The organism is Candidimonas sp. SYP-B2681, assembly GCF_003971065.1.
Lineage (GTDB): Bacteria > Pseudomonadota > Gammaproteobacteria > Burkholderiales > Burkholderiaceae_B > Pollutimonas.
On record NZ_RYDV01000001.1, the window covers coordinates 684,104 to 741,462 of the forward strand.

The following is a 57,359-nucleotide window of genomic DNA, read 5'->3' on the forward strand; positions in this document are numbered from 1 at the left end:
TCAGGCCAGTGTCTTCGGGCAGCATCTTGGCCATCCAGGCGCGTGAGCTTTCGGCAATTACCGCGTCGAGCCGGTTCGACACGGTTTCGTCCGGCCCCACTAACCTGAAGTTCTGCTCGGACGCATTGGCCCGCACCACACCGGCAAGGTAGTTTCCCATGATCCGCGTCGATTCGGCTGTAGCTTCGCCAGGTGACGACACCTTCAAGGCATAGTCTTCCAGTTCCGGCAGTACTAACGGTTTATGCAGCAGGCCTCCGTTGGCGTGCGGATTAGCGCTCATGCGCCGGATTCCTTTGGGCGCCAATTCGCGCAGTTCAGGCCGCAGACATCCGGAGTGGTCGAAAAGCTCCTCGGGTCGATAGCTTCGGAGCCATTGCTCCAATTGCCGCAAGTGACCGTCGCCCTTGGCGAAATTTGCTAAGGGTACCTGGTGAGATCGCCAGAAATCTTCAGTTTTAAGTCCGTCCACGCATTTCGGCCCCGTCCAGCCCTTGGGGCTGCGCAATATGATCATGGGCCATGCGGGTAGGGCGCTCGCGCCACCATGGCGCGCATCCCGTTGTATGCTACGGATACGTGCCAGACATTGATCCAGAGCGGCCACCATGTCTCGATGCATGGCATGCGGGTCGCTGCCTTCTACGAAGATCGGATCGTAGCCATAGCCCCTGAATAGGTCGCACAACTCGTCATGGGATATGCGGGCCAGTATGGTGGGGTTGGCAATCTTGTAGCCATTCAGGTGAAGAATGGGAAGCACCGCCCCATCATTGCGGGGGCTCAGGAACTTGTTCGAATGCCACGAGGCAGACAATGGCCCGGTTTCCGCCTCTCCATCACCTACGACGCAGGCAACGATGAGATCAGGATTGTCAAAGGCCGCACCGTAGGCGTGGCTCAGTGAATATCCCAGCTCCCCGCCTTCGTTGATCGAGCCGGGAACGTTGGGGGCGACATGGCTGGGAATTCCGCCTGGAAACGAGAACTGACGAAAAAGGGTCTTCATCCCAGCCTCGTTCTGCGGCACATCGGGATAGATCTCGCTGTAAGTTTGTTCCAGCCAGGTGTTAGCAACGATGGCGGGCCCGCCATGGCCTGGACCGCAGACATAGATCATGTCGACGTCATACTTCCTAATCACCCGATTCAGGTGAGCGTAGATGAAACTGAGTCCGGGCGACGTTCCCCAGTGGCCAAGCAAGCGGGGCTTAACATGCTCGAGAGTAAGCGGTTGCTTGAGCAGTGGATTGTCCAGAAGATAAATCTGTCCGACAGACAGGTAGTTCGCCGCCCGCCAGTAGGCGTCCAGCAGTTGCAGATCGTCGAAATCAATCTGTACGTCCGCGCTCTCGTTGAGATTGGCTGGTAGCGTCATGTCGATCCCCTCTATTTCACTGAGTGAGTGGGCCGGGCCATGGTGACCGGCTCGACTGCAGCGATGTCCACAGGCATGCGACCAGGGCAAACATGTCGCTGCGTGTCAGCGTACCGGTCCTGTCGGAGCAGGTTCCAGCAACGAACCGGTTTGTCCTATCTCGGGTCGGACACCTGTCGCCATCACCATGCCGGTCGCTTGCCTCGCCGCAACTAATGTGCCCGCTCTCCTGCCTCGGCAGGACAATGTCTTCTTGGAACGAAGTCCTGTACTACCACGTCACGGCGCTGGCCGTCGCGAAAAACGAGGGCGTTGGATTTGAGCACTGCGTGATAACGTGTGTTGCACTCCACACTTTTCATTGACTCGCGCCCGACGATTGATATCGACCGTTCTTCTTAGCCGGTGTCGACAGATACCTAGCGAAAATACAAAACGTTCGCAAAAACAAGCAACGCCCAAAAAAGTTCCAAGCCATACTTTGATGTCGCTAAATATCGCTTGGCAGTGGCGTGCCCACTACCGGACTCAGACCAAGTTGATATCTTGGTTCGAGCCGTCATTGCCAGGGTCGCCAGTACCCCTCATTACTTCAGGCCCATCGTCATCGCGAGCGCCCTATGCTGAAAGCACTAAACAGCCTCATTGCGCAGGACAAGATGAAACTGGTTTTCGAACATCTCCGAAACTTGTTGATGTGTACGGTATTGCTGGCGGCCGGTAGCTATCAATTGGAAAGGCCGGTGGGAATGCTCGTGGGCTCCAGCTTACAAAGCTCGCTCGGTTATGGAGTTGTTGGCATTGCTTTAATACTGATCGTTTTTAGCCTTCTGGATGGCATATATCGATTAGGCAAAACGCGGTATTCGACAATTCTTAAACTGGGTCTAATTATCATTTACATCGTTATTGCCGTACGCATCGTGGTGGTGACTGCGACATTCAGGGTCTATTAACCCGCCAGTTCGCTCTGGACAATGCATGCATCGATATCGATAGAAGCGCTCGCCTTCTGCACCGGTCGAACCGCAGTACTTACGCCTTTTGTTGCACATAGTGTCACAAATTAACCGGCCGCTTGGTAGTTATTTAGTTAGCATAGCATCACTATCTTCTAAAGATTTACGCTTAAAAATAGTCCGAGATGGGCTGATCGCTTTGGCCATTTTGGTTGACAATTAATAAGCTTAAGCTTTACCTGCATATAGTGCTGCGACTTAACTGATTCGATACTATATAGAGGCAAGCAGATGAAGTTATCAACTATTTCAGCGGTCTTGTTTGGGATAACGCTTCTTCCCAGCGCTTACGCTCAGCAGTTTGTCTATCCAGCGAAGGGGCAGTCTGCGCAGCAGCAGAAAACCGACGAGTCGGAATGCCACACTTGGGCAGTCAATCAAACAGGTTCCGATCCATCCCAAACATCTTCACAACCCCCTCCGCAATCGCCCCAAACCGCAACAGGGGTTAGTCGCGGCGCTGGCGTTCGTGGGGCAGCCAGAGGGGCGGTCGTTGGCGAGGTGGTTGGTGACGAGGCCGGCGCGGGTGCGGCGGCAGGCGCTGTTGCCGCACGTGGGCAAAGTCGACGCAGCAACGCTGCACAGGGTAATCAAAACTCTGCGACCACACAAAACGATCAAAGTGCCTTCGCCAAGGCCTGGAGCGCGTGTCTTGAGGGGCGTGGCTACAGCGTCAAATAGTGATTTGATACAGGCCGTCTTCATGCGCGACATATGAGCCGTCAAGCATCGAACAACGACCTCTTAAAGGACATCGCCGGGATTGAGGCCGATATCGTGCAGTTGTCCTATCGCCACATTTGGTTTAGCTATAGGTAAATCTTCTGGCGCAGGTAAGCGCTCATTGTTTTATCCACTCTTTGAGTCAAGGATCATCAAATGACTAAGAACCGTTTTTCCGTCGTCCTTTGCGCGGGCGTATTGGCCACATCGTTCAGCGTTTTTGCGCAAAATACCCCCCAACGAACTACTACCGATGTCGCTAAGCCAGGCGAGGCCAAACTCGGTGATTCAGTTCAATTACAAGGTAAAGTAAAGTCAATAGACACGAAAAAACGCATCGTCACGGTCGTGGGACCGCGGGGCTATGAAGTTGTTTTTAACCTGGGTGAAGATGTAAGAAACATTGAACAGCTTAAGGTCGGAGATGTAGTGACACTAAACTATTCGCAAGCTGTTGCAGTAAAATTGCGTAAGGTCCCGAGTACTGGCATCCGAGAGCGTGACGAATCCATGAGCACCGTTCGTTCCGAACCTGGCCAGAAGCCTGGCGGGTCCATCGAAAAAACGGTTCGTATGATAGCGGACGTGGTCGCGATCAATCCTCGGGCACAAACTGTTACTTTGCGGGGAGCCCAACACACGGTCGACTTAGTCGTGAGAGATCCCGCACAATTAAAAGAAATGAAGGTGGGCAATCAGGTCGAAGCCGTGTACGTTGAAGCGGTCGCCATACAAGTAACTCCTGCCAAGAAGTAGTTTTGTCGAACGAGCTTGCCTTGGTATAGGGCACTCACTGGCTATCAGACGCGTTGGCGAATAGTGCCAATTCGCCAACGCTGGTGCATTCTCTTGCGTTAAAGCGATGGTCTGCACTGTGGAAATGTTTTTCATTGCCTCACGGTAAGCCACTTTTTAGGGCTCGCATCAAAGCCACGGATTAGCGCCTCGAAATCTTTAGACTCCCTTAGGATCTCGCCAGCGACATTGCGCAACCTATCAATCTCTTCCGAAGACAGCACGAAACTAGTCGGCAGCTCCATATAATAGGTGCGCTCTTCGGGATCACGGATCTCGTCGAAACTTACGGCGATTACCTCGAGAGCGAGTGTCGGCACACTTGCTTCGGCTTTCGATTCACTTAAGCCTGCGAGCCGGGCGTGCGCTACTTTCAGTTGGCGCTTCCATAACATGACCTCAGCCATATCTTTCATGATCTCGACCGTTTCGAAGGAATATTTTTCGATCGGCACATTCGTGGACTGCAACATCTGGGTAATAAACCCAGGCGGCGTTTCCTTTTTATCCCAATTAGAAGCTGGCGCCGAGTGAGAGTCCACGACCATCAAAACGATGCGTCGAATATCGCCAAAGCCGACTTGCTCTGCGTAAGCTGAACTTGCTTCCAACTCTTCGAGAAACTCCAGCGCAGCGCGCACTCCGATATTGTCGGCAACGCCGCCATCAACCAAATGGATATAGGGACGCTCTTTACTGTTCTGAAAGTTTTGCATTTCACGATACCGTTGGTATGCTCGGCCAGAAGGACGCGCCCGGGTTTCGGGATTCGCAACATCCTTTACCCATAAGGGATACTGGAAATTGCAGGTTCCGCCATAGTTATTGAACGTCACCGGAGACAGCACGACAGGGACTGCCGACGAGGTTGCCGCGGCACGCGACAGGCGCACTTTGTTCAGATCGGAGCAGAGCAAATCAAAGTCATTTTGAAAGAAGATCAGGCGTGATCCGGTCGACAGATCGGTTCCTGTTGCCAGGGCAACCGGCCCTTGCTTATCGAGTAAGTCGGCAAATGTCGCGCCTTCAAACAGGATTTCATCATAGTATTCGGCAGCAAGCTCCGAGCGCCCGGCGCTGCTTCCTATAAACCTCCACCAATTAAGCGGGTTGATAAGGCGGCCAATAAGCGCACCCTCCACATCCCGCTTGAGGAAACGTGATTCGTACTCTGAAAACAATCGCTCGCCGTACAAGGCGTAGGCTAGGGCAGTGAAGCTTCCCCCCGATACACCGGTAACAATATCGACTTCATCTAACAAGCGGCGGCGCATACCTTGGACAACGACCTCGGTTCGCCGCAATTCTTCCAGGATGCCGTAAGAGAAGGCGGCGGCTCGGGTTCCGCCACCCGAGAATGACAGTATCATCAGCGTAGATTGGTCGTTATTCTGTCGCTTTGGTATTAGAAGATAGGGACGGTAGCCGCTTTGTGGATCGACCTGCGTAATAGGCACGTTAATCGGCCTACTTGCGCAAGCCGCCAGTGCCAACGCGAGCGCAACCAAGAACATCAAGCGTGCAATTCCCATGATCATTTCCTGACAAACATTACGGTTTGATATCCGGCTGCAAAACCACCCTAACCGCTTATGGCGTGTACCAAATAGGGGAGGGTCGGTCGTTTCCTTCAATGTCGTGGTAGTAGCGGGCAATAGCTTGGTGCCGAATCGTTTGGCGCCGTATGCGGTCCAGCGTGGGGTGATCATCTCAATTACACGGCCGCAGTAAGCGACCGGGCGCTCGCGTCGGCGCCTATCGGGTTCCCTACATCGGCCGCGCTGATGCTGGGTTGAGAGTCAAGCATTGGGCCTGATGCAAAGATATACGACGGTATTATTGCGCTACAACGTTGTTTATACCGTCGCGTTTTAGTATGGAAATATTTCACAGCTGCATCCAATTCACCTGGCACTTGTTGGACGCAGGTCCACTGGTTGGGGAACAGCCCCTTTGCCCCCACTGCACCATGTCCTCGCTGATAATAAGCAGGGGCCGACTCAGTATGCTCAGGATCGTAATAATGGCTTTACACACCATTTTTTGACCCCACATACTTTTACCCTGAATATGTTGAACTAAAAGCCTACTGCCATGGTCAACTTATTCTAATAAAACGGTTTACCTTCCGCCGTGAGCCGTGTCATTTGGACAAGCTGTTGCAGCCTCGACGTATACGCCATAGGCCCAAGGTGTAAAAGGCATAACCGCCGATATGCCGAAGAAGGGGTCGCTACTTCGAGTTAAATTTTCCGGGAGAGTGCACATGAAATGGTTACCCATGATGATAGTTTCTCTGGCTGCCGCTTCCTCGCCGGCTTACGGGCAAGCCGACCTTCGTTTTCTGGAGGACTTGCCCATTAGCCACTTTAAACAGGCCGATATGGATCTGCTGACTAAGGCCTTGAATCAGGCGCTCGATAATGGCATAGACGGCGTGCCTGTGACATGGGAGAACCCCAGTGCAGGCAACAGCGGCAGCATTACGCCGACAAAAGACCCGCAAGTTCGAAGCGGCTGCCGCAAAGCGCGCGTTGAAAGCCGCCATCAAAAATCGTTCAACACCACCGAGGGCATTTTCTGCAAGAGTGACGGTAAATGGAAGGTCCTCAGCAAGTGAACGTTCTTCATCAGAAAGCCCAGCTTATTGCCTATCCAAAGGGTGCCATTCGGATTGCGGTATGGTGCCGCTCTGTGCGCCCGCCCGCGTAATGCTTTGCCGTATGACAGCATTCTCGCCCAACATATAGGTGTGTACCCCCGTTTCCCCGTGAACGGCCGGCCACGCAATAATCGAGAAACCTGAAGAGCCTGACATAGGTATTATCTTGAATCGATAGCCGAAATAAGAGGCGTCGACCGGCGTACCTGGGGTCATGACGAGGGCATCCGAATTCAAGGGGCTGGCAAATTCGCCGTCGCTCGTCGGCCAATAAAGTCCATCTTTAGCACCGGGACGGCTGACTATCCTCTGGGCGTACTGTCCCTGGCTTTGTGCATAGGTTTTTTGAGCACGCTCCAGCATACGTAAGGTCTCGATCGCACCCAGTTCGTTGCGTCCTATTCGACGCTGGCGTATTTCCGCGCCGCCGGCAATGGTATCAAAACGCCAGGAATTGCCGGACTGAACGACGGGTATTGGCAAGCGCCAGTGGGTGGCCCCCACTTCAAGCCATGCACGTCCCGCGTCGTCGGTAATGACTTGGCGTTGTTGGGACCAAGCTCCCAAAAAGGCGCGAATATCGTCCTGATCACCTTGTTGAGGGATATATGTACGGTAGTTTTTACCTAAAACGCGTGCCAGTGCGTCGTCATCACTCGTCGCGATAGCATCGACGAGCGCTTCTGTGGCCTCCTTAGCTGTGGAGAAACGCGCCTGCGCTGCGGCAGGCAGGCTACACGACAATAGAGCGCCTATAACCAGCAGACGAGTAAATAGCTTCACCAAAGGCATGACAGGCTCCGGATGAGTAAAAACGGTTGTTACCTCCTACTACCACCCCGGCCGCCGCCGGAAGCCCTGCCGCCGCCACCGGAGGGCCGGCTGGCGCTGGAGGAGCGGCTGGCGCTGGAAGGTCCGCTGGCGCGAGTCTGAGCCGTATGGCCTTGACGACTTTGTTGGCGTGCTTGTTCGCCGTTACCCGCGTCGCGGACGGCGGAGCTTCGATTCATGTCGCGCGAGCGGTCCTGCGCTGCCACCCTGTCTGCATTTTGACGATCGGCAGCGCTACGGTTATTGCTGGTACCCGTATTCGATCTGGCGTCGCTTCGACCGCCGGGACTCCCACCAGCATCTTGCCGTTGCCTTGTTGTCCCGGTTCCTCGGGTAGATTGGCCTGTCTGCCGCTCAACACTCTGCGCGGCGCGATCGCGCGCAACGTCGCGTGACTGCACGCTCGGAGAGCGGTTGTTCAACCCGGCCTGGCGTTGCGTCTCGTTTCTAGTGCGAACAGCGGGATCGCGATAAGGCGTGCTCCCGCGGTTGGCCGCGTTATGTTCCCATTTAGCTCTTGCGTTGTTGCTGTTAATACGGTTGTTGGCGTTGATATTGTTATAACGATTAACATTGATGTCCACATCGTTGCTTCCCCAGTTAAACCCTCCCCAAAGGGAATTTACAGCCCCCACCGCCAGACCGAAGCCGACACCGGCGACCAGTGAAGTAGCGAATACCGATCCCGGCGGAGCAGGGTAGTAGTAGGGAGGATACGCCTGGTAAGGCCAAGCTCCATATACGGTAGTGGAATCATATACGGGGACATACACGGTCTGTGGATCGGTGGGCTCAATTTTCACAATAGTAGAACTGCCGCTCGTATCGGTCACCACTTTCTGTTGCTTGCCAGATTCCAGATTGCCTGCTTTTTTTGCTTGGGCTCGCAACCGTTGTACCGAACTCATTACATCCTCGGGCTGCGCCAAAAAAGTATCGCCCAGTGATTGGGTCCATTTAGGTTGCCGCCCAAGCAAGTCGATTACCGATGGAAAGGCGGTTAGAGACTTTACGCTGGGATCCCACGATTCGCCCTCCACGGCCTTGGCGGCTGCATCGCCTGACAGCGATGTGTGGCTAGCCGACCATGCCGCCGCTGCGGCGATGTCATCGGGATAGGTGGCAGCCATAAGGACCTGGGACAGCAAGGCATCGGGGTATAAGGCAATCGGCGCCAGCAATTGATCAAGCTGGGCATTATCTAGTTTGGTCTGCGCATAAGCCGGTTGCAATGCAAGCAGTAAGAAGCAAGTCCAAACAGCGCTAAACATCAATCGCAGTACCCGTTTCATAGACGTCTCCTGCAAGGAAAGCCAATCGGTACCCATACTGATCTGTAAAAGAATACTCGCTTGACGAGAAGTGTCAAGAAGTGGTGTCACGCGGTTAGTTATTCCCGAGCGCATATTTTAGAAACTCACGGCCAAGCCTACCGAAAAGCCCGATATATTATTTCCAAATACATAGCGCCCTACAAGGCGGGTACGCGTGATGATCATGTTATAGGCACTGGAATCGAGCTCCAGGCCGATCCCGATCGAGGTCAAGCGATCAAAACCCAAAATGCCGCGTTGATCGCCCAAGAATTCGGAATGGGTCAGCTCCAACACATAGCGTAGCGGCCGCTGCAGCAGCACTATCCCTGTTGGCGCCCGGTAGCGCGCCCAAAGATTGGCGGACTGCGCCGTGGCCCGACCGCGCACGGCGGCAGAACTGTTGAAACTCTTTAGCCGGATGTCGGAATAGCGCAGCTCTACATCAACTTCGTAGCCCGGCCGGGAGAGCTCATAATCCAGCATCACCGATCCACCAAGGCCATAAGCGTTGAGCGAGCCTCGGTCCAGAAACTCGAAGTCCTTGCCAGTCTGGCGCCCCGCATACCTACTGGCCACGCCCAGGTCGCTCACGACTTTGCCGAGCGAGAAATTGAAGATCGGTCGCAGTTTCAGCTCATCGGTCAGCTTGAAGTCCCATCCAATACCACCAGTGGCGGAGATGCTGTTCCATTTGGTCGGAATGCGGCGCACTTCTGCGCCTTCGGTAGCAACAAAAGTCGGATCGTAGCGGCTGGCAGCCAGCACGCCTTCCAGATAAACGGGGAAGGAATCGGAAAACGTATCGCCACCACCAAGCTGAGTCATGAAGAACTCGTTCGACCCCGAGGTCGACTCACCGCCACTGTTGATGCTTAAAGAACTAGTCGTGATGTCCGGGACGATGGAAAACGACATCAGCGCCAGTACGCCGTTGGCGCGCTTCTGCAAATCATCGCGGTTCAGGCGTAAGCCCTGCTGGCTCCACGCGGAGACCGGCAGGCCACAAGCAGCCATCGCCAGAAGCCAGATTCCAAGGCGCATGGCCGTGCTCATTGCCGCCGTCATGCGTTCCCCCATTTTTCACTATGGACTCCAATCGCTCTTACTTGATCGCGCCAAGTAGGTCGACCCAATATTTCTATATTGCTATAACAACGCCGTCACAAGCTTGATAAGAGTGCTGCGAAGAGGCCATTGAGTTGCCACTACGATCAACATGGGAACAGCTGTAGGTACCGCTACCATTAAGAACGCAGTCCTGCCAAAGACGATCGGACGCATCGCTTTAGCCGCTTGATATAGCGTCTGTATATCGGCTGAAGGGCCGAGTTCAGGCGCATCAAGTACAGGGGCATTTTCTATTTTCTTTCCTTGTATCCATCGCCCATACACCATGCGGCCGTGTTCCGTAAGTAATGCGCCATAATCAAGAAATGCACGTTTTTTTGTTTCTAGCAGCAGGGGAGAGAAGAAAAGCAACGGAATCAAAATTAAAACAACCAATATAACGACGAGCATCCCCATTTGAATATAGAGCGATGGGACCTGTAACCCGTGATGAATCACACGATGCGCCCAGGATGCAGCAAGTACAGCAGAAACAGCGAATGCAAAAGGGCTAAACACGATAGCTAACCGTTCGATAAAGCCCAACCCCCCAACTCCATCAGGGTGAGCTGGCACTAGTCTTAACGGCAACCTTGCAATGCGAAAGAACACAATACTTGCGAGGACCAATCTCCACAACCATGCGAATAAAAGAATGGCAAACATAGGCCTAACCACTAGCAGGAACCACCAGGCTCCGAAACCGCGCCGATCAACCTCCATGCCAGCCCACGAGACTTCATCAGGATTAGGCGACATAGATATAGCAACCGTCCAAGCAACGACTAGTCCGAAAATAACAATCCACGGATAGACTCGATCGCGTAGGCGCATCGAATCAGCGATAATATTTCGGAACTTTGGTTCTAATTTTTCATCAATTAAACCTGTGCGCAAGAACTGGGCAAGGCAGCTTGGGATAATAGTGTGTGCGCTTGCTTCTGCCATGACCAATAATGGAATGGCTATCAAGCATCTGACATGGACTCCATAGTGCCCAGCCAAGGCTTCGGGGTCGTCGTCAGACATCATGCGTCCTGTTAACAATGCCCAGATAACAATAGGTATCCAGCAGAATAGACTGTAAATTATTGCGCGCTGCAAAATGCCACTTCCGCTAGCGGGGATCAGGCCGATGGTTCGCTGAAGACGAAACAGCGCGTCATCGCGTACTAATGAGAAGGATTCCAGATCCGATTGACAGTGGCTCATAGGTATCTTCCTAAATTGCACAGCCTAGTTACAGGTTGTACCTGCACCATACATGGGAGTGATGGCTGGTTCGAACCGGACGCTCAGAATCGAAATGTCGCACTCAGCGTCGGACCGCTGAAACTGAATTTCTGCATTAGCTTGTTACTGCCCTGGTCATAGTAAAGATGGCGATAAGACAATTCCACATCGCCCCAGCCCATTGTGTAACCCAGTCCAACCAACGCCTGCCAGGTCAGCGACGAAGAACCAGCGCCAACGTCTAGGTAGTAAGGAATAAACCAATTACCCTCCCCAAGACGATATCGGCCTTTAACACCAACGATGCCATCGATAAGATCTTCCTTCTGTGTACGACTTCCCGAGCGCGAAAGTTGACCGCTCGGCCCGCTGAACTGCCAATCAAGTGACGCTTTGACCTTGAAGTACCGGAACCCGCCCAGAACATCCATGGACGCATTTGGCGTATTGATCACATTGTAAAAGCCACCGAGCTGCCAGATCACCCCACTCAACTCTGTTTTAGTTCCCGTATCGATCGGTACTGACCGTCCCTGAGGACCGTTGATTGACTTCACCTTGCTATCACCTGCCGAAATATCAAGATAAACGATATCCGTCAACACCCCCCATCTGCTCTTACGGGCCTCAGCGCTGAACATCATGGCAAAGTCGAGGGATGACAGATAGTCGCTGGGGCGGCTCTTGACTTCGACGCGGTTACCCGAACCTCGTGGAACTTGAAACCTGGAGTCACCACTCACCGTCGCCCCCCAAAGATAGGGCGTAACCGAAAACTGCCAGGCGTCTAATTCTGTCTCGGAGGCACACGCGTGCGTTAGGGGCGCCAGCAATGCACAGGTCGAAGCAATGATTTGAATTCGAGTTAATCCACCCATATGGACCCCTTTTTTCAAGATGACTCGTCGAGTATCGCCAAAGCTGAGGTGCTTCGAGTTGGCTAAACTTGCTTCCAACTGCGCAAGAAGCTTCAGCGTAGCGCGCACTCCAATATTGTCGGAAATGCCCCCATCGACCAATTGAATATAGGGGTGCTCTTTACTGTTCTGAAAGTTTTGCATTTCACGATACCGTTGGTAGACTCGGTCAGAAGAACGCGCCTATTTGGCTGCATTGTCAGCTTATGGTGTATACCAAATAGGTGAGGTGTAAGCGCGCTCCTGCAAAGTCATGGTCGTACCAGGCAACGGCTTGGTGCCGAATCGTTTGGCGTCGTACGCGGTCCATCGGGGGGTAGGAATCTCAAGCACACGGCCGTAGTAAAAGGCGGGGTCGCTAGCGCTGAAATCCGGATCCTTCCAAACCGCAATAAGCTCGGATACTCCAATCGTATTGGTCCATGTGGCATTCTCGACGTCTACAGTCGTACCGACATCGGGCAACTTACCTGTTTTCGGGTCTGGGCTTCTATCGCCCGACCAGGCGATGTCGTAGACCTTCTCGTGCAGTTCACCGGCCTTATCTAGCCAGCCCTTAACAATCTGGTAGCGGTCGAGATTGGCGCCTATCGGGTCCTTGAGCGCTGCCACCAGGAAGGTCGGTGCCTTGCCTTCCGGAGCGGCATGCAAATCGCCGCCCATTGGTACACCCTTGGTGTAGCCAACCTGCGCTGGCAGACGACTGTTGGCGTCTTGCTCCTCGAAATCGAAACCACCGAATAAACGAACTGCCATTCGTGGGCCGGTAGTAGCAAAGGTCTCGCGCCGTTCCATGGCGTCGAAGATCGCTTCGCGCGTGTTCTCGGTCGCCCAGACAGCGGCGTACCCCGAGGCTGACACTTCCCAATCCATGATGGTCACGCCGGTCTTCGGGTGGTGGAAAAAGGTTTTGATCATGCGCTCCGGGCTGGGCTCCTGCGGCGTAGTCTTGCCAAAGAAATTTTCTTCCTCCATCGCAGCGAGACCATTATGCGCATCGCTGCTACCAATCAAGCCAAATTTATATGGGTTAGTACCCAACTCTTTTTCGAGCAGCAGACCGCTCTTCAAGCCCGCGCGAGCGTACTCGTACTGAAGCATATCGGTCGTCTTGACCTCACTGCCATCAAGGTTGCCTTTATCCCAGCGTTCGAAATTGGCGAACTCATCGTTGGGTGAGAGAAACGGATGCGCTTCGCCGTCACCTTTGGTTTGTGTGACTTCATAGAGCCGTTCCCACTTGGCGCGTGTCTGAGCATACGCGTTGTCAAATTTCTTACCGAAGGCCTCGACGGTCGGGAACATGCGACCATTGGAGAGGTTGCCATTGTGCGCGATGGCCAGCACGTTACCGCCTGTCTTTTCTTCGTATGCCGCCATCCACTTCCATAAATCCACGGGGTTGTCGCTGCCCAGCGGCTTCATAGTGGTATACGGCTCGACCAGGCTAGCCTTTTCGGCGCTGTCGCGAAAGATGACATTTCGGTGCAGGTTGTTGCCGCCGGTATTCGAGGTCCATTCATAGCCAATAAAGGCAGTGAAGCGGCCGGGATCATTTGCTTCTTCCGCCGCCTTGATGGTTTCCTGCCATGCGCCCTGGTAGGCCGGTGTACCCGGAACTGGCAAGATAGCCTTGGAAATAGTGCCCTTGCCAAAATTCTGAATAATGTCGATAGCGGCATCGGCACCTTTTCCCGAACGGATCATTTCATTCCATTTTCTTCCTTGCGGGTCTGCAAGCATCGGGGGGGCACCAGCCAGAATTTGCGGGAAGAAGCCCATTCCATCGGAATGGTCAGCCACGACAAGAAAGTCGAGCGGACGCGAAAGCTTGGCCTCTTGGCCGTTCGAGGCTGTGACCTGATTGCCCTTAGCAAAGTGATAGGCATCACGTGGCCCAAGCCGCGCGCCAAAGGCTCCGGCATCCATCGAAAATGACGTATGCAGATGCGTATCGCCGAAAAAAGGGCGCGTGGGGTAGTTCCGACCTACATAAGGTGAGTAGATGACCTGGGAGGAGTGCCCCCGCTGTGCAGCCTCCTTGTCGGGTGCGGGAAGTCCGCTTGAACTTTCCTCAGCGGCCAATACTGGCATAGTGAACCCACTGGTAACGAAGATAGCGGCAACGGCCGGTTGTAGCAATCGGATTTTCATGTCGACCCCCTAAGGGTTAAGTCCTAACATGGTTAGAAGGCAGCGATGCGTTGGAAAACCCAAAACATTGCCACGCCGCCGATGGCGTAGGGCGGGATAAGTCCAGACCAGCGGGGAAAACGAAACCGCACGCGTCGGATCAGCCAAATCACGCCCAGAACAACAGCAATAAACAGCAGCTGACCGACTTCCACGCCTATATTGAAGAACAGCAGCGCCATCGGGATGTTCCCCGTCGGCAAGCCGACCTGGCTCAGGGCACCAGCGAAGCCGAATCCATGCAGCAGACCAAAGATAAACGCGACGATCCATGGAGCGCGGGCGTAAAGTCCCTCACGTCCATTTCGACCACGAATAATTTCCGCAGCGACAAACACGATAGAAAGGGCGATCACTGCCTCGACGGGCGGCACCGGAACGCGCACCCAGCCCAGCGTCGCGGCGGCCAAGGTGCAGCTGTGGGACAAGGTGAACGCGGTAATCGTGCCCAGCAACCGCTTCCAGTCGATAGCGATAAGCACTAGAGCTAGGACGAACAGCAGATGGTCTACGCCCAATAAGATATGTTCGACACCGAGCTTCAGGTACTCCGTGGCGACAGACCATTGCGACTGCCGAGCAGGAATCGTCGCGGCTGGTTCTTGCGGCGTTAGCCGACGCAGCCAGTCTGTGCCATCGGTGAACTCAATGCGGACGAGTGTATCTGTCATCGTTGCATCAAGCCCCTGGATGCGTAGCGCCTGACCCCGCAAGGTCTGCTTGGTGCTAATCCGCCAAGTCTGTATTGCTGCACCCCCTCTGGTGCGCGTCGCGACGGGCGTGACATTCTCGACGCTCGCAGAGAACACTGGCGAAAGTGCTAGGCGCATCTCGCCACGCATGGGTGTCTTCCAAAGCACAGCAAACTCGCCGGACGGGAGTTCACGCAACTCTAGATAAGCTGGTCGCACTTCATGCGTGTAGGAGGGGAGTGGGGCGAATAGCACCACCAATAACACGAGTACGCGCCAGTAAATAGTCATCTGCCTGGACCCGTATGGACCACCAGAGGATCAATCAGCGTCTCGACACTTTCGTCTACTTCTACATTGTATTTTTTGCGCAGGTCGGCAAAGTAGAGTTCGAGACCTTCCTGACTCCGTTGCTGCTGCCACAAACTGGTCAATTCCTTCTTTACTGCGGAATATTCCTTCGGACGCGCCGCCTGCTTATCCGTCACGTGAACTAGATGCAGCCCTTGTCCCGATTTAATTGGCCCTTGCCAGGTGCCGGTCTCGAATGTGAATACCTGGCGTGCGAACTCCGGCCCCAAGATGCTCGCCACCGTCTGCTCGTCGACAGCGTCAAAGTCATACTGCCCGAGAAACCGGTCGCCAAAATCAGACAGGTTGATCGCAGTCTCAGACTGTGACAACTGAGACAAGACCGTGCGAGCGTCAGCCTGCGCGCGCTCACCGCGACGGTCAAGGTTGAAATAAACGTGGCTGAACGAGATTCGCGCCGGTATCTGGAATCGTTCGAGCTTTGTGGCGTAGAGGCTGTGCAGTTCTTCGTCACTCGGCTCACTTTGCTGCAACGTATCCCGAACCAAAAACTCCATCTTCTGTGCAAGGCGCCTTCGAACAATGGAGTCGTTCTCGTCCAATCCCAAGTCCAATGCCTCACGTGCCAACAACGACTCCTTAAGGTAGTCGGTTATAAGGCCGCGCAGTTCCAAGGGGGTAGGGGGATGTAGCCATTGCCGCGTCCACGTTTCCTTGAGCCAGTTCACATCAGCCGCGCTGACACGAACAATCTGCTTCTCATCGCTGGCTTCTGGATTCATCCAAGAGTACACAGCAAACAGCAGCGCCCCTATAACCAGAAAATGCACAAAAGGTTCTAGTAAGAGGTGCTTTATGGCGCGGAATGCATCGTGGTATTTATTCATTCATCCGGCCCAACACAAACTGTCCGTGGAAGTCGTGCGCTGACTTGCGTCGCAAATGGGCTTAGAGCCAAGCATTCGCCTAATGCAAGATATGCGAAGTTATTATTGCGCTTGAAGGTGGTTTCTACTAGCCCAGTTTTGGTATGTAAATATTTCCAACTGAAGCCGATGAATTTCTATCCGTTCAACGAGATTGAAACGATTTCGCGGCCTCCGCTCCTGTTCATTACCGGCGAGTGAGCGCGTGCTATAGTTTTGGCAACTCCCGCCTTTTTTCGACTCCGCAAACCCATGCGTGTTCTGATCATAGAGGATGACCCGAGGACTGCCGATTACGTGCGTAAAGGGCTGCACGAGGCCGGGCATACGGTCGATCACGCAGCGCAAGTAGTAGAGGGCGAATTTCTCGCCACGAGTGAATCGTTTGACGTAATCGTGGTGGACCGTATGCTCGGTGCTGCGGACGGGCTCGAGCTCTTGGACCGCCTGCGTGCCCGGGGCGTTGTGACGCCCGTACTCATTCTCAGTGCGCTGGGGAAGGTTGATGATCGCATCATTGGATTGCAGCGCGGTGCTGACGACTATCTGGCCAAGCCGTTCGTCTTCGCCGAACTCAATGCGCGCGTCGAAGCACTTGGTCGTCGCAGTGCGACACCGGTCTGGGCCAAGGTGCTGCGGGTCGACGACCTCGAGTTAGATCTATCCCGGCGACGCGTGACCCGCGCTGGCCGTCCGCTCGAAATTCAACCCCGAGAATTTCGTTTGCTCGAGTATCTGATGCGCCACTGCGATCAGGTGGTCACTCGCACGATGCTCCTGGAGAACGTTTGGGACTATCATTTCGACCCCCAGACCAACGTGATTGATGTACACGTGAGTCGCTTGCGTCAAAAGATAGACCATAGCTTCGCTCGACCGCTCATCCATACGGTGCGTGGCGCGGGATACATGCTAAGTGCGCATCCCTAGGCTGCTTCGGACCTCTATCGTCCGCTTCGCGGCGTCTTACACGATCGTCTTCTGCATCTCGGCCGCGCTACTGCTGGGATTTATCTATAACGCGACAGTGCGTGCCATCGACGCGGAAATTGATACTGCGCTCGAAACGGAAATGGCGATCCTCATCGAAGTGAGCTCGCGGTCGGGCTTGGAGGCGCTGATTGACCTCGTCCGCGAACGTAGCGCCGATCCGACCAGGGCTGACAACGCCTATTTGCTTGTCGATGCGGCGCTTCAACCTGTCGCCGGCAATCTGGCCCAGTGGCCCGTTTCGGGCACGCGCCGTTCTGGCCCCTTGTATTTTGAGGTTCAGCGGCAGGAAGAGGGCGTGCTCTTTTCACGTCTCTATCGCGCCCTCACGGTCACACTGCCCGGCTCCGGTCAGCTGCTCGTCGCCCACGACGTACATCGCCGCGTGGGCATTCAGCAGCTCATTTCAAAAGCCTTGGCCTGGGGACTGGCCGCAACCTTAGCGTTGGGCGTGGTGGGCGGCATGTTAAGCGGCCGCGCTTTGTTGCGGCGTCTGGGGACGATCGCCGACACGTCGGCGCGGATCATGGACGGGAATCTCGCCGACCGCATCCCCGTAAGCGGGCAAAGTGATGAGCTGGATCGTTTGGCGGTCCAGCTAAACCGCATGCTCGAGCGCATAGAGCACTTGGTCGAAGGAATGCGTAGCGTCAGCGACAACGTTGCCCATGACCTGCGAGCCCCGCTTACCCGCCTGTATGGCGGGATAGAGACTGCTCTGTTGGGACAGCCTGAGTTGTCGAGCTACCGTAGCGCGCTCGAGCAGGCCCTTTTCGAGACGGATCGTGTGCTGCGTGCGTTCAATGCGGTGATGAGTGTCGCCCAGGCCCGCTCCGGGGTACTGCGCAGTCAAATGCGGCCACTAGACCTGATCGAAGTGGTGGCGGATGCCGTCGATCTCTACGAGCCATCGATAGAAGAACGGGGCCTCGTCCTAGATTTGGCATTTCCGCCCGGCCCGGCGCCGATCCTGGGCCATCGTCAGCTGCTTGCTCAGGCCGTTGTAAACCTGTTGGACAATGCAGTCAAGTTTACTCCGAGCGGCGGCGTATTGCGGGTGAGTGTGACCCGGAGCGATAGCGAGGCCGGGGTCTGCGTCGCTGACACGGGGCCCGGCATCCCCCGCGAGTTGCGCCAGCGGGTGCTTGCACCCTTTGTCCGAGGCAATGACTGCGACGGGGTGCCCGGCAGCGGCCTGGGACTGAGCCTGGTCGCTGCGGTCGCACAGTTGCACCAAGCAAGCCTTGTCCTCGAAGACAATGCCCCGGGATTGCGGGTGACGCTATCCATGCGGCTGGCCTCAGGCCCGCCCCGCGGCTTTCCTACGCGCCGCGGGAGCGTCGGCGATTCCCGAGGATTCACGGCTCAGTGAGCCTTGTTCATAGCTTTCACTCCCAAGTCATTAAGGGCAGTGTGCAGCTTTGCTGTACCCTCGGCGAATTTTCCCTCGGCGCAAAGCATTTTCCCTTCGGAGTAAGCGGTTTGGGACTCCTTAAACTTCTCCGCCTTGGCGTGCGTCTTGGCGGCATTCTGGTACTGGGTTTCAAGCGATTGACAAGTTGAGGCGGTAGGCATACTGGTTTTGGCCGTCTTATCGGCGGCGAATGCCGAGTGGGCCGCGAGCATCGTCAGCGCGGTGGCAATAGCGGTAAGCGTCTTGGTCATGGCAGATTTCCTTTGACTTTCGTGATTAGATGCCTCGGATCTTCGACCCCTCGCATCTACCTACCACTCTAGAGCGTGCCCAATGTACAGAAGGTTTCCGATTCATTACGGATTTTTAATGTCACGCTTTGTGGGCGGGCTAAAGTGTCTACCGGCGCCTTGGATCTAGCTGATTTTATAGCTATCACGTCGTCTTTCGTCCGATATAAGGGCTAATTGATAGCCGCCGGCCACTCACGTTCAACAGCATTGAACTTTGATCTTGAAATGATGCATTAAGCAAGTTCTCTGCGTATGATATTGTCTTATTGATCAAAGATCGAACACTCACATGTCCCAATCGTCAAAGGACAGCCTAAGATCTCTTACGCTTGCGGCCATTGGCATCGTATACGGGGATATCGGCACAAGCCCCCTATACACCATGAAAGAAGTGTTCTCAACAGCGCACTCGAATCGCGTTGAGCTAAACGAAGCAAATTTGTTGGGTGTGGTCTCCTTGATTGTCTGGGGCCTGGCGATAATTGTCTCGCTAAAGTATGTGACGCTGATTCTTCGCGCCAACAATCAAGGTGAAGGCGGGGTCATGGCGCTCATGGCTCTGGCGTTGTCGTCAGTTACCGAAAAATCGCGCTGGCACTATCCCTTAATGCTAGTAGGCTTGATCGGTGCCGCGCTGTTTTATGGTGATGGCGTCATCACACCCGCCATTTCCGTCCTTTCGGCAATAGAGGGGCTCGAAGTGGCGACTCCAGCGCTCAAGCCCTACGTTGTCCCGCTGACCGTAGCGATACTGATAGCCCTCTATGCAGTACAACATAAAGGAACGGCTAGCATCGGTAAATGGTTTGGTCCGATTGTGCTGGTCTGGTTTCTTGTGCTGGCGGGAATGGGCTTGGTTAATATCGTCCAGAACCCCGCCATTCTTGCCGCGCTTAATCCGCTTTATGCTTTGTACTTTTTGATCCACAACAGTTGGGTCGCCTTCTTCGCGCTGGGCGCCATCGTGTTGGCATTCACCGGCGCAGAAGCGCTGTATGCGGATATGGGACATTTTGGTAAAAGCCCCATACGTTTAGCGTGGTTTAGCGCCGTGCTTCCCGCGCTCGCTCTTAATTATCTAGGTCAAGGAGCGCTGCTCTTGTCCCATCCTGAGGCGGTGTCGAATCCCTTTTATCAGCAACTGGGGCCTTGGAGTGTTTATCCCTTGGTCATCATGGCGACCATGGCCACCGTGATTGCATCCCAGGCGACCATTTCTGGGACGTTTTCCATGACGCGCCAAGCTATTTCGCTAGGCCTTTTACCGCGCATGCAGGTACTGCACACTTCGGAACGCGAAAAAGGTCAAATCTACATACCATTTGTTAATTGGCTGCAACTGACTGTTGTCGTGCTGGCGGTGGTGGGCTTCGGATCGTCATCGAAGCTCGCCTCAGCTTACGGCATAGCGGTGACTGCAACGATGCTCATGACCACCATCATGACTTTCTTTGTGATCCGTTATGGCTGGCGGTACAACCTAATGCTCAGCTTGGCTGCCACGGGCTTCTTTTTTTCGATAGATATTGCGTTATTCTCGGCCAATATTAGCAAGATAGCTCATGGCGGTTGGTTTCCGATTTTGCTCGGCGTGATAATGGTTACCATCTTTTTAACCTGGAGAACGGGACGTGCTTTGGTATACGCCAACATACAGAAGCATCTTGTTCCACTCGACGGATTTTTACGGTCGCTGTTTATCAGCCCCCCCACTCGCGTGCCGGGAACCGCCGTTTTTTTCCGTCCGAAAGGCGACGGCGTGCCGCATGCAATGCTGCACAACCTGTTGCATAACAACGTACTTCACGAGCGCACCATTTTTCTGACGGTTCTAGATGAAGATATTCCTTTTGTGCCGGTCGCGAGCAGAATCGGGGTGGAGCCGCTGGGGAACGAATGCTATCAAGTAAATGTGAATTACGGCTTTAAGGACGAGCGCAACCTCCCAGCCGCGCTGGCTTTATGCAAGGATCAGGGGTTAGCGTTTGACATGATGCGCACGTCATTTTTCATCTCGCGCCAGAATGTGATTCCAACCACTGGAGGAGGTATGGCGGACTGGCGGGAGGCATTCTTCGCCCTGATGTCGCGAAATGCTCGGGATGCTGCGGATTATTATCAAATCCCGAGCAATCGCGTCATTGAGTTAGGCACACAAGTTGAGATTTAGACCCTGACTGCTATATAAACATACTGCTCAGGTCTAAACGGAAATAGCGCTCCTCCTTCCTCCGATTACCTGTACAGCAAAAGCATCAAGGGTTGAACAATGAACTTGTATTTGATTTTTGTGTGTTTGTCCTTGGAACTCTAGCCGGCACGATCGTCTTTTTCGCGGTCAGGCAGGGCGAAAGGGAACGCGAAGAAGCGGTGCGGCCGACAAACCGAAGACCGTCCCGGCCTGCACCTGTACCCGCACCATGCCGGGCCACACCACACGCCCACAATCCGCTACCGGTACGACGCGTTCGGTACGCAGCTTGCCCTGGGCATCGACGCTATGCGCCTGGATTCTGTTGTATTGTTGTTTCCGCGAAGATTGTTTGGGCAAGGTGAAAGGCGGAATTCGCCGCTGGCACACCGCAGTAAATGGCGGTCTGCAGCAGCACTTCTTTCACTTCCTCTTCAGACACCCCGCAGTTTTTAGCCGCGTGCAAATGCAGCGCAAGCTCTTCATTCCGATTCAGCGCAACCATCATGGCAATCGTAATCTGGCTGCGAGTCTTGCGCGGCAGGCCGGGGCGGGTCCAGATTTCTCCCCAAGCATAACGGGTGATCAGTTCCTGGAAGTCTGTGGTCAGCGACGTACGGTTGGTCAGCGACTTGTCGACGTGTTTTGTGCCCAATACTTCGCGCCTGACGGACAAGCCTTGTTCGTAACGATCTTTTTCATTCATATTGGTTCTCCGATTCGACGCCCATCAAAGCGGCGAGCGTATTTATATTTATTAAGTTATTGAATCGATGTCCACCTGGCCAGCACGGCATCGACGTAGGGCCCGGATTGTCCGAGGTAGTTCTGGGGTTCGAGCAGCGCTGCAAGCCTGTCTACGGGCAGATGATCCGTGACGCGCTGATCAGAAGAAAGCACCTGGCGCAGCGTGCGCCCGGTTTTGACGGCGTCGCGAGACGCCTCTTCTACGAGACTGTGTGCCTCGAGCCGTCCGATCTTGTCACCCAGGGCCAGCATGATGGCCTCGCCAAGAATGAGGCCGTGCGTCTTGTCCAAGCTGCCCCGCAGGTGCTGTTCATTCACCTCGATGCCCGAAATGATGTCGGCCATGTTGCTGAGGGCGCCGCCAGCGAGCCGGGCCAGCTCCGGTAAGGCGTCCCATTCGCTTTGCCACCCCCCCAAGGCCCGCTCGTGTTCTTGCACCATGCCGCTCAGGATGGTAGAGACAAGGTGGGGCGCACGCAGGGACGCTGTCAGTATTGCAGCGCACTTCACCGGATTTCGCTTATGGGGCATGGTCGAAGAGCCTCCCTGGCCGGGCGCCAATGGCTCTGTTAGTTCTCCGACTTCCGTTTGCATTTGCAGGGAGATGTCGCGCGCTACTTTTCCGAGCGATCCGATCAGAATGCCGAACCAGGCGGCTATTTCCGCGACCCGATCGCGTTGGGTATGCCAAGGTATGTCCGGCAGGTTGAGTCCCAGCGTGTTGGCGAGTGTTGCCGCTACAGCGGGCGCTTTGTCGCCCAAGCTCGCCAGCGTACCGGCCGCGCCGCCGAACTGAAGCACTTCAACCCGCGGTCGCAGCGCTTCCAGGCGTAGGGTATGCCGCATGAGTGTATCCAGACACTGAGCGAATTTTAGGCCTTGTGTAATTGGCAGGGCCTGCTGTAGCCAGGTTCGGCCAGCCATTGGTGTGTCGCGATAACGCCGCGCTTGTTCAGCGAGCGCCCTGCAAAGCCGTTTTAAATCGGGCTGCAGCAAGTTCAGCGCAGACCGCAACTGAAGCACGGTTCCGGTGTCAATGACGTCCTGGCTGGTTGCGCCCCAATGCACATATTTGGCCGCGTCCGGGTTCAAGGTCTTTACGATCGCGGTCAGTTGCTTGACTAATGGAATAGCAATATTGCCCCCCAGCGCTGCGCCGGCCCGTATGGTGTGCGCATCGAAGCGTTCCGCCCGGCAGGCGGCCTCGATGGGCTGCACAGCTTCTTGCGGAATTACACCATGGGTCGCACAGCTTCGGGCGAGGGCGGCCTCTACATCAAGTATCGCCTGCAGCGTGGCCTGAACCGACCACACACCGTTCATGCTTTCGGTGCTCTGGATCAGATCTGTCAGGCGATGTAATTCCCCCGGCGTGTTAGCCATGTCGTTTTCCGGTGTTGTAGCGTGTTGCGTTTTGCTGCACGTCAAAGGTCGAAGAATACGGTTTCTGCGGAACCCTGCAGATGGATGTCGAAACGATAGGTCGGCTTCGAGATGCCATCGATGCGAGATGCGATTAGGGTCTGACGCCGCGTGACGGGTACCGCTGCCAAAACAGGGTCAGTAGTATTCAGCGCCTGCTCATCGTCGAAATACAATCGGGTGTAAGCGTGTAGAAGCATGCCCCGCATCATTACGATGACGTCGATATGGGGCGCTGATACCGCATCGATGCAGCCCGGCTTTATCGTGTCGATAATAAATCTGAGTTCGGGATCCGTGCCGGTGCCCGAGCGTGCAAAACCGGTAAAGCCTGCTGTCTGCGCCTCTTGTACCGACTGAACGTAGCGGCCCTCTGCATTCGCCTGCAGCGTTTCGATCAACGCGTCACCAACCGCCTGTCCGTTCCCATCGTACACATTGCCGACAATCGTGATGTGCTCGCCTATTGCGTCGAAGGCGGCTGCCGCCGGTGTGAACAGGCTGGTCAGTTCATAGTCGTACTGCTGCGGACATAGTCCGTAGGCGAAAAAGGGGCCTACAGTTTGAGAAGGTGTCTGTCTTAGTTGGCGCATGTTTCATTCCGTTGGCGTTTGCTTGGGGCCACGCAGCACGATGTCGAATTCGTAGCCCAGCGCGAAGCCTTCTTCGGTCGCATCGAGCGCGAAGCGTGAAACCAGTAGTTCGCGGGTATGGGCAGGCGTACCCTGGTAAATAGGATCGTAGGAAAGTAAAGGATCGCCAGGGAAGTACATCTGGGTAACGAGCCGCGATCCGAAATACTCGCCAAATAATGAAAAGTGGATATGGTTCGGCCGCCACGCGTTGGCGTGGTTTCCCCAAGGATAAGCGCCAGGCTTGATGGTCAGAAAACGATAACGTCCTTCATTGTCAGTGAGGCAGCGGCCTGCACCGAGAAAATTGGGATCCAGCGGGGCGTCGTGCTGGTCGACTTTATGAACATAACGCCCAGCAGCATTGGCCTGCCATATCTCCACCAGCGTATTGCGCAAGGGCCTGCCGTTTTCGTCCATTACGCGTCCGGTGACAATGATGCGTTCGCCTATCGGGCTGCCATTCTTGGCCGCATTGCGGGTCAAATCGTAGTCCAGCGCACCCAGTGCTTCGGCGCCATACACGGGAACGTGGCGGTTCTTCAGTGACTCCTTCAGTGGAATCAGAGGGAGATTCGGGCTTCGCGAGACGGAGGACCGGTAGTCCGGATACTTATAAGGAGGATGTGCGTCCCAGTCGCGAGGACTTAGAATTATGTCGCTTTCTTGACTCATTTTGCGTCCCCTAAACCAGATATCAGACGTAGAACTATATAGAAGCATAATAGTTATGGAAAATGATGTTTTATGCTTGGTTCCATAACTAAATATTATGCAATATATATTCGCCGCCGGTCGCCTCAAGTTACGGCATCTACAGTGCTTTCTGGCGGTATCGCAAACTAAGAGCGTCCAGCGCGCAGCAGATTCGCTGTCAATCACTCAACCAGCGGTGTCGAAAACACTCAGCGAACTTGAATCCATTCTCGGATTTCGACTGTTCGAGCGAGGGCGACATGGCGCAGCGCTCACCGAAGAAGGCCTTGCCTTTGCGCCTTATGCACAAACCTGTCTGGTGACGCTCAGAGAAGGAATCACCATGCTACGAGAGCGTGGCATGGCCATCCCGGCGAAAGTAGCCATAGGCATATTGCCTACGGTCGCAGCGGTACTGCTGCCTGTAGCAATCAAGACGTTTCGCGAAACGTCATCCACGACATCCGTGCGAATACTCACGGGTGCGAACAGAGAACTTTTGGAGCTGCTCAAATCAGGGGAGGCGGATTTCATCGTGGGCAGACTTGCCGAGCCGGAAGCGATGATGGGCTTGAGTTTCGAGCACTTGTACCGCGAACCTCTGGCCGTAGTTGTACGCGCTGACCATCCGCTTACCCGGGAGGAACGGTTGAGCCCGGCCGCGCTATCTGCGTATCCCCTGGTCGTTCCTCCGCTCGGGACCCTTATCCGACAATCCGCCGAAAGTGTCATCACGGCGTTCGGCTTGAAACCGGAAATCGTACGGTTCGAGACAGTCTCAGTGTCCATGGGCAGGGCGCTTGCGCTGCAAAACGAAGCCGTGTGGTTTGTGCCGTCTAGCGCTGTGGAGGAAGATGTAGCCCGGGGCGTCCTCGAATCGCTGCAGATGCCCTTTGCGGGCACGGATGAACCCATTGGCCTTATCCGCCGTAACGACGTTGGCCTCAATCCAGTGACCGCCAAATTAATAGACTGTGTACGTAATACTGGATTGGAGAGGGAACGGCTGCGGACGCAATGAATTCCGGCATGGCTACCCCACCAACATAGTGTGAAGAGGGGAGAGCTTCACATGTCGGTTTTTACTGCGAGCCGCGGCTTCCATAATTGCCAACATGGCGACAACCATGTTTACCGCAAGGTGCCTAAGCTTAGGCGATGCCGCCGACCCGCCCAGGAATAAAAAGCGGAATAGACAATGCTGTCCAGCCAGACATAAACTTGCCCCTCCTTTTCAGCTTTCGACTTCCCGGGCCAACGCTACGACCCCGCGCAAAGCCAGCAGATAAGAATGGGGCCCCAACCCTTGCACCGTACCTTTGACGGCAGGAGAGATAATGGAATGGCTGCGCCATGGCTCACGGGCTGCAATGTTTGACATATGTACCTCAAGGGTTGGAAATGGCATGGCCTTGATCGCGTCGTGCAATGGCACGCCATGCTGCGTCAGTCCCGCCGGGTTGACCAAAGCGCCACTGGCGTCATCAATATGCTTATGCAGAAAGTCGATAAGCTCGCCCTCGTGATTGGACTGAATCATGTCCAGTTCAACATCAAGCTGCGCCGCCAGCTCCGTCAGCTGTTGGTTGATTTGCGCGAGCGTGGTCGTGCCATAGATATGAGGTTCTCGACGCCCGAACAAATTCAGGTTCGGACCGTGCAAAACAAGAATTTTCATGAGATATTGCGCCGTTTTTCGATTACGTTTTATTTTCGGATTCGAGCAAGCTCGTCGTTGTATAGTTTTACAGTGGTTGGGTCATACCCAGCGGCGAACTTGTCCATGACAGGTTGCGCAATTTTCCGCATACGCGCTTGTTCTGCGGCTGATACATCGTTGTACTGCATGCCGTTGGTCTTGAGCTGCTCGACCGCCTTTAACGCCGCCGCGCGGCTTTGCTTGCGCTGATCGCCTTTGGCTTCTTCGGCGGCCTCATGCATCCATTTTTGTTCGATTGGCGTCAACTTGTCCCAAAAACGTTTGCTGACTAAGACGATGTTGGCGGCATAAACGTGATTGGTTGCGCTAACGTACTTTTGTACTTCGTAGAATTTATTCGACAAGATGACAGAAAAAGGGTTTTCTTGACCATCGACGGCCTTTGCTTCCAACGCTCCATAAAGCTCGGCGAAAGGCATAGTACGGGGTTGGCCTTAAATGCCTGAAAGGTCTCCAGAAACACGGGATTGGGGATGACACGTATCTTCAAGCCGGCAAAGTCTTCCGGCTTGTTGATGGCGTGCTTGCTATTCGTCACATTCCGAAAACCAAGATCCCAGTATCCCAGGGCCACCAAACCTTTTTCGGGCAATTTGGCGATCAGGGCCTGTCCCAGGGGGCCGTCCAGTAGAGCATCCGCTTGCTCGAAGCTACTGACTGAAAAAGGAAAATCAATCAGGCCAAATTCCTTAACAATGCCTGCCAGCGATGTGGTGGCAGGTGCGGTCATTTCCTGGACCCCGCCTTGCAATGCTGACTGCTGCTGCATCTCGTTGCCTAATTGGGACGCGGGGTATTCATTTACTTTAAGCTTGCCACCACTTTTTTCGCGGAGCAGTTCGCTAAAGCGCTTGACACCAAAACTGACGGGGTGGTCTGTATTGTTCAAGTGGCCGAATTTGATGGTGCGCTGCGGAGTTTCTTGCGCCCATGCGCCCGAAGCCGATATATACATGATGGCAAACGCAAAGGTACTGCATAAGACTTTTTTCATGGTTGTCTCCGGAGAATAATCACCATCATCAAATAGGGCCGTTTCCTTATCTGCAATGGTTTGGTTTTAGTTATAGCTAATGGTTCGCGCAGAATAGCACAAAAATGGAATTGGATTCCAATTTGGAACATCATTCCATATCGTATAATCGCCTGGATTAACTGGAGGTAACGCGTGGCGGGAATACTGGAACGATCATTAGGCATCTTGGAACATTTGGCAGGCCGCCCTAAGGGGCTGCAATTGGTGACTCTCTCTCAAGAATTGGACATACCGCGCAGTGCCTGTCATCGCCTGTTGGCCGAGCTGACACGCTGTGGATATGTCCGCCAATTGCGGGAGCATGGCGACTATGTCTTGACGACCAAGCTTGCCGCTGTCGGCCTAAGCTTCCTCGGTGCATCGGGTATTGTCGATATCGCGCAGCCCACGATCGATCGCGTGGCAGCTCTTTCAGGAGAACTCGTCCGCCTGGCCATCGTTGACGAGGATAGGCTTACATTTGTGGCTAAGGCTCAAGGTGCAAAATACGGACTCAAGTATGACCCTGACATGGGCATTGACGTGTGCTTGTCATGCAGTTCGGCCGGCCATTCCTGGATGATGACCTTGACTGACGAACGGGCAATCGAGCTAGTAACCCGACAAGGCTTCGGGTTGCCGGAACGCTATGGCCCCAACGCGCCCACCAGCTTCGATGCATTACTAAAAATTGTGCACGAAGACCGCAAGCGCGGCTTCAGCATGATTAATGAAATGTACGCGCCAGGGATGACAGCCATGGCTGCACCAATTCAACGAAAAGGCGAAGAGGCCATCGGCGTCATAACCATCGCAGGTCCACTGGTAAGGTTGACAGAAGAGCGCATGCTAAGTCTGGGTCCTGATTTAGTCGAGGCTGCCAAGGAGCTCGCTTTGGCAAGCTCGGCCTCACCCATCTTTCGCCCCCGCTAGATTGGGTCATCCAGCGGCGGAAGTTTGATTCAGTGTTCACCTAGGGGCAGGTGAGTGGCAGCCGCCCGGAAGCGGCGCCTTCTACCCACGTTATTGGGCGGTGCGTCCTAAGTCGTTTGCCGTCAGCGCATAAGCAAGCTGATACGTATCGGAAAGCGCACCAGGATGAAAACCTCGCTGTTCCATCATTGGTGCACTGAATGCCTCGTGCTGCAGGGTTTGGAGAGTTTCAAGGTCATACCCGATCGCGATGACGATCCAGTCGGCTACCGTGTCTTTGCCGCCGCGGATCTGCTGCTCCTTGGTCGCCGAAACTTGCGGTGTTTCAGTGCGAAGCACATGGAATGCGCCGCCGCCCGGAGACTTGGCGAACGACTCAGCGACTTCGGCCAGATAAACCGACACCTCGGCTTCTCGACCATGCGCAGGAGAGAACCGTAAGGTCAGCGCATATTGGCCTATGCCGCCCCCACTGCTGTGAACACGTATGCACTGGCTGCGCACCATGTCACGGTGCTGCGGCATCATCTTAGTCGACCATGGCGTCGGATTGTTTAGGCGCTGTACATAGCCTTCCGAGGTCAATGTCTCGTAGCAGTCGAGCTCGTACATGACGAAAAATCCCTCGCCCCCGTCAACGCTTGCCCATCTGGAACCCCGAAGAAATCCCGGGATTCCCATACGCTCCGGAAAGTGCTCATGAGAGTGCCAATCCTCGAATTCTGCACGTTGTGATGGTGCTATATTCCACCACATAGCAACGGCCGCTTTCCCTAGCATTGGCATAGACTTATTTTCCTCCACGCATGCGCGACAACTCGGAATTGACCTGCTGAATGGTCTGGTCGCCAACTTCACGGGAAAACTTTTCCACCACAGGCGCAACTTTCTGACGTAGCCGATCGCGTTCGGTAGCGGTCACATCATTGACCTGCATCAACGCGCGCAGTTTGTCGATAGACTCGAGCTCTCTCGCCTGGGACAGTTTTCTTTCTTCGACTTTCGCTTCATCGGCGGAATCAGCGATGATTTTCCGCTCAGTCTCGGACATTGCATCCCAGGTCTTTTTGCTCATCAAGAAAGGCATCCCGGTATAGACGTGGCGCGTGAGTGACATGAATTTCTGTACCTCGGCGAACTTGGCCGATTCGATGACGCCGACAGGATTGTCCTGCCCGTCAATCGCCTTTGACTCAAGTGCTCCGTAAACCTCGCCGAAGGTCATCGGGACGGGATTGGCGCCCAGTGTGTTGAACATGTCTATATAGATTGGCGATGCAATCACACGCACCTTCAGGCCCTGAAGGTCTTCCACCTTGGCGATGGGTCGCTTACTGTTAGTCATGTTACGAAAACCCAGGTCCCAGATGCCCAAGCCAACCACTCCGTGCGCTGCGAGCCCGCTCAGCAATCGTTGACCGACGGGGCCGTCGGAAAGTGCATAGGCCTCCTGAGCATTGTTGAAAAGAAAAGGGAAATCGAACACCATGAACTGCTTATCCAAGCCAGAAAGCAGACCGGTAGCCATTGACGTGAAGTCCAGTGTCCCGCCCCTGACTGCTGATAGATTCTGGGGATCGCCTCCAAGCACGGCGCTCGGGTATATGGAGACCTTCATTTTTCCGCTGCTTTTTTGGGCAACAAGCTCGGCGAACTTTTGTGCCCCAAGTCCAAGCGGATGGTCTTTGGCCAGGCTAAACGCAAATTTCAGATTGCGCTCCTTAATATCTTGAGCCATTGCCGTAGCGGATGCGAAAAGCATGGCCGCGCAACCGATCAATGCAAGTGCGCTTCTACGGGTGTTCATTTTTTTCATGTCTCTACCTTTTTAGTTATTTCGGTGATTTATGGGAACTGTTTGACTCGACTAGCCGTGAAACCATTTGGCGGGACCAGTGACCAGCCATGGAAAAATGACCATCAGGAACATAATTAAGAATTCGGCAATCATGAAGGGGACCACGCCGCGCGTCACCTTATCCATGCTGATTCGTCCAACACCTGCTACCACGTTGAGCACGGTTCCAACGGGCGGCGTGACAAGCCCAATGGAGTTGTTGATGATGAACATCACGCCGAAATAAACCGGGTCGATGCCGGCGGCCTTGACGACGGGCATCAAGACCGGCGTGAGGATCAGGATCGTGGGCGTCATATCCATGGCCGTCCCGACGATCATCACCAGAACCATGATGGCGACCATCAGCAAAATAGGGCTGTCCATAAACGGCTCTAGCATGTCGACAACTTTCGACGGCAAGTCGGCGACGGTGATCAACCAGGCGCTGACCATGGCCGCCGCGATCAGGAACATTACGATCGCACTGGTCTTCGCAGCGTCCACTAAAACGCGATAGATTTGCGAAAGCTTGAGTTCGCGGTAAACAAAGATCGAGATGGCCAGGGCGTACACCGCTGCGACCACAGCGGCTTCGGTCGGTGTGAATACGCCCATGCGAAGTCCCACCAGGATGATGATGGGAAGCATGAGGGCCCAGGTCGCCTCGCGGAATGCAATGCCGATTTCTCGAAGTGACTTTCGGGGTGGCGGGACAATATCCTCCCGGCGGACGAGCCATGCCCAGGTCAACCACAGTGCACCGCCAATGAGCATGCCGGGAACGATCGCGGCGAGGAAGAGTTTGGAGATCGATACGTTCGCGGCCACCCCAAAAATCACTAGGCCGATGCTGGGCGGAATAACTGGGCCGATGACTCCAACGGAGGCGATCAGTCCAGCGGACCTCGCTTTTTCGTGGCCGGCTTTCACCATCATGGGCAAGAGCAGGGCGGTCAGCGCTGCGGCATCGGCGACAGCCGAACCGGACAAGGCCGACAAGAGGCAGCCAGCCATGATGGTCACATAGCCTAGTCCTCCCTTGACGTGTCCCACGAGGGCAAGCGCGAGATTGACGATGCGCTTGGAAAGCCCGCCAACGTTCATCAGCTCTCCGGCGAGCATGAAGAAGGGCACGGCAAGCAGTGGGAAGCTGTCCGCACCGGCGATCAGGTTCTGCTCGAGAATTTGCGGATCGAACAGATCGAGCTGCCACATCAGACCGACGCCGCTGGCCAACAACGAGAACGCTATCGGCATGCCAATCGCCATTGCAAGCAGCAGACCGCCCAGGAAAATGGCAATCGTCACGAGGCGCTCCTTGTAGGGTGATGAGCGTCGGCAAGCACTTGCTTAAGTTGCAAAGCCTCTTCCGATTCGTGGACCATCACGAGTTCGTCGTCGGACAACTGGCCGGTGCAGATTTTCCATAGGTCAAAAAGAAGAATGATCGCCGCCAGCACGGAAAAAACGATGGCCGGAATGTGGATGACCGCCATTGACATTCCGCTGGTGGGCGCTGTGACGTTCCAGTTCAGGCGGGTCTGGTCGAGGCCTCCCTTGAACAATAGGCCCACGATGAACAACATCAAGAAGTGGCTGGCGACCAGGCAAATCTTCTTGCCCGCCGGCGGCAACTTTGAAACGACCATGTCCACGCCCAGGTGCCCATGTTCGCGCAGCGCTACCACTGCGCCAAGAAAAGTGCCCCAAATAAACAACCATCGCGAAACCTCTTCGGTGAGCGTGATTCCGGAGTTGAAACCGTAGCGGAGCACCACGTTTCCGAACACCAGCAGCACCATCATGCCTAAGCCAAAGGCCATCAATGCCTCGATTCCGGTACATAGCTTGTCAAGCATGCGCTCGACGCGGGCGGCATGTCTCATCCTGTCTCCTTTCTTCTAATCACCGGATGGCCGGGTTATATGGTTCGCATTATATCGATTTTCTTGAACGGCATTCCAATTTTTTATGGTATTCAAATTTTGAACGGTTATAATCGGCCGTTAACGGAGAATTTATATGAGCGGCGCCCTTGAGAAATCTTTATCCATCATTGAGTACCTCACCGCGCACCCTGACGGCGTTGCGCTGGCCACCATCGCGAAAAGCCTTAATCAACAGCGCAGCGGCTGCCACTGGACCTTACAGGAACTGGTTCGCCATGGCTACGTCCGTCAGATGCCGCAACGGGGCGATTATGCTCTGACGACGAAAATGGCTTCCATGGGGTTGAGCTTCTTGGCCAAGTCTGGCGTGGTGGACATCGCCCAGCCGGTGATCGACCGGTTAGCAAAAGTTACTGAAGAACTTGTCCGGCTGGCGATCGTAGATGGCGAACGCCTCACGCTGGTCGCTAAAGCGCAGGGCGCAAAGTCAGGCCTGCTTTACGACCCAGACATGGGTATCGACCTGCGCCTGTCCTGCAGCGCGGCTGGCCATGCCTGGCTGATGACTCTCGATGAAGATCAGGCCATTGAGCGCGTCATCAAACAAGGCATGGGCGATCCTAAGCAGTATGGGCGGAACGCCCCAACCTCAATCAAGGCGCTTATGAAGATGCTTGCGGAATCCCGCAAGCGCGGTTTCAGTGTGATCCAGGACGTTTATGCCAACGGCATGAGCGCGATGGCCGCACCTGTTCGCAAACGAGGGGAGCAGACCACAGGGGTCATCGTTATTGCCGGCCCGTCGCTGCGACTGACGATGGAAAGTATGCTGGGCTTTGGTCCGGCGCTGGTCGAGGCCACCGGTGAACTGGCCATGACCGGCAGTGCTTCACCATTGCTGAAATCGGCCAACGTAGGGACTTGGGGAAATGTGGCCACCTGAAGCATTCAATGAATCTAGGTATTGCCTTATCCCCCGCCACGTATTGTTTATAAGATCGTGCAGTCGTTCGTTTAATCTCGCGCAGAGGTCATCACATCGCGTCCGCATTGTCGATGCCGTGCAGGGGCGAACGACGCATGAAGTCCGCAAGTGAGCGTTGCAGCCGGGTAGGGGCGTTGGTCCCGCCTTATCTTCCTAATCGCCTTTCCCTACGTCCTGTGTAGCAGCTTCCTGACTGAAAATCTCCTGTGCCATCGCAAAAGCAGAGTTGGCTGCTGGAACACCACAGTAAATGGCCGTTTGAAGCAGCACTTCTTTGACTTCGTCTATGCTCAGGCCGCAGTTTTTTGCCGCCCGAAGGTGCAGGGCCAGTTCTTCATTGCGGTTCAGCGCCACCATCATGGCAATGGTAATGGCGCTACGCATATTGCGCGGAATACCCGGTCGGGTCCATATTTCGCCCCAGGCATAGCGGGTAATCAAATCCTGAAAATCTTCGGTCACTTCGGTGCGTTTGGCAATGGATCTATCTACATGCGCATCACCCAGCACCTGTCGGCGAACCTGCATGCCTTGCTCGTGTCGTTCCTTGTCGTTCATGTCAAACCTTATATTGTCTTAGCAGTAATGGATATTGGTGAACGGGTATGCCCGAAAAACTAGGCATACCCGTTCCCAGATAAGCGGCCGATCAATGCCGCTTGCAGTTAATCCACGGAAATTTTATTCGCCTGAGCCACTTCGCTCCAACGATTCTGCTCGGCTTCCAAGAAGCGAGCGAACTCCTCAGGGGTGCTGCCAACGGCAGTCAGACCCAAGTTTTTCAACTTCGCTTGAAGTTCCGGGTTTTTCAGCGTTGTGGCAAGGATCTGATGGAGTTTGTTGACGACATCGGGAGGTGTGCCTTTCGGTACGAACAACGCATTCCATTCGTAGACACTGAAGTCCTTGATGCCCGATTCTGCGACCGTAGGTACATCCTTCAGCTCATCCATGCGTTGATTCGAGGTCACGGCAAGCGCACGCAACTCGCCGGAGCGCACGTAGTTCAGGCTGGACGCGGCATTGGCAAAGTAAGAGTCTACGTGACCTCCGAGAACGTCAACCATGGCCGGCGCGCCGCCTTTATACGGGACATGTACCATATCCAACTTTGCTTCTTTTTGCAGCAACTCACCTGCCATTTGTGCCAGGCTGCCCGGGCCATAGGAGGCATAAGTGATCATGCCGGGTTTCGCTTTGGCGGCATCGATAAAATCGGCAAGGGTTTTGTAAGGTGATTTGGCCGACACAACCAGAATATTGGGTACGACGACGGCCTGCGACACGGGGATGAAATCCTTCTTCGCATCGTAGGGAAGCTTGCGCAATGCCGAGTTGATCGCAAAGGACGACGCATCGTACAGAACGGTGTAGCCGTCTGGCGCAGAACGGGCCACCAGACCGGCACCAATGGTGCCGCTGGCGCCGCTTTTGTTTTCGATCACAATCGGTTGGCCGGCAACTTCTTGCATCGTGCGAGCTATGAGGCGGGCGGCATTGTCGGCACCCCCGCCAGCCGAAAACGGCACGACGAGAGTAATGGGTTTTGTCGGGTAGTCAGTTGCCTGAGCCACTGCTGCGGTAAAGGCGAGTGCTGTTGCAGCGAGCCCGATTAGCGTTGGTTTTTTGAAGGCCATGCCTATCTCCTGGGGTTAGTGAAAAGGTTAAACGAGGGCGTTGGGGGGATAGAGTGTAGCTAAGAAAGCTGCACTCTGTTATCGACTGGAAAATTGGTAGAGCTCGGCAGGATTGTCCACCAGGATTCGCGTGCGCAAGCTTTCCATATTGCCGCACCATCTTGTTAATAAGTCGAACAGTTCTGATTCGTCCGGCTTTTCTGCAGGCTCGGTAACGTGTGGCCAATCACTGCCCCACACCAGGCGCTCAGGTGCGGCGGCGATCCAGCGTTGGGCCAGCGAGTCCGTGTCGTCATAGCCCCCATTCACGCCTTGCAGCGTATTAAGGTAGGCACCACTTAACTTCATCCAACCCCTTCCGTCGCCCAGCATTTTTTCGACCAGATAGTGTGCCGGATGCGTGGGCTCGTTAATCGGCATGCGTCCCAAATGGTCAAAGACAATGGGTACTGGCGATTGCTCAAGGATGTTCCGGTGTGCGACCATCTGGTCTGCCGTCCAGTGGACCTGTATGTGCCACCCGAGGGCGGCAATTTTCCGCGCCAAGGGCAATACATCATCAAAGTCGCCGGCATAGCCGTTGCTCGTATGAAAACTAAAGCGTATTCCGCGAATACCCCCTTCGTGCAGCTGTTCCAAGAGGCTTTCGCTGATGTCGGCAGAGACGACGGCTATGCCGCGTGTAGAATCTTCGCCAAGCGCTTGAATGGCGGCCAGCGTGACCGTGTTATCCGTGCCGTAGACGCGCGGCTGCACCACCACCGCACGGGAGGTTCCCAGTAATTGCTGAATCCTTTTATAGTCGGCAACGTCGCCGCATTCGACTTTCGCCCCTTGCTGCGTATAGTGAGGGTCGTAAATATGCAGGTGCGAATCACACGCCAAGGCAGGCGCATTTGAGCTCGGCGACATCTGAGGGGTAACGCTGCGAAAATTCGGTAGTGGAGGTGGTTTGTCAGTCATCTGTTGCGCTCTTATATGGTCTGCGACGGTTCTTGCCAAGTTGCCATGATCGTCAATGTCCGGTGCGGCAGAGGGCTATGGTCCCGGTGTGCGACCGAACGTCATGGCGCGGTTAAAGCCTCGATACGAACCAACGGTCGTATGGGCATAGGTGGCAATCATATCTTCTTGCAGTACCTGCGGGAAATCGATCATCGATGCCACCAAAGCCAGCAGACGCCCCTTATACTCGAATGCCGCTAAAGGGCCCATTGAGACCCGAACGTTCGGACAAGGGGTGACAAGCGGCGGGGTGGGGCACAGAGACAGAACTGGTCACCTATATGGGATTCGGTGTCGTCCGTGAAGTTGACAAGCTCTCGGGGCTCGTCAGGGTGTCCTTTTCTTTTGCGGCCGTTGCGAGAGATCGCCTTAGCGCGCTGGACGAAGGGTTTGTCAATCATTTGTCCTAGCACCATACACGCGCCTTGTCCGCGCGCTTTGGCCAGCTGGCATCAGTAAACTCCCGATTGCAAAAATCAATCTCGACCCAATGCCGCAAATTCGCCAAAGCTAGGGCTCACTTGGTGACCAGTCAAATGCCGATTCGGACCGAGTCGCCGATTGGAGCCCCAGCGCATATTTGACTGAAGTCTACGGACCCAGCTATGCCAGGTGCGCGGCTACGTCTGGATAGCGCGTGCATAAGCTGTTGGATAACGCTTGGGTCTGAATGTGCACGCACCTGGAGCTGCCGGCAGTCTGGTGAAATGCTTGCTAGCTTCCTGTCGCTAAAGCGGGGCGGCGTTATGGGGATGCATAGTTTTACTTTAACGAACGGTTCACGTTTGCGACACCTTAGACTTATATAAACGACTTTACATAATACACATTATGCGTACTTAAATACGATGCAAGGGGCGTTATTTTGGACTTCATAGTGCTCGAGCGCTCGAGCTAGCTATGGTCTACAGTTGCCGCGCAAAAACCGGTGTCGTCGCTCGCGCATCAGGACTTGCTCGCGTTCCAGCACTTTTTAAGTGATCCGCAGCCTGCGGCCCAGTGGATCATGCACTCCGGGCGCAAAGTGGCGCGCACGCATGCCGATTGGCGCCCTTTTGCTGGACGCTTAGCACCCACGAGCCGGCGCCAAGCTATCATTATTCTCAATTCTATGTTTTCGTGGCTCGTGACGGCGGGCTACTTGGCCGGCAATCCGTTGTCGCTCTCGCGCCAACACGCCCGGAAAGCCAAACCGCGCGTGATGCGCTACCTGGATGAAGAGGCGTGGACAGAGGTTAAACTCGCCATTGACGCCCTTCCACGCGACTCCGAGCGCGAGCGGAATACTACTTTCGGCTGCGTTGGCTTTTTTCCCTGCTTTACCTATGCGGGCTGCGCATTTCGGAGGTGACGCAAAACAGGCTGGGCGGCTTTTTTTTGCCGGCGCGACAAAGATGGTGAAGAGCGCTGGTGGCTGGAAGTCACCGGCAAGGGTGAGAAAACCCGGATCACTCCGGCCACGAACGAGCTTATGGTCCAGCTCGCCGGCTATCGCCGTGAAAAGGACCTATCGCCCCTCCCCGCGCCCGACGAAACGACTCCCCTTCTTTTACCCATCGGCCAGCAAACACGCTCCCTCACTCGGGCTGCCGTTCACGCCATCGTCAAGCAGATCTTTGATAACGCCGCCGACCGAATCCGAGCACGCGGCGCCGACTTTGAATCCAAAGCCTTAAATAGGATCGCACCATCCGTAGAAAAGGTCCTTATCAATTTTTAGATGGGATCTATGAACAGCACAGTGATGTCAGCCAGTCAGGTCCTCCGTAATCTGCCTCGGCGCCGGTTTTCCAAGGAAAAAAAGCATTAGATCGTGCGAAGGTTCTTGCACTTGGGCATTCCCCTAACTAAGTTTGCCCGGTATCGCGATACTGCATCACAACCAGCTGAGCCGCTGCCCTAAAAATGCTTAGTATTGAGCGACTGCATATCAATCACACGGCCGAGGACGCGGCCGTGTCAATGCGTGTTCCCCGCACGAATACGTTTTTTTACTCCGTAGCCTTCTAATTTTTCAGGAGAATTCGGCGCGCGATTTGCCACGGAAAAATGGCAAGATGAGCTCATGCATGCATTTGCAAATGTGCAGGCGGCCCCAGGTTGGCGATAAAGTGAGGTGGCCAAGGTTTGTAAAACCGCCAACCACCGTCAGTTCACGCAGGTTAAATTTTAAGGTTTAGACCCGACTGCTGGATAAGCTTGAATCAGTTGGGTCAAATTTGGACCGTTCAGACTATCAGCGAGCAAGATCGCTGCTTGACCTCTCATGGCCAATAATTGCAGTCAAGGATGGAAGGTCGAATCCGACCCATTGCCGCGGGTCGGTTAGTTTTCATAAAGATCTGCCAATCAGCGCAGGAAGCCGCCGGTCTAGTATTTCTATGTCGATTGGGACGGGCCAAAAAGCAGCGGCTCCGAATCTTCAGCCGCCGCTTGACGCCGCAGTCATCTTCTCTATAACCTGGTCTAGGCTGAAGCTCGCCGCCTTCTGTCGCGGTGGGAATTCCTTGAAGGTGGCCACGAAGTCCGCGACGAAGGCTTGCGCTGGTACGAGCAGAAAGGCGTGCCGAAACATCCAGTCGTAGTATGTGTTCGACGTGATCTGCGCACGCTCGTACGGGTCCATCCGCAGATTAAATATGTAGGGGGTGCGCAGCGTCACGAAGGGCTCCTGCCATATCTTGAGCGTGCCGGGGACACGTTGCTCCATGAACAACATCTTCCAATTGTCGTAGCGCAGCGCTGCGACGTCTCCTTCGTCGGTGAAGTAGATGAAACCTTGGCGCGGACTCTTGGGCTCCTTGCCGGTCAGGTACGGGAGCAGGTTATAGCCGTCGAGGTGGACCTTGAAGATTTTCCCGCCAATCTCGTGCCCCTTCTTCAGCTTTGCCACGATGTCAGGCTCACCAGCTACTGCGAGAATGGTGGGGAACCAGTCCTGGTGGCTGATGATCTCGTTCGACTCCGATCCGGCCGTAATGTTGCCGGGAAAGCGCACCATACAGGGAACGCGATAGGCACCTTCCCAGCTCGAGTTCTTCTCATTCCGAAAAGGCGTCAAGCCTGCATCCGGCCAGGTGTTCATGTGCGGGCCGTTATCGGTGCTGTACTGCACGAACGTGTTGTCCGCAATACCAAGCTGGTCCAAAAAATCGAGCAGCTCGCCGATGCATTTGTCGTGATCGATCATCGCGTCGTGGTACTCAGATTGCCAGCGGCCGGCCTGGCCACGGCTCTCCGGCTTGACGTGCGTCCATGCGTGCATGTGCGTAGTGTTGAACCACACGAAGAACGGTTCGCCAGCGTCGTGGGCTGCTTGGATAAACTTTTTAGCTGCTGCCAGGAACTCGTCGTCACACGTCTCCATTCGTTTGGTGGTCAGCGGACCCGTGTTTTCAATTTTCTGACCTCCCTTGCCATCGGCATAGCAATGCAGAACCCCGCGAGGTCCGTACTTCTTTTTGAACTCAGGGAAGTCCTTCACATTTGGGTAGTCAACCTCTTCGGGTTCCTCCTCGGCGTTGAGGTGATAAAGGTTGCCGAAGAATTCGTCGAAGCCATGCATTGTCGGCAGGTGCTCGTCGCGGTCGCCCAAGTGGTTTTTGCCAAACTGGCCTGTGCGATAGCCAAGTGGCTTGAGCGCTTCGGCGATAGTGATGTCTTCGGCCTTGAGGCCCAGGTCCGCCCCAGGCAGCCCGACTTTGGTTAAGCCAGTGCGCAGCCCGCACTGGCCTGTGATGAATGAGGCCCGCCCTGCGGTACAGCTTTGTTCAGCATAGGAATCGGTGAAGACCATGCCCTCCTTGGCAATGCGATCGATGTTGGGAGTGCGATAGCCCATTAAGCCTCTGGTATAGCAACTAAGATTCGCCTGGCCGATGTCGTCCCCCCACATGACCAGGATGTTTGGTTTCTTGCTTGTCATGATTTTCACCTTTTCGTTGAATTAAACACTAGGTCGCATCCAGACGCTCAGCAGGGAACTGTTAGGGCGAGGAAAAAGCCTGCGACGGCCAGCGGCCGTGCTCGTGGCCGCACCAAGTTTGGTCCAAAGTAATAACTGAGGCTCTTCTGAAGGATTGAGATCAGCATGGCAGGCAATCGTCATGACGTTCTACTCCTAGGTACGCTCAAAACGCAATTACACGGCAAGACGGCAGTGAAGATCCGTGTCGGTAGTGATCTGACGTACGGCCGTCTAACGTTAGTGCGAAAACTGCAAATTGAGCCCCATGTAAATTTGCCAATCAGGATGGCTAGGGTCACGGCTCGCCATAGAGAACTGCGGTTCGATGAAAAAGTTGTATACGACCTTGTTACGATTGATGACCTGCCAAATTCCTAGCCCCAACGGCACGCTGTAGCCATCGTTCTCTAGGTTGTAGGTCCAGATGGGCGTAGACCGTAGGTACGTGCCCCCGCCCAGTTGGTACATCGCAAATGGTTGAAACGCCACGAGATGGACATCTTCGCGGCGGCTCGAGCCGGAGAAGCTGTTTTGCCACAAATCATCATACGCTCGACTTAGCTACTGCGAAAGTGTCAATATGTGTTCCGGTTTGTCCAAGATTTCGCAAGGCGTTTGCGAAATCACCGCGCAACATTCTGAACCGGACTTGTGCAGACCTGCAGGTGCGATAGCGAGTCATCAGGTGTCAACGAAGAGTCCTTGGCATCGGAGTGCGGGGATCGGTCTGGATAGATACGCCGCTCCAAACGTAAAGGCGTGCTGCTTCAGAAACTCACGGCTAGGCCGACCGAAAACCCCGAACGTTGGTTCTGAATACGTAACGGCCGACCAGCCGCGTACGCGTAATGTGAAGACGTTATAGGCGCGGGTATCTAGCTCTAAACCCGTCGATTCGTGAAATATAGAAGCAGCGTGCACAGTCGGACTAAAGGGTTATATGAGTTGATCTCTCGTACCGCTGCGCATCACCGTGTCGAAACTTAAAAAGTTCCGTGGATTGCAGGCCGCCCCACTTGGCCCAGCCCTGTCTCCGTGCCCCACCCGGTCCAGAAAATTCAGGGTCTTGTCGAGCACTTCTGTATCGAAGGTCAGCATGCGCTCACGGGTCAACATGCCGGTATGTTCGATTTTCGGTTTACCCGCCCGACCGAACGCCTGGTCTTCGGTGAGATCGTCTTCTTCCGTTGCCCATGTATGCAGCGTGCCACGCGGCCCATACTTCTTCAGGTATTCAGGGTTTTTCTGACTCGGGAAATAGAACTGCTCTGGCTCCTCTTCGGCGTTGAGGTGGTAGAAGTTGCCGAACCACTCGTCAAACCCGTGAACCGTTGGGGGAAACTCGTTGCGATCGCCAAGATAATTCTTGCCGAACTGACATCCAATCAGCCGAACGGCCCCAAGCGAAACCCCATGCCTGTAATGGCGACAAGCCCCAATAGCAGCAGCAATACCGCCGTGACTAATGTCATCGAGGGAGGAAATCCGCTTTCACCGTGAATTAACCCGTTGCGGGCCATGGCAGAGCGTTGTTTGCGCAGCTCCCACATGAAACGAGCGTGATAGGCGATCCCAAGGATCAGCATAATCACACCAATCACTACCAATGAAACACCAAAGTTTTTTGCTGGTTCACCCTTGATAACGTCAGAACTTTCAGCTAGCTTTCCAAGAAACTGGTGAATAGTAAAACCGAAGCTGATCAAGGAAAGGGAAGTACGAATCACTGACATCAGTGTCCGGTCAGCGCTCATTCTGGTTCGCTGAAACGACATGCCAGTTCTGCGCGAGGATAGTTCTGTTGAAGTGTCCTCAAACAGCGCTGCATACGTGCTTTCGCTTTTGGCAGGCTGCGTCATGAGCACTCCTTCTTATTCCACGTTACTTTTTCTACCACGCCGCCAAGCCGCCCAACGTACCACCGTGCCCCGGACCAGCATGTAGGGAACAAATGCGAGCACTATCGCGATCACGACGGCTTCCATCGGACGGATTGTGTCGAACACAATAGTCTGGTAGATCAAGTCAATCACCAAACCCATTGCAAGAATCTTGCTTGTCGACTTCAGCCCCTCGCGAAGCCTGCCGGCTCGCTTTTGCGGATTGGTCAGTACGGTCCAGAAGTAAGGTGACCGCCCCGTTTCCGCATCCTTCTTGCCGTCGCGCCATGCCGCCAGTATCGCCATGATGGGCTGTAAGATGAAGCGAAAAGATAGTGGCCCATCATGTCGTGCTAGCAAGTCTGTCCAGAATCGATCCAAGACCCCCATTGCCAGCGCGCTGGCAGGCAAGGCAACAAGTAGCGCTATGGCGCTGGTGGCGACGATAATGTGTACCCGATGACGGCTCCGATCCTCTGTGCTCATGCTGGTGCGTCCAATCTCTTCGCACAACGGAAACCAACATGGCTGGTCGATGTATCTTCCGGCTCGGCATGGCGAGCCGCTGGGCGATAGCGCCGACAATAATTAGGAGCGCATAAATGCGATCCGCCCTTCAGTACGCGCCTGGCAATTTTGATTGTGGGCAGCGACCGGTCAAAGCTGCCTTGTACATCCACCGCTCGTGGGTTGCTCGGAATACAGCATGATTTTTTGGCTGGGTCGGGATGGTGCTGGGTCCAGTAATCGCTCGTCCATTCCCACACGTTACCTACCATGTCAAACAACCCATAGCCGTTCTCGGGGAACGCACCAACGGGTGATGTGCGATAGTAGCCATCCTCCATACGGTTCTCCAGCGGAAAACGTCCTTGCCAGATATTAGCCATATGCTTGTTGTCAGGCATTAGCTCATCGCCCCAGGCGAACTCTACTCCTTCGAGCCCGCCACGCGCGGCAAATTCCCATTCAGCTTCAGTAGGTAGATCCTTGCCGACCCAGCGGGCGTACGCCAATGCATCTGCATATGCCACATGTACGACTGGATGATCTAGCTGACCCTCAATCGAACTCGAGCGCCCCATAGGATGCTGCCAGTCTGCGCCGAATTCATAGCTCCACCATTGATAGGTGTTCTCCATTCCATTTATGCTCAAAGGCGGAGCAAAGACCAATGAGCCTGGCTGTAACATGTGAGGTAAAGCGCCTGGGTAGTCAGCCGGATTTGGAGGCTGCTCTGCGACAGTTGTATGTCCGGTTGCTTGGACAAAAGCCATGAACTGGCGATTCGTGACGAGAGTGCGATCAATCCAAAAATCGCCAACAATTACTTGGTGTGCCGGAGCTTCCTCAATATAGTGCCGGTCAGACCCCATCAAATAGAGTCCGCCTCTGATAAACACCATGTCATGCCTATCATCGATCAAACCCGTATCGCGTCTGGCGGGCTCACTAGAAGATTTGCCGTCATCCATTGATCGAACCCCCGTTTCACTTTCAAAGCACGTCGTACGCGAAAGTTGAGATACACCAAATATTTATCGCGTGAACTGACGAACGACCGCCCCAGAATAGGAAGCTATTTGGGGGAATTTTGCCTCCACATATTAAAAAAAAGCGCAAAATTAAAAGCGAGCAGTACATTTGAATGGTACGTCTAAACGCCGCGTTTAATACGTTGGATGCCTCGATCCGTACATGTGCACTGCGCGGTCAGTCAGTATATGGCTCAAATTCTCGCTCAGATTTTTGGTGTGTGCGGTTATTTCTTATTTCAAGAAAAGTCGATTCATGACAACACACGATACCCGCAGCGCTAGCAACTACGTACAGCGCATTAGCGAGGTAGTGCGTGAATTCTACGAACGCTCCCCCTACCCGGTCGTTGCCCAAGCGCCAAATCGCCAACGCTACCAGGCTTTACACACCCAATTGAATTTGGTCTAGCACCGTCTGTTTTGGCCCGCTCGTTCATTCCGTGCGAAGCGGTCCGTGCTTATAGCGGGATGCGGAAGCTACCAAGCTGCCAGCCATGCTATGAACTGGCCGCAAGCACCAATCCTTGGCATAGATGTCAATGAAGCGAGCCTCGCACGGACGAATTGAATTTCCCACGGAATTGGAACCAAAATCCCCACGTAGCGGTTCAGCATCTTCGTAGGAAATGTAGTTCCAGCACTCGAGCTCAATGAAGCGATGATGGCGTAGCTTAAGAAGTTAGCTCCATGCCGAGCCCGGCGTTCTATACGAGCTTGAATGCCTCCCTTTCTCCCTGGAGCCGGCGCCTGCCGATACCACGAGAGTGGGATGCGCTTGGGGTGCGCCGCTAACGCCTCCATCCCCTCGCCTTCGCCTCTGCACTATGCACGGGCGCGTATCGTCGCTCGAATGCAGTGGTTGGGTCTTGTGCTTGATACTGACCGAAATGAAGCCGGGGCGTCCGGCATCGACCGGGGCGTTGGGCCTGCGATATTGAGCGTAGCGGTGAATGAGATACCAGCAGTGGATTTATCCACAACGGATTGGTCTTGCTCGTTCCGCCGGAGTCTCAAACGAACCCCTTCATACGTCTGTTGCTCCCGTCTGTGCTCGCCGCAAGACATTACTGCGCCGCGGCCTTACGCATCGGCACCCGGGCCCCGCTCCATGCGTCGAATGTCCTCCGCCAACGCTTCGATGCGGCTCAGGATCGCACCCAGCTGATCGTTTCGCAACTGGTCGAGCTTATCGTGCAACGCCATGATCTCAATTTCAGCCTTCAGGTTGACTTCGTAATCATGACCGGCGTCAATGCGATCATGCTGTAAATGACGGTTCTGGGCCATCATAATAATTGGCGCCTGGATCGCCGCCAGCATCGAGAGCACTAGATTGAGGAAGATGAACGGGTAAGGGTCAAAAGCACGTGTGGCCAGCCACACATTACCGAGAGTCCAGAGCAAGAGCAAGACACAAAAGCCGATGATAAAGCGCCATGACCCGCCAATGCGCGCCATATTGTCAGACAATCTGTCGCTGAGAGACAGCGATTCATCGAAAACTTCATTGGTATTTCGCGTGACAGGCTGTCGCTCCACCGCGCTTTTCACGACCCGCCGTTGAGCATCTGTAAGGGCGTCGCTGTTGCGCCCGAACCATCCCTCAGCATATTCGCGTTCCGTTTTCACTCTCCTGATCTCCTTAGTCCAGTGGCGGTGCCCTTTCGGGTGAAAAGATTATGATCGTTAGTCCGCACCCATTGCAATAAAGTATTGCGCCAGATTGATTGCGTCGCTTGACCCAATTGCTGTAAACCGAGCTTGCTAAAAAAGCATCCCTCATCGGGCCAGTGCTGTGCGCTTCCAACTTCGCGGGCGAACTCTTCTAATGGTCAGTGTGGCTGTTGAGGCGATGCGTAGTTCATTTGGCGGCTGCTATGCCTTCGCGCATAGGCTAAACACTTCATTCGCGAGCCTACGTGCACTATCCTCCTTGCACCGCCAAGGGGTCGATTTTTTAAGTCGGAGATACTCATGAAAACCGGAACGATATATACGACCGCGCTTACCGCTTGTTTTTACACTTGAGTGGCGCAGCGATGGCCGCGAGTCCTAGCGGCGAAACGCTCATACAGACAGTGGATATATTGCCGGATACCGACCTGTAGCTGCTCCACAGAGTCGAAGCGGTTCAGATAAAAGAATTCGGCCTTCATTGTGCCAAAGAAGCTTTCCATAGCGGCATTATCCAGGCAGTTGCCCTTGCGCGACTTGCTTTGTGTCAGTCCTCGGGAAGCCAACCGGCCTCGATATGTCCACATCTTATATTGCCAGCCCTGGTCGGAGTGCAGCGTTGGTCTATCCTGGGGGCCGAGCTTGGATAGCGCCTTTTTGAGCATTTGACTGACCATCGGGAAGTGTGGCCGATTCTGCATCTCGTAGGCCACGATCTCGCCGCTAAACAAATCCATGACGGGCTACAGATAGAGCTTGTTGCCGTGAACATTAGATTCGATCACATCAGTCACCCACTTCTGGTTTGGCTTGTGTGCGTGAAACTGGCGCTGCAACACGTTGGGCACATTGGCATCGATACTGCCCCGATAGGAGCGGTACTTCTTGGGCCGTACCAAGGATTTGAGTCCCAGAACCTGCATCAGACGCTGTGTTATGCGTAGCACTCATAGGCCATGATGAAATAATAAAACTTCGAACCGTTCATAACGGCAATTACCCGAGCGCTTGATACAGCAGCAGGCGTTTCGAAAAAGATTACTCTTATATGGCCTTGTGCGATAGGGTGCGCGAGCCTGACTCGGACGCAACTTTAATCTTTCATTGCCTGACGATTTAGGGACTATTGCATTCTAAGATCATCGCGCTAACGTAGAGCCTTACTCTTTTGCCTCTGGGCGTATTAAATCTCGACCTGTGTGCCTAACTCAATGACGCGATTGCTCGGTATTTGATAATAATCCGCGGCATCGCGAGCGTTACGCGACATCAGGGCGAAGAATGCCTCCCGCCAGGCCGCCATACCTGCTCCAATGGTGGGAATCACATTCTGGCGGCAGATGAAAAATGACGTGCGCATCATGTCGAACGCCACCTCCTGATCCTTACATAAAGCCAGCGCGGCTGGAAGGTTGCGCTCGTCCTTAAAGCCGTAATTCACATTTACTTGATAGCATTCGTTCCCCAGCGGCTCCACCCCGATTCTGCTCGCGACCGGCACAACAGAGAACTTGCTTAATGCATCATTTCAAGATCGAAGTTCATTGCTATGGGACGTGATTTTTTATATCTTCTTTATACCTGGCAGCCCAGTTTAAAATCTGAATCAGAACGCGCAACATTCGCCGCCTACAATTGGGATCAGTTCGTTCCCAATATTGCGCTTAAGCCGGAACCTGAGCCCATGCCGAACATCTACATCGAGTATATAAAGCGCCAGCCAAACGATCGCAGAAATCTTGATGAAGTCGTAATCTTCGTTCGCGATGTCAAATAGTTCGCCTTAACTGGCCGAGCTATCGCAGTAACCCCTCGTAATGGGTGATTTTACTTCCAAAGAATTTTCGCTCGTATATTTACTTCCAAGGCTATGGAAGTAAATATACGAGGAGTGCCGCGCTACAGCCTGAAGGCGGGGATTTTCGACGGGGTATATTTACTTCCACGGACTCTAAACTCTGCACGATGCTGCTTGGCAGCTTTGTGTGAAATTTACTTCCGTTTACCGATAGACGCTGCGCATCTCGATCTGCCTCTGCTGCGACAACAGTCGCTTTCGCTTTGGCCACCATTTCCTCGGCTTCGGCCCGATACGCGGTCAGCGACTCCCGAGCTGCCGTCTGGGCAGTTGTCCATAGGGTGGCGACTAGTTCGCCTGCGACCTCTTTCAATGCGTCAGGAAAATCGGGATGCTCGACGCGAGTGCGGCTTTTCTCTCGCAAATCCGCCCAGAATTTTGTCAGTGCCTCGGCCGGCGCGCTCATGCTGCCCTTACGAACCAGCTGGTAGAGCTTATTGGCGGTGGGCGTCACGCCATACCGGAAAAACAGCAGCGCGCAGACTTCCGATAGAGTTCTTGCGTTTGGGTGAAGCGCTCGCGCAGCGCGTCGATATCGCGCGAAAGCGTCACATCGGTGGGCAAATCCGAGGTCATGGTAGTAATCCGTCAAGCGGCATCTTCCAAACAATAATCTAAGCTTGGCTCAAGACGTATGGCGCAAAGCCCTAGGTATAGAGTCATTTGAAAAATTCGCTAAAGCTCACGAGGAGACATTCCAGCCACTCAAGCAGCACAGGGAGTGGCTGGAAAAACTACACAATCCATCGCTGCGTGCCTTTTCGTTGCAGGACTATGCTCGTCAATTGGAAAGAGGCAACCCAGCGCTAAGGGAAATAGCGGCTGCTAAAAAATCTTTTGATAGTCTATGGAAGACATTTACAAACGTCGACTTTAGTGCGGTCGAACTTCTCGAGGAGGACGAGGAAGAGGCCGAGCGGGCGGCTCAGGCCATCACCGGGATTGCGTCGACGCAGCTTACGTTTTTCGCAGCAGTAACGCAAATCACACATGCCATACAATCACAGCAAAACCCTACTGTGCAGCTCATGCTGTACTTCTTCTTTGATAGAATTCTCGATTGGATTGGTTCTGCGCTTGTTGCTGCACTAATTAATCAGCAATTGCCTCCACCGACCCCGCCGCAAAGCCCGCAGAAAGGAACGAAAAATATCAAACCATTCGCTCGGGCGGCGATTGAAGTTCCAGAGTTACTGAACGAGTACCGATTCGTGTCAGCTAAGGTGCTCAATGTCCGACAAAATCCCAGGGGGACCTCACCTCAAATCGCGCGTCTTTATTTTGGCAATCCTGTGAGAATAATAAAAAAAGATGGTGACTTTATTTTGGTTCGATGGACAGATAAAGAGTCGGACGTGGAAATACAGGGCTGGGTATTTGCGCGGTATCTTGAGCGGTTCGCCTAAATCGCCACAAAATTATCGTCCCGAAATTAATTCCCGAAAGCTTGGCACTAAAAGTACGGCTTCGTTCGCATTGATTTCGGCGCTACTATTGCCCCGCCGGGGGGGGAGCCGGGCTGTACTAAGTCAAAGCGACACTAGACGTCAGCAAACGTGTCAGTACAAGTGACGCGAAATTCCGCTTTTAGTTTCTTAGCGGCTGAGGTCACCATGGTTACAGCGGTTTTTATCGTTGTACCTCGTCACATATCGTGAATGCGAACGGATGTTTTGCCAGCGAAAACCCGTACGAAGTGAGCACTTCGTACGTCGTTATGATGACCTTGGCTAACTCCGTCCAGTTTCGCTTCAACAGCTCGACGATGCCATTGTCATGCAGATGAGAATCGATAAGGAGGGTTATTTGCGCGCCTTTAGCTCTTCCCTGGAGAACCAATCCCTCAGAAAATACAGAAGTAAAGAAAACTTCTGGTAGCTCAGATTTCCATGCGCTAAGTTTTCCTGGACAAAAGTACCCTGTGGCGTTTTTGCTGCCGAGTACTCTGTCCTAGCTTGGGATAGAAGTCGCCTTCAGCTCCCGCTGAAGTACGCGCAGCATGTTTTTTCCGCAATAGTGATGCAGCGCGCTTGCCGGCACCCAGCGAAAGGCGTCCATTTCGGGGATTCTATCCCCCGTAGGACGGTGGGTAAACATACTTGTACAGACGCACTTAGTGATATCGACGACCTTTGAATCGACCTTGACTCTAAATAGGTGCAAATCTTTCTGCCCGCTGTACGGGATGCGTCCAATTTCGCTAAGTTGTGAAGCAGTGAAAACAAGTCCGGTTTCCTCTTGCGTTTCGCGTATCGCCGCTTCCACAGGCAACTCGCCAGGGTTTGCCGCTCCTTTTGGTATATCCCAGTGGTTAAGCCTAGAGAACCGAGCAAGTAACACTTGGCTTTGGTCGTTTAAGATGATGATGCCGTAGGAGACGTTTTGATTCATATTACTTCAATCTTCAGAGAAGACAAATAAATTCTATTCGCCAAGAATTAGGCGGCTACTTCTAGCGTTGAAGCCCTGTACGTCAGAGTGCGCGAGTACAGAGCTGGAGTCTTCTCCGAAGGCGTGCAGCTATTGCATGTCTGCTTAGTCATGCGGCTTCAGCGTTGGCGGACCATCACGCCTGCACGACTTCCAACACCTCTTCCACCGCATCGTCCGAGGCCTCTTCGGAGTACTCATCCTCTTCAAAATCAGGCTGGGTATTAAACGGGTCCAACACGTAATGCTCCACCCAAATGGTGCTATCAACCTCCGAATCGACCATGGGCTCAATCCCCATACGGGCAAGCGTACCGAAGAGGTCTGCGAGCACTTCCTCGCGCCTAAGCACGAAGCTGGAGGCAAAACATCGCCAGAAATTCCACCCTGCTCGTTCAAGCACCCGCTGGCGGGTCATATCGGCAAGCCACTGGTCGGGTCCGTGGAAGCGGTCCCCATCGCACTCGATGGCAAGACGTCGGTCTTCATCGCCTTCGACGACAAAGTCGATACGATAGGCGCCAACCTTGAGCTGTGGCGTTACGCGATAGCCCTTGCCGACCAGAACGTCGTACATGTCACGCTCAAACCCGGACTCACAGAGCCCACGCAGGTCCCGCACCTGCTCAGGGTCCTGACCAAAGGGCTGATGGAAGTGGTTGATAAGCCTGGACTTAAGGTCGTTACCCTTAATGTCCTCGGCGCTAATCGAACGGAAGAGCATCATGCGGTCTCGCGCACGGGAGGCGGCAACGTTAAAGCGTTGCTCGAACTCTTTTTTACTACTCGTTGCGCGGCCGTTATCTGCCACCATGGAGACGAGCATGATGTCACGCTCCGCTCCCTGGAAGACGGTCGGAGAGCCGACCAGTATCTTCCGCTCAACAATGTCATTAAAGCTGATGCGGTTATGGACCATGGTATGGATGAGCGCTGCTTGCTCGTTGCCTTGAAGCGTTACCACTCCAAGTGAGCGCCCTTCTAACGCCGGGTCTTCTAAGATGCCCTCGATTTCGGACACAATGGCTTCGGCCTCGGGCGGGTTGGTATCGCCTTTTCTGAAGCCCCCAAGGACGTGCACGTCCACCAAGGGCGGGTCCAGCCGTTCGCTACGCTTAGGCACTCGTAGCGGAATAAGTTCGTTTTGGTAAAACTCGCGCTTGGAGAACTCAATGATGGCCGGAACGCTTCTGAAGTGTTCGCGAAGCATAATCGAGTTGCCGGCAAAGACGACACTTGCCAAATCGTAGATGGATTTATCAAGAGCCATCTCAAAGCGGTGCGGCTGATTGGCAAGAAACCGGTTCTGCAAGTCAACAATCTTACTTTCAGCTACTCCGACTGCCGAGGGCGATACCTGCTTATGGTCACCCACGACAAGAATCTTTTTGCCGCGCAGAAGAGAGGGAAATGCCCAGATATCAGACTGAGAGGCTTCGTCGACGATAACCAGATCAAAAACCCCTAGTTCGGATGGAATCTGCTCAGAAACCTTCCACTGAGACATAATCCAGCAAGGCACCGCAACGTGTGCAACGCTCAACGCCTCTCGGGCAGCGCCCATATTGCGAGCCACTTTAACCCCGGTTCCCTTGCCTAATGCCTGAATAGCTAGGAGATACTTCTCGAGCCCCTGACGCACCAAAGGTGATGAATTCTGGTGCACCCCGAGCCACGCCTTGTTAGCAATAAGCTCGCTATACGTGCGACTTAAATCGGCTTCCGTTTCCTTGCGCTGTGTTTGAAGGTCTTTAAGCACCTTGTGCACATCAATGCTATCGAGGAAGGTCTTGGCGCAGCGCCAGTTCCAGGCTTCTAACCAATCGTTGGGGGCGAGCGTATCCACATCGCGTGCTACCGCTTCGGTACGCAGGCGATTAGCCCACTCTTTGGCGCCACTTTGAGCAATAGCGTCCGAGACGCACGTTATATCGGCAAGCGGTGCTTGCAGAGCATTGACCCGGCGCAATTCCACGAGAAGCTCTGACCAGGCCACGGCATTGTCTTCGGCACTGAACTCTTCATCGCCTAGCTCATCGCACAAGAATTCGCGCATGTCCTCGACAACCGCCCCGGAGGTACCCTCTAATTTTGATAAAAGCGCGGAGACCTGATTTACTGCATGGGCGAGGCGCCCCTTATCCAGATGCTCCGAGAGGCTTGCTTGCAAGTACAGCAGGCTTTGCGGGTCTTGCGGATGAGCAGTCACTTTGCGGCCAAAGACTTCTTGTACGCGGGCATTAAAGTGGCGCACATAGTCCTGCACGAAGCAGCGCACCTCTTCTACCTGCCGTTGAACACCGACAAGCGTGCGAAGGGCATCGTAGCCCTCTACCTCGGGAAGCCCGAATTCGCCCACCAGCGCATTCCAGCGAAGAATGAGTTTTCTAACCGCCTTTCTATGCTCGCAAAGGCGGTGCACGGCCTTCCAGTGCTCGACGGTTGTGGGTTTGTCTCCGGCCACAAGCACGGCCTCAATGAGGGCGCGCCCCTCTTTCTTGCCAAAAAGACCAAAGGCCTTCTTTCCCTGCAACAAACGCTCAAGTGCCTCATCGAATCCTTCATGATTCTCCGCGCCCTCGCCCAGCGATACGGGATTTGCCAGCATCTCTTTGCGGGCAGTCTCAAGGCTCGCAATCTCTCCCAAAAGACTTTGGAGCTGCTCCAACGTCGGGTCAGCCTCTTTGCTCGCATAGGCCTTCTCAAGCGTTGCGTACCAAGAGTGGTTAGCCTCGGTAATACGGGCAGCGAGCTCGCCTACTTCCGTTAGAAAGGGGACAAGGGCATCAGCGCGCTTGAAGGTTTCAGGCGTCGCATCGATAAGCGCAAGCGTGTTGCCAGAACTTACTTGAGCCGCAAACTGCTTTGCCTGTACAAGGTCTCGGTGCAAAGTCGCGATAGACTGGGCATCGGGAAAGAGCTGCGTATCGGGAAGTTGGCAGCTTAAGTAAGTGAGGTCTGCGCCCACGGTCACGCGTGCGCTACGAAGCGCTGCGATTTCGCTCGCGCCAAAGGTGGGGTCGTTTTTCGTCGACAGCAGTTTGTCGGTAAGCCAGCCGTACTCGTTTTCCTTTTCCATCACATGTTGAGCAAGTTCCGCAGCGCTTAATTCGCGCTCCTGAAACGGATACTTCTTCATGTGCTTTTCGGCAAAGGCTGAGACCCTTGAATCAATGGCCGCGAGCTTAGCATGCAGTTCATCCAGGCGCTGCTCGGATTCCACTATCTGCGCACCCAGGCGAATCGGCTGAATGGTGCTTACTTCAGCAGAGATACGGGCCAGAGAGCTTTCCATCTGCTTCATCCCCTCGCGCTCGGTCTGAAGCAAAGCCACGCACAAGGGGCGTATGGCTTCAGGAATTTTCTCTTGGAGCACGGCGAGCGCCGATTCACCGTTAGAGGTTACAAGAACACGTTTCCCTTGAGCCAGGTAGTGGCAGACGATATTCGCGATGGTATGGGTTTTACCCGTACCCGGAGGGCCTTGCACGACAACGCCGTCGTTGCGCTCTAAGCGCTCGACAATAGCGACCTGCTCCTCGTTATAAGGCATCGGAAAGTACAGCTCGCGAACGCCTGAGACGACTGCGCTTGAAGAAAGGCCACGAAAAGCCACCGGCTCTTCAGGCTTGACTTCAGAGCTTCCACGGGTGACGAAGCCCTCCAGCACCGCAGGCAGTTCGGCTTTTTCCTCGAGTTTTTTCTTCAAGCGCTGAACGTCTTGGACGACGTAGTGACTTGAACGCTTACGCGCATAGAGCACCCAAGTGTCGGTTACGCTTAGCGTCTCGCCCGGCATCGGCACTTGCTGATTTTCGGGCGTTACGTACTTGCCGGCTGAATCGAGATAGCCTACCGCGGCCTTCAGGATGTTTTCATAGGTGTTGGCTTTAAAGGGTGAAACGCCAAGCTTGGTGTCCGTAGCCGTATTGCGCCAGTACGATTCGAGTTGGGTGACCCCTGGCACCTCGAGTTCGGCATAACAGTCAATCTCAAGGCGAGGCTCAGCATCGCGCGGGCGCACCTCGAGCGCAAACGTCTTTTCATTAAGCGATAGGTCACACAATCGCGTGATGAGCGGGTGTCGGATGGCAAGCGAGCTTTCCGGTGTACGCCACGTACTGTGCCCCAAGCCCCAGACCAATTCAAGGGGCGCTTCAGAGCCTTCGGAAGTAAGCGATTGCTGAAGCTGAAATAATCGCTTGTAGATGTCAATGGATTTGCGCCTTGGACGTTCAGTATCGCTCCACTGCTTCCAGGGTCCGTTCAGATACTCTTCAAAGGCCTCGGGTATCTCAGGCACTTCTGAGAGCGCGATAACCTCTTCTACTGGCTTTTCTCCCTTCTCAATTGGCTTCGTCACACGCCGTATTTCGGTGCGCAAGGTTGGCACTTTATCCGGGGAGCTTGCCAACACCACCCAAGGGGTGAGCGGTTCTGCCGCAGGCGGGGGAAGTTCCTCCTTTAAACGCTCAACGCGAAGCCAGATTTCATCCACGCCATCTGTCACATCGAAATGTATTGCGGGCAAGTTCAGGAGCTGAAACTGCTCACTGGCAAAGGGGTCGGTCGGGACCGCGTACTCCGCTTTTTTCTTCAACTTCTCGACCTGCTCAATGTATTCAAGCAGCTCGATGAGCAATTCGTTGGAGGTTGATGGCGATTTGATGGACATGGGCATTCGGGCGTAAATTCAGTGATAAGTTGCCACTAGGCTTCTTCGGAGGCGACTGCCTCCGAAGGAGCAACAATGTTGTGACGCTTGGCGTAATCAAGCAATAGAGTTTCGAGTGTATTCGTAAGGGAGCGGTTCTGGTCTTGGGCCACGGCTGCCCAGAGTTCTCGCATCCGGGGGGTGAGTTTAACGGTGGTGACAGTGGTTTTTATCTTGGGCCTGGCCATGCAATCGGTCTCAATAACGGCAATACCGGATATTGACGCAAGCCATACGAAAATGCAACTGAAGTTACCAAAACGTATCATTTCAAGGACGCATTGCATGCTCGGGGTTGTAGGCCGCCGGGCGATGATGGAGGTCTGTACGGGTTATGTCTGTGAACTTGCACCCCTCCCACACAGGTCTTCACGAATAAGACTCGCTCGCCAACCTCCTGGGCTCTACCTCCAATCGTTGAGCTGCAGCTCGTCGCCTCACGCCGAGAAATTGATTTTGGTGAAGTAGGATGAAAACCCTCACCACGAAAAATATTGAACCGACTAAGAGCGGTGGCAGCAAAGTTGAAAAATTTACCTGCATATGGCTCACACGGGACCGACCGTATTGAGCAAGCAGCCTCATGCACAGGTCTTCATCTCCTACATTGACTCGATTCTGTCGACCATCCACGCTCGCTCTTGTGCTGATAAATCCCATCCTTGCAGTGCAATGTGTACAAAAACCTGGGATAGTCTTAGTGTAGGTGCGTCAGCCGCTGTCGTAATCTCAGACAGACTCAAATGAAGTCGGAAGTACTGAGCGACAAGTCGCAAGCACAGCTCGTACCGTTCTTTCAATTCGGCTTCGATCGGCCCTACGACATAGCATCCACCAATGTTGCGAGCCAGAAATTTAAGCTGCGCTCCGGGCAGTGCCCCCAAAAACCCGTCGCGTGGAAAACCCTCCGGAGCCTTTTCACTGCCAGGCCCAGCTCGCCATCAACTTGCTGAAAGACGGTAGATACAGCATCGGTGACCTCCCTTGTCGCGATAACACAGTTCTTCCTCGCCCACTCTTCCCAAAGCCCCGTCATGTCCGCGTCTGTGTCATGAGCCGGGTCGCCGAGAAGCATGTAGACATTCCTGCTTCGCGTCATGCATGACCGCATGACAGCGTCAATTTCAAAAATTGGAGAGCTCACCCGAACGCTGTTCTCGGTCCGGCCGATGAGATGGCGCGTTGGCGTCCCGTCATCTGATGAAAAATAGGCCTCTAGCACTCGCCAGTCGAATAGCCTGACGGCGCTGCTGTCGACTTCCCGTCCTGAGTCAGCATTTGTTTGGTATCAGGTGACGCCAGCTATGGGGAATAGTCGATATCAACTGGCGGATGTTAGCGAGCCGGTATGAATACCTACGCTATCCCCGAATCCCTGGTCAGCTCCTACCGTGGCGACGGCTGGGCGCTTGCCGCCACGCTGAAAGGCCAGATCGTGGCGATTCGCTATATCGTCGAAATTGCGCCCGCCATCGCAGAGCGATTGGAAGGCCCGCATGCACCGCTTTTCGTTAAGCAGTGGCTGGGTACACTCGAGGCCATGCCAATTGTGCGTGAGCTGCAGGCACTGGGCAATGTCTCGGCAGGCATGTGTAGCAACTGGGAGTTTTTAGAGCAATGACAGACGGGCAGTTCACTATTCTAACTGCTGCCCAGCTGGCCTTGGTCGCTGGAGGGAAGTAGGTAGATGCTGCGCGGGAAGCGTGATGCAGGCCGGATCATTATGACAGAGCAACAATTTAGGGCCCTAGCCGACCTGCTAGGACTCGCCGACCCAGACCGTGACGCTGCGCATGCTGTTATATATAGCGGCAAGCAATCCTTCCGGCAAAGGGCGTGGAAACAATCCCCCAGATCTAACCAATAAATTCGCTGCTGTATCGTTATCCATAGACCAGCCGGCCTGGAGTGCAGAGGACGAATGCAGCGAATCGACGTCGAGCGCTCAAAGCCCCAATCCACGCCCTTCTACCTCTTTCCTGCCCATCCTCTTCTGGGGTTCATATCGGCGTCAACGCCCTACTCCACCACCAGTATTCAAATCCCAACCTTAATCGTTTGGGATTTTTATTGGTCCGAGGCCCCGTCTTGGCGGGGGTCGGCGGTTTAGCGTCGCGAGCGCCATTTCCGTCTGCTCCCAACTTTTGCTCGTTTCACGGCAAATATGGATCGGCTGCAATGGAAGGGACGCCCCTACTCGTAACGGCATCGATGTGCCAAAGTGGAACTCGCCAGCCAATGCATTTGCTCGATGACTGGCAAGTTCAGCGTCTTGCCGCGCTTTACATTAATTCAATGTTAGCGTCATCAATAATTCGCGCCCATTTCGCCGTGTCCTTCCTGACAAGCTCAGTCAACTCTTCCGGAGAGCCTGCAACAAACTCGACGCCTTGGGATTCGAATTTCTGGTTCAATTGCGGATCTTGGACGACCTTTGCGATTGCTGTATTCAATTTCTTTATCACGTCGGGCGGCGTACCTGCTTTGGCGAACAGTGCATACCAGGTCGTAAACTCCAGTTCCGGCAGGCCTGCCTTCGAGATAACGGGCAACTTTGCTGTATCGGAGCCGCTGCTCGGTGCGCTCATGCCAATGGCCGTTACAGAGCCTTTATCAATCATGGGCTTGAGTGAAGGCATGCTGCTAAAAAGCGCATGTACTTGCCCGGCGGCGAGGTCCACCACAACTTGAGAGGTACCGCGATATGGCACGTGAACAACGTCAACGTCGGCCTGGCTCTTGAACATTTCCATCGCCAAGTGCGCGACCCCGCCTATGCCAGCAGACCCAAAATTCACTTTACCTGGGTTTGCCTTGGCATAGTCGATCAGTTCCTGAACGGAAACGACGGGCAGGGTTTTACTGACCACCAGCACATGCGGGCTCTGGGTGACCTGGCTGACAGGGCTCAGCAGTTGCAGTACGTCTTTGCCTTCCATGGCCTTGGACGGAATCGTCATATTGCCCGATGCAGGCAATAGGAGGGTATATCCATCAGCCGGCGCATTCAATACCTGATTGAGCGCAGGCACGCCGTGGCCGCCACCAGCATTCACGACCACAACTGACGTTCCTAGTTGCTGGCCGAGCAACTGAGCAACTTCCCGCCCGACAATGTCAGCGGGCCCGCCTGCCGCGAATGGGATAACCATGCGGATGGGGCGCTCTGGATACTCAGCGGCGCCAGCGCTAGTCAAAGGCATAAGCCCAGCAAGAAAAGTAAATGCTGCAACAACTTTGCGTAGTTTCATTTTTATGTCTCCAAAGAGGTAATCGAATCACAACCAGTACCAGTTAACGGTTTTTCGTGCAGGGATGTTCAGGGTCTACCGGCAATGTCGACAGAAGCCCTTTCTAAGTCAGCCTGCAGCCAGGCTGGGGCAAGATCGCCCCGATTGATGGCTGCTATGCGAGCGTGCTCAGCCTCGAGTTTCTGCGCCGCAGCCCGCACTAACGTCGTTCGCTCTTCTTCAGAGAACGTAACCACGCCGTCTTCGTCGCCAAATATCCAGTCACCAGGATTGATCCCCACACCGCCACATACAACGGACCGGAAGACGCTGCCGTCGCCATGTTTTGTCGGGCCCGCTGGCGATATACCGGCAGCAAAGACCGGAAAGCTTCCGGCCCGCAGTTCAACCACGTCACGCACCGCGCCGTCTATGACGACGCCCGCCATCTTCAGTGCGGCAGCCTGGCCACACATGATCCCGCCCATCAAGGCCCGGTCAAGATATCCTTCACCGCTGACGACGAGTACATCACCCTCCCTGGCGATAGAAAGC

At 54.4% G+C, this 57,359-nt stretch carries 51 protein-coding genes and 3 pseudogenes (2 of these 54 running past the window's edge); 14 read left to right on the top strand and 40 right to left on the bottom strand.

Translation table 11 applies throughout. The annotated features are described in order from the left end of the window. Positions 1-1,378 carry the 5' portion of a phosphoketolase gene (locus tag EKL30_RS03265; RefSeq protein ID WP_126705731.1) on the bottom strand. The gene continues 1,019 nt to the left of window position 1, outside the view, so the window shows 1,378 of its 2,397 coding nt (coding positions 1-1,378); it begins with the start codon at positions 1,376-1,378; its stop codon lies beyond the left edge, outside the window. Between the two features lie 620 nt (positions 1,379-1,998). Here EKL30_RS03265 and EKL30_RS03270 point away from each other — a divergent pair. The 3 genes from EKL30_RS03270 (at position 1,999) to EKL30_RS03280 (ending at position 3,876) form a co-directional block, all read left to right on the top strand. Next, on the top strand, positions 1,999-2,334 hold the full coding sequence (locus EKL30_RS03270; protein ID WP_126705732.1) for a hypothetical protein: 336 nt from the start codon (positions 1,999-2,001) through the stop codon (positions 2,332-2,334). A 294-nt stretch (positions 2,335-2,628) separates the two neighbouring features. Beyond that, entirely contained in the window at positions 2,629-3,078 is a 450-nt protein-coding gene (locus tag EKL30_RS03275) for a hypothetical protein (RefSeq protein WP_126705733.1), read from the top strand. 198 nt (positions 3,079-3,276) lie between these two features. Beyond that, positions 3,277-3,876 (top strand): hypothetical protein, encoded by a 600-nt coding sequence (locus tag EKL30_RS03280; protein ID WP_126705734.1) that lies wholly within the window; start codon positions 3,277-3,279, stop codon positions 3,874-3,876. A gap of 131 nt (positions 3,877-4,007) precedes the next feature. Here EKL30_RS03280 and EKL30_RS03285 read toward each other — a convergent pair whose 3' ends face one another. Then, a complete protein-coding gene (locus EKL30_RS03285) occupies positions 4,008-5,447 on the bottom strand; it encodes a patatin-like phospholipase family protein (protein ID WP_158618379.1) in 1,440 nt (479 codons plus the stop codon). 734 nt (positions 5,448-6,181) lie between these two features. Here EKL30_RS03285 and EKL30_RS03290 point away from each other — a divergent pair. Beyond that, a complete protein-coding gene (locus EKL30_RS03290) occupies positions 6,182-6,535 on the top strand; it encodes an RT0821/Lpp0805 family surface protein (protein ID WP_126705736.1) in 354 nt (117 codons plus the stop codon). 24 nt (positions 6,536-6,559) lie between these two features. Here EKL30_RS03290 and EKL30_RS03295 read toward each other — a convergent pair whose 3' ends face one another. The 8 genes from EKL30_RS03295 to EKL30_RS03330 form a co-directional block, all read right to left on the bottom strand. Then, the gene (locus EKL30_RS03295) at positions 6,560-7,369 is read right to left on the bottom strand and encodes a DUF2950 family protein (RefSeq protein WP_126705737.1); all 810 of its coding nucleotides are present in this window, start codon (positions 7,367-7,369) and stop codon (positions 6,560-6,562) included. 29 nt (positions 7,370-7,398) lie between these two features. Then, positions 7,399-8,700 carry a DUF3300 domain-containing protein gene (locus EKL30_RS03300; RefSeq protein WP_370246210.1) on the bottom strand — a complete coding sequence of 434 codons (1,302 nt, stop codon included), beginning with the start codon at positions 8,698-8,700 and terminating at the stop codon, positions 7,399-7,401. A 117-nt stretch (positions 8,701-8,817) separates the two neighbouring features. After that, positions 8,818-9,765 carry a hypothetical protein gene (locus tag EKL30_RS03305; protein WP_126706017.1) on the bottom strand — a complete coding sequence of 316 codons (948 nt, stop codon included), beginning with the start codon at positions 9,763-9,765 and terminating at the stop codon, positions 8,818-8,820. Between the two features lie 105 nt (positions 9,766-9,870). Continuing rightward, the gene (locus tag EKL30_RS03310) at positions 9,871-11,043 is read right to left on the bottom strand and encodes a hypothetical protein (RefSeq protein WP_126705738.1); all 1,173 of its coding nucleotides are present in this window, start codon (positions 11,041-11,043) and stop codon (positions 9,871-9,873) included. Between the two features lie 83 nt (positions 11,044-11,126). After that, complete coding sequence (locus EKL30_RS03315; protein ID WP_126705739.1) at positions 11,127-12,125, bottom strand: hypothetical protein; 999 nt, start codon at positions 12,123-12,125, stop codon at positions 11,127-11,129. 60 nt (positions 12,126-12,185) lie between these two features. After that, the gene (locus EKL30_RS03320) at positions 12,186-14,135 is read right to left on the bottom strand and encodes a DUF3604 domain-containing protein (protein ID WP_199748461.1); all 1,950 of its coding nucleotides are present in this window, start codon (positions 14,133-14,135) and stop codon (positions 12,186-12,188) included. 32 nt (positions 14,136-14,167) lie between these two features. Beyond that, entirely contained in the window at positions 14,168-15,157 is a 990-nt protein-coding gene (locus tag EKL30_RS03325) for a HupE/UreJ family protein (RefSeq protein ID WP_126705740.1), read from the bottom strand. Then, positions 15,154-16,065, bottom strand: coding sequence for a peptidyl-prolyl cis-trans isomerase (locus tag EKL30_RS03330; RefSeq protein ID WP_126705741.1), 912 nt, complete (start codon positions 16,063-16,065; stop codon positions 15,154-15,156). The genes EKL30_RS03325 and EKL30_RS03330 overlap by 4 nt, the downstream gene beginning before the upstream one ends. Before the next feature lie 291 nt (positions 16,066-16,356). Between EKL30_RS03330 and EKL30_RS03340 the strand changes: the two genes are divergently transcribed. Further along, positions 16,357-17,034: a response regulator transcription factor gene (locus EKL30_RS03340; protein ID WP_126705742.1), complete on the top strand. Its 678-nt coding sequence runs from the start codon at positions 16,357-16,359 to the stop codon at positions 17,032-17,034. After that, complete coding sequence (locus EKL30_RS03345) at positions 17,021-18,466, top strand: HAMP domain-containing sensor histidine kinase (RefSeq protein ID WP_126705743.1); 1,446 nt, start codon at positions 17,021-17,023, stop codon at positions 18,464-18,466. The genes EKL30_RS03340 and EKL30_RS03345 overlap by 14 nt, the downstream gene beginning before the upstream one ends. On the opposite strand, the gene EKL30_RS03350 is transcribed toward EKL30_RS03345, so the two are convergent. After that, entirely contained in the window at positions 18,460-18,759 is a 300-nt protein-coding gene (locus tag EKL30_RS03350) for a hypothetical protein (RefSeq protein WP_126705744.1), read from the bottom strand. The genes EKL30_RS03345 and EKL30_RS03350 overlap by 7 nt on opposite strands. A gap of 331 nt (positions 18,760-19,090) precedes the next feature. Here EKL30_RS03350 and EKL30_RS03355 point away from each other — a divergent pair, with 331 nt between their 5' ends. Beyond that, positions 19,091-20,971 carry a potassium transporter Kup gene (locus EKL30_RS03355; protein WP_126705745.1) on the top strand — a complete coding sequence of 627 codons (1,881 nt, stop codon included), beginning with the start codon at positions 19,091-19,093 and terminating at the stop codon, positions 20,969-20,971. A 328-nt stretch (positions 20,972-21,299) separates the two neighbouring features. Here EKL30_RS03355 and pcaC (EKL30_RS03360) read toward each other — a convergent pair whose 3' ends face one another. The 4 genes from pcaC (EKL30_RS03360) to pcaH are packed head-to-tail and all read right to left on the bottom strand — an operon-like array spanning position 21,300 to position 24,468. Next, positions 21,300-21,698 carry a 4-carboxymuconolactone decarboxylase gene (gene pcaC / locus EKL30_RS03360; RefSeq protein WP_126705746.1) on the bottom strand — a complete coding sequence of 133 codons (399 nt, stop codon included), beginning with the start codon at positions 21,696-21,698 and terminating at the stop codon, positions 21,300-21,302. Positions 21,699-21,754: 56 nt separating this feature from the next. Continuing rightward, the gene (locus tag EKL30_RS03365) at positions 21,755-23,122 is read right to left on the bottom strand and encodes a 3-carboxy-cis,cis-muconate cycloisomerase (RefSeq protein WP_126705747.1); all 1,368 of its coding nucleotides are present in this window, start codon (positions 23,120-23,122) and stop codon (positions 21,755-21,757) included. Between the two features lie 41 nt (positions 23,123-23,163). Then, positions 23,164-23,754 (bottom strand): protocatechuate 3,4-dioxygenase subunit alpha, encoded by a 591-nt coding sequence (gene pcaG, locus EKL30_RS03370; RefSeq protein ID WP_126705748.1) that lies wholly within the window; start codon positions 23,752-23,754, stop codon positions 23,164-23,166. 3 nt (positions 23,755-23,757) lie between these two features. Further along, the gene (gene pcaH, locus EKL30_RS03375) at positions 23,758-24,468 is read right to left on the bottom strand and encodes a protocatechuate 3,4-dioxygenase subunit beta (protein WP_126705749.1); all 711 of its coding nucleotides are present in this window, start codon (positions 24,466-24,468) and stop codon (positions 23,758-23,760) included. Positions 24,469-24,565: 97 nt separating this feature from the next. Here pcaH and pcaQ point away from each other — a divergent pair, with 97 nt between their 5' ends. Beyond that, a complete protein-coding gene (pcaQ, locus tag EKL30_RS03380) occupies positions 24,566-25,510 on the top strand; it encodes a pca operon transcription factor PcaQ (RefSeq protein ID WP_126705750.1) in 945 nt (314 codons plus the stop codon). A gap of 213 nt (positions 25,511-25,723) precedes the next feature. On the opposite strand, the gene EKL30_RS03385 is transcribed toward pcaQ, so the two are convergent. Both EKL30_RS03385 and EKL30_RS03390 read right to left on the bottom strand, forming a co-directional pair. Continuing rightward, entirely contained in the window at positions 25,724-26,167 is a 444-nt protein-coding gene (locus EKL30_RS03385) for a type II 3-dehydroquinate dehydratase (RefSeq protein ID WP_126705751.1), read from the bottom strand. A 29-nt stretch (positions 26,168-26,196) separates the two neighbouring features. Further along, positions 26,197-27,203: pseudogene (locus EKL30_RS03390) on the bottom strand (TRAP transporter substrate-binding protein). 174 nt (positions 27,204-27,377) lie between these two features. On the opposite strand from EKL30_RS03390, the gene EKL30_RS03395 reads away from it, so the two are divergent. Beyond that, positions 27,378-28,157: an IclR family transcriptional regulator gene (locus EKL30_RS03395; protein ID WP_126705752.1), complete on the top strand. Its 780-nt coding sequence runs from the start codon at positions 27,378-27,380 to the stop codon at positions 28,155-28,157. A 90-nt stretch (positions 28,158-28,247) separates the two neighbouring features. Here the strand turns inward: EKL30_RS03395 and EKL30_RS03400 are convergent, their stop codons facing one another. From EKL30_RS03400 to EKL30_RS03415, 4 genes are read right to left on the bottom strand one after another with little or no spacing between them, the layout of a single operon-like run. Beyond that, positions 28,248-28,943 (bottom strand): hypothetical protein, encoded by a 696-nt coding sequence (locus EKL30_RS03400; protein WP_126705753.1) that lies wholly within the window; start codon positions 28,941-28,943, stop codon positions 28,248-28,250. Positions 28,944-28,947: 4 nt separating this feature from the next. Beyond that, positions 28,948-29,973: a TRAP transporter substrate-binding protein gene (locus EKL30_RS03405; RefSeq protein WP_126705754.1), complete on the bottom strand. Its 1,026-nt coding sequence runs from the start codon at positions 29,971-29,973 to the stop codon at positions 28,948-28,950. A 51-nt stretch (positions 29,974-30,024) separates the two neighbouring features. Next, complete coding sequence (locus EKL30_RS03410; RefSeq protein WP_126705755.1) at positions 30,025-31,305, bottom strand: TRAP transporter large permease; 1,281 nt, start codon at positions 31,303-31,305, stop codon at positions 30,025-30,027. Next, positions 31,302-31,883 (bottom strand): TRAP transporter small permease, encoded by a 582-nt coding sequence (locus EKL30_RS03415; protein ID WP_199748462.1) that lies wholly within the window; start codon positions 31,881-31,883, stop codon positions 31,302-31,304. The genes EKL30_RS03410 and EKL30_RS03415 overlap by 4 nt, the downstream gene beginning before the upstream one ends. Positions 31,884-32,019: 136 nt before the next feature. On the opposite strand from EKL30_RS03415, the gene EKL30_RS03420 reads away from it, so the two are divergent. Then, positions 32,020-32,829, top strand: a complete 810-nt coding sequence (locus EKL30_RS03420) for an IclR family transcriptional regulator (RefSeq protein ID WP_126705756.1) — start codon at positions 32,020-32,022, stop codon at positions 32,827-32,829. 195 nt (positions 32,830-33,024) lie between these two features. On the opposite strand, the gene pcaC (EKL30_RS03425) is transcribed toward EKL30_RS03420, so the two are convergent. From pcaC (EKL30_RS03425) to EKL30_RS18805, 4 genes are all read right to left on the bottom strand, one after another. Next, on the bottom strand, positions 33,025-33,429 hold the full coding sequence (pcaC, locus tag EKL30_RS03425; RefSeq protein WP_126705757.1) for a 4-carboxymuconolactone decarboxylase: 405 nt from the start codon (positions 33,427-33,429) through the stop codon (positions 33,025-33,027). 107 nt (positions 33,430-33,536) lie between these two features. Further along, positions 33,537-34,508: a tripartite tricarboxylate transporter substrate binding protein gene (locus EKL30_RS03430; protein WP_126705758.1), complete on the bottom strand. Its 972-nt coding sequence runs from the start codon at positions 34,506-34,508 to the stop codon at positions 33,537-33,539. A 78-nt stretch (positions 34,509-34,586) separates the two neighbouring features. Further along, the gene (locus EKL30_RS03435; protein ID WP_233582695.1) at positions 34,587-35,471 is read right to left on the bottom strand and encodes an amidohydrolase; all 885 of its coding nucleotides are present in this window, start codon (positions 35,469-35,471) and stop codon (positions 34,587-34,589) included. A 75-nt stretch (positions 35,472-35,546) separates the two neighbouring features. Further along, entirely contained in the window at positions 35,547-35,723 is a 177-nt protein-coding gene (locus EKL30_RS18805) for a hypothetical protein (protein ID WP_158618380.1), read from the bottom strand. Positions 35,724-36,441: 718 nt separating this feature from the next. On the opposite strand from EKL30_RS18805, the gene EKL30_RS03440 reads away from it, so the two are divergent. Continuing rightward, on the top strand, positions 36,442-36,864 hold the full coding sequence (locus tag EKL30_RS03440; protein ID WP_126705759.1) for a hypothetical protein: 423 nt from the start codon (positions 36,442-36,444) through the stop codon (positions 36,862-36,864). Positions 36,865-37,935: 1,071 nt separating this feature from the next. On the opposite strand, the gene EKL30_RS03445 is transcribed toward EKL30_RS03440, so the two are convergent. The 5 genes from EKL30_RS03445 to EKL30_RS03470 form a co-directional block, all read right to left on the bottom strand. Further along, entirely contained in the window at positions 37,936-39,438 is a 1,503-nt protein-coding gene (locus tag EKL30_RS03445) for an arylsulfatase (RefSeq protein WP_126705760.1), read from the bottom strand. 279 nt (positions 39,439-39,717) lie between these two features. After that, on the bottom strand, positions 39,718-39,969 hold the full coding sequence (locus EKL30_RS03450; protein WP_199748463.1) for a hypothetical protein: 252 nt from the start codon (positions 39,967-39,969) through the stop codon (positions 39,718-39,720). Positions 39,970-40,865: 896 nt separating this feature from the next. Then, positions 40,866-41,339 carry a YidH family protein gene (locus EKL30_RS03460; protein WP_199748464.1) on the bottom strand — a complete coding sequence of 158 codons (474 nt, stop codon included), beginning with the start codon at positions 41,337-41,339 and terminating at the stop codon, positions 40,866-40,868. Positions 41,340-41,351: 12 nt separating this feature from the next. Continuing rightward, positions 41,352-41,846, bottom strand: coding sequence for a hypothetical protein (locus EKL30_RS03465; protein ID WP_233582696.1), 495 nt, complete (start codon positions 41,844-41,846; stop codon positions 41,352-41,354). Beyond that, positions 41,843-42,835 carry a formylglycine-generating enzyme family protein gene (locus EKL30_RS03470; RefSeq protein ID WP_126705761.1) on the bottom strand — a complete coding sequence of 331 codons (993 nt, stop codon included), beginning with the start codon at positions 42,833-42,835 and terminating at the stop codon, positions 41,843-41,845. The genes EKL30_RS03465 and EKL30_RS03470 overlap by 4 nt, the downstream gene beginning before the upstream one ends. 316 nt (positions 42,836-43,151) lie before the next feature. On the opposite strand from EKL30_RS03470, the gene EKL30_RS18810 reads away from it, so the two are divergent. After that, entirely contained in the window at positions 43,152-43,307 is a 156-nt protein-coding gene (locus EKL30_RS18810; RefSeq protein ID WP_158618381.1) for a hypothetical protein, read from the top strand. 671 nt (positions 43,308-43,978) lie between these two features. On the opposite strand, the gene EKL30_RS03475 is transcribed toward EKL30_RS18810, so the two are convergent. The 5 genes and pseudogenes from EKL30_RS03475 to EKL30_RS19305 all read right to left on the bottom strand — a co-directional run bounded on the left by EKL30_RS03475 (position 43,979) and on the right by EKL30_RS19305 (position 47,006). Next, positions 43,979-44,527 carry a DUF1003 domain-containing protein gene (locus EKL30_RS03475; protein WP_126705762.1) on the bottom strand — a complete coding sequence of 183 codons (549 nt, stop codon included), beginning with the start codon at positions 44,525-44,527 and terminating at the stop codon, positions 43,979-43,981. 389 nt (positions 44,528-44,916) lie between these two features. Continuing rightward, positions 44,917-45,513 (bottom strand): annotated as a pseudogene (locus EKL30_RS03480) (IS3 family transposase); the annotation flags it as partial. A gap of 242 nt (positions 45,514-45,755) precedes the next feature. Beyond that, positions 45,756-46,073, bottom strand: a pseudogene (locus EKL30_RS03490) (potassium transporter Kup); the annotation flags it as partial. A 367-nt stretch (positions 46,074-46,440) separates the two neighbouring features. Beyond that, a complete protein-coding gene (locus tag EKL30_RS03500) occupies positions 46,441-46,884 on the bottom strand; it encodes a DNA-binding protein (RefSeq protein WP_233582698.1) in 444 nt (147 codons plus the stop codon). Beyond that, a complete protein-coding gene (locus tag EKL30_RS19305; RefSeq protein ID WP_255414655.1) occupies positions 46,881-47,006 on the bottom strand; it encodes a hypothetical protein in 126 nt (41 codons plus the stop codon). The genes EKL30_RS03500 and EKL30_RS19305 overlap by 4 nt, the downstream gene beginning before the upstream one ends. 44 nt (positions 47,007-47,050) lie before the next feature. Between EKL30_RS19305 and EKL30_RS03505 the strand changes: the two genes are divergently transcribed. Next, the gene (locus EKL30_RS03505; RefSeq protein ID WP_126705766.1) at positions 47,051-47,836 is read left to right on the top strand and encodes an SH3 domain-containing protein; all 786 of its coding nucleotides are present in this window, start codon (positions 47,051-47,053) and stop codon (positions 47,834-47,836) included. Positions 47,837-48,380: 544 nt separating this feature from the next. On the opposite strand, the gene EKL30_RS03510 is transcribed toward EKL30_RS03505, so the two are convergent. The 3 genes from EKL30_RS03510 to EKL30_RS03520 all read right to left on the bottom strand — a co-directional run bounded on the left by EKL30_RS03510 (position 48,381) and on the right by EKL30_RS03520 (position 53,843). Then, complete coding sequence (locus EKL30_RS03510) at positions 48,381-48,821, bottom strand: NUDIX hydrolase (protein WP_126705767.1); 441 nt, start codon at positions 48,819-48,821, stop codon at positions 48,381-48,383. Between the two features lie 175 nt (positions 48,822-48,996). Then, on the bottom strand, positions 48,997-53,535 hold the full coding sequence (locus EKL30_RS03515; RefSeq protein WP_158618382.1) for an AAA domain-containing protein: 4,539 nt from the start codon (positions 53,533-53,535) through the stop codon (positions 48,997-48,999). A 35-nt stretch (positions 53,536-53,570) separates the two neighbouring features. Beyond that, a complete protein-coding gene (locus EKL30_RS03520) occupies positions 53,571-53,843 on the bottom strand; it encodes a hypothetical protein (protein WP_199748466.1) in 273 nt (90 codons plus the stop codon). A gap of 1,079 nt (positions 53,844-54,922) precedes the next feature. On the opposite strand from EKL30_RS03520, the gene EKL30_RS03525 reads away from it, so the two are divergent. Next, positions 54,923-55,195: a hypothetical protein gene (locus EKL30_RS03525; RefSeq protein WP_126705769.1), complete on the top strand. Its 273-nt coding sequence runs from the start codon at positions 54,923-54,925 to the stop codon at positions 55,193-55,195. 661 nt (positions 55,196-55,856) lie between these two features. Here EKL30_RS03525 and EKL30_RS03530 read toward each other — a convergent pair. Together EKL30_RS03530 and EKL30_RS03535 are read right to left on the bottom strand one after the other, a co-directional pair. Beyond that, positions 55,857-56,777 carry a Bug family tripartite tricarboxylate transporter substrate binding protein gene (locus EKL30_RS03530; protein WP_370246219.1) on the bottom strand — a complete coding sequence of 307 codons (921 nt, stop codon included), beginning with the start codon at positions 56,775-56,777 and terminating at the stop codon, positions 55,857-55,859. A 116-nt stretch (positions 56,778-56,893) separates the two neighbouring features. Next, a protein-coding gene (locus tag EKL30_RS03535; RefSeq protein WP_126705771.1) for an RraA family protein crosses the window boundary here: on the bottom strand, positions 56,894-57,359 show its 3' portion. Its footprint extends 164 nt past the window's final position; only the last 466 of its 630 coding nucleotides appear in the window; its start codon lies off the right edge, out of view; the stop codon is at positions 56,894-56,896.

Excerpts from the sequence above, each read along its gene's own strand:
- EKL30_RS03270 (WP_126705732.1), top strand. The coding sequence starts at position 1,999 with ATGCTGAAAGCACTAAACAGCCTCATTGCGCAGGACAAGATGAAACTG.
- EKL30_RS03275 (WP_126705733.1), top strand. The coding sequence starts at position 2,629 with ATGAAGTTATCAACTATTTCAGCGGTCTTGTTTGGGATAACGCTTCTT.
- EKL30_RS03280 (WP_126705734.1), top strand. The coding sequence starts at position 3,277 with ATGACTAAGAACCGTTTTTCCGTCGTCCTTTGCGCGGGCGTATTGGCC.
- EKL30_RS03285 (WP_158618379.1), bottom strand. The coding sequence starts at position 5,447 with ATGGGAATTGCACGCTTGATGTTCTTGGTTGCGCTCGCGTTGGCACTG.
- EKL30_RS03290 (WP_126705736.1), top strand. The coding sequence starts at position 6,182 with ATGAAATGGTTACCCATGATGATAGTTTCTCTGGCTGCCGCTTCCTCG.
- EKL30_RS03295 (WP_126705737.1), bottom strand. The coding sequence starts at position 7,369 with ATGCCTTTGGTGAAGCTATTTACTCGTCTGCTGGTTATAGGCGCTCTA.
- EKL30_RS03300 (WP_370246210.1), bottom strand. The coding sequence starts at position 8,700 with ATGAAACGGGTACTGCGATTGATGTTTAGCGCTGTTTGGACTTGCTTC.
- EKL30_RS03305 (WP_126706017.1), bottom strand. The coding sequence starts at position 9,765 with ATGCGCCTTGGAATCTGGCTTCTGGCGATGGCTGCTTGTGGCCTGCCG.
- EKL30_RS03310 (WP_126705738.1), bottom strand. The coding sequence starts at position 11,043 with ATGAGCCACTGTCAATCGGATCTGGAATCCTTCTCATTAGTACGCGAT.
- EKL30_RS03315 (WP_126705739.1), bottom strand. The coding sequence starts at position 12,125 with ATGCAAAACTTTCAGAACAGTAAAGAGCACCCCTATATTCAATTGGTC.
- EKL30_RS03320 (WP_199748461.1), bottom strand. The coding sequence starts at position 14,135 with ATGAAAATCCGATTGCTACAACCGGCCGTTGCCGCTATCTTCGTTACC.
- EKL30_RS03325 (WP_126705740.1), bottom strand. The coding sequence starts at position 15,157 with ATGACTATTTACTGGCGCGTACTCGTGTTATTGGTGGTGCTATTCGCC.
- EKL30_RS03330 (WP_126705741.1), bottom strand. The coding sequence starts at position 16,065 with ATGAATAAATACCACGATGCATTCCGCGCCATAAAGCACCTCTTACTA.
- EKL30_RS03340 (WP_126705742.1), top strand. The coding sequence starts at position 16,357 with ATGCGTGTTCTGATCATAGAGGATGACCCGAGGACTGCCGATTACGTG.
- EKL30_RS03350 (WP_126705744.1), bottom strand. The coding sequence starts at position 18,759 with ATGACCAAGACGCTTACCGCTATTGCCACCGCGCTGACGATGCTCGCG.
- EKL30_RS03355 (WP_126705745.1), top strand. The coding sequence starts at position 19,091 with ATGTCCCAATCGTCAAAGGACAGCCTAAGATCTCTTACGCTTGCGGCC.
- pcaC (WP_126705746.1), bottom strand. The coding sequence starts at position 21,698 with ATGAATGAAAAAGATCGTTACGAACAAGGCTTGTCCGTCAGGCGCGAA.
- EKL30_RS03365 (WP_126705747.1), bottom strand. The coding sequence starts at position 23,122 with ATGGCTAACACGCCGGGGGAATTACATCGCCTGACAGATCTGATCCAG.
- pcaG (WP_126705748.1), bottom strand. The coding sequence starts at position 23,754 with ATGCGCCAACTAAGACAGACACCTTCTCAAACTGTAGGCCCCTTTTTC.
- pcaH (WP_126705749.1), bottom strand. The coding sequence starts at position 24,468 with ATGAGTCAAGAAAGCGACATAATTCTAAGTCCTCGCGACTGGGACGCA.
- pcaQ (WP_126705750.1), top strand. The coding sequence starts at position 24,566 with ATGCAATATATATTCGCCGCCGGTCGCCTCAAGTTACGGCATCTACAG.
- EKL30_RS03385 (WP_126705751.1), bottom strand. The coding sequence starts at position 26,167 with ATGAAAATTCTTGTTTTGCACGGTCCGAACCTGAATTTGTTCGGGCGT.
- EKL30_RS03400 (WP_126705753.1), bottom strand. The coding sequence starts at position 28,943 with ATGCCAATGCTAGGGAAAGCGGCCGTTGCTATGTGGTGGAATATAGCA.
- EKL30_RS03405 (WP_126705754.1), bottom strand. The coding sequence starts at position 29,973 with ATGAAAAAAATGAACACCCGTAGAAGCGCACTTGCATTGATCGGTTGC.
- EKL30_RS03415 (WP_199748462.1), bottom strand. The coding sequence starts at position 31,883 with ATGAGACATGCCGCCCGCGTCGAGCGCATGCTTGACAAGCTATGTACC.
- EKL30_RS03420 (WP_126705756.1), top strand. The coding sequence starts at position 32,020 with ATGAGCGGCGCCCTTGAGAAATCTTTATCCATCATTGAGTACCTCACC.
- pcaC (WP_126705757.1), bottom strand. The coding sequence starts at position 33,429 with ATGAACGACAAGGAACGACACGAGCAAGGCATGCAGGTTCGCCGACAG.
- EKL30_RS03430 (WP_126705758.1), bottom strand. The coding sequence starts at position 34,508 with ATGGCCTTCAAAAAACCAACGCTAATCGGGCTCGCTGCAACAGCACTC.
- EKL30_RS03435 (WP_233582695.1), bottom strand. The coding sequence starts at position 35,471 with ATGACTGACAAACCACCTCCACTACCGAATTTTCGCAGCGTTACCCCT.
- EKL30_RS18805 (WP_158618380.1), bottom strand. The coding sequence starts at position 35,723 with ATGGGCCCTTTAGCGGCATTCGAGTATAAGGGGCGTCTGCTGGCTTTG.
- EKL30_RS03445 (WP_126705760.1), bottom strand. The coding sequence starts at position 39,438 with ATGACAAGCAAGAAACCAAACATCCTGGTCATGTGGGGGGACGACATC.
- EKL30_RS03460 (WP_199748464.1), bottom strand. The coding sequence starts at position 41,339 with ATGACGCAGCCTGCCAAAAGCGAAAGCACGTATGCAGCGCTGTTTGAG.
- EKL30_RS03465 (WP_233582696.1), bottom strand. The coding sequence starts at position 41,846 with ATGAGCACAGAGGATCGGAGCCGTCATCGGGTACACATTATCGTCGCC.
- EKL30_RS03470 (WP_126705761.1), bottom strand. The coding sequence starts at position 42,835 with ATGGATGACGGCAAATCTTCTAGTGAGCCCGCCAGACGCGATACGGGT.
- EKL30_RS18810 (WP_158618381.1), top strand. The coding sequence starts at position 43,152 with ATGACAACACACGATACCCGCAGCGCTAGCAACTACGTACAGCGCATT.
- EKL30_RS19305 (WP_255414655.1), bottom strand. The coding sequence starts at position 47,006 with ATGACCTCGGATTTGCCCACCGATGTGACGCTTTCGCGCGATATCGAC.
- EKL30_RS03510 (WP_126705767.1), bottom strand. The coding sequence starts at position 48,821 with ATGAATCAAAACGTCTCCTACGGCATCATCATCTTAAACGACCAAAGC.
- EKL30_RS03515 (WP_158618382.1), bottom strand. The coding sequence starts at position 53,535 with ATGTCCATCAAATCGCCATCAACCTCCAACGAATTGCTCATCGAGCTG.
- EKL30_RS03520 (WP_199748466.1), bottom strand. The coding sequence starts at position 53,843 with ATGATACGTTTTGGTAACTTCAGTTGCATTTTCGTATGGCTTGCGTCA.
- EKL30_RS03525 (WP_126705769.1), top strand. The coding sequence starts at position 54,923 with ATGAATACCTACGCTATCCCCGAATCCCTGGTCAGCTCCTACCGTGGC.
- EKL30_RS03530 (WP_370246219.1), bottom strand. The coding sequence starts at position 56,777 with ATGCCTTTGACTAGCGCTGGCGCCGCTGAGTATCCAGAGCGCCCCATC.